The sequence below is a fragment of the Mycolicibacterium lacusdiani genome (genome assembly GCF_021916785.1).
GTDB classification, from domain to species: domain Bacteria; phylum Actinomycetota; class Actinomycetes; order Mycobacteriales; family Mycobacteriaceae; genus Mycobacterium; species Mycobacterium lacusdiani.
In genome coordinates this window covers 1-56659 of record NZ_JAKCFC010000002.1, presented here as the reverse complement: position 1 = coordinate 56659, position 56659 = coordinate 1, and the positions used below count along the sequence as shown (strand labels likewise).

The 56659-nt window shown below is 68.7% G+C and carries 56 protein-coding genes (1 of these 56 cut by a window edge); 30 read left to right on the top strand and 26 right to left on the bottom strand.

Annotated features, from left to right (window positions below; translation table 11 throughout):
• A protein-coding gene (locus LOK44_RS05265) for a TetR/AcrR family transcriptional regulator (RefSeq protein ID WP_237569036.1) crosses the window boundary here: on the top strand, positions 1–226 show its 3' end. It extends 341 nt beyond the left edge of the window; only the last 226 of its 567 coding nucleotides appear in the window; its start codon lies beyond the left edge, outside the window; its stop codon occupies positions 224–226.
• A 33-nt stretch (positions 227–259) separates the two neighbouring features.
• A complete protein-coding gene (lfrA, locus tag LOK44_RS05260) occupies positions 260–1948 on the top strand; it encodes an efflux MFS transporter LfrA (RefSeq protein ID WP_237569035.1) in 1689 nt (562 codons plus the stop codon).
• Positions 1949–1985: 37 nt separating this feature from the next.
• Here the strand turns inward: lfrA and LOK44_RS05255 are convergent, their stop codons facing one another.
• Positions 1986–3134, bottom strand: coding sequence for a cation:proton antiporter (locus LOK44_RS05255; protein WP_237569034.1), 1149 nt, complete (start codon positions 3132–3134; stop codon positions 1986–1988).
• A gap of 30 nt (positions 3135–3164) precedes the next feature.
• Positions 3165–4505, bottom strand: coding sequence for a carotenoid oxygenase family protein (locus tag LOK44_RS05250; RefSeq protein WP_237569033.1), 1341 nt, complete (start codon positions 4503–4505; stop codon positions 3165–3167).
• Between the two features lie 120 nt (positions 4506–4625).
• Between LOK44_RS05250 and LOK44_RS05245 the strand changes: the two genes are divergently transcribed.
• The 5 genes from LOK44_RS05245 (at position 4626) to LOK44_RS05225 (ending at position 9376) form a co-directional block, all read left to right on the top strand.
• Positions 4626–5333, top strand: coding sequence for a GntR family transcriptional regulator (locus LOK44_RS05245; RefSeq protein WP_237569032.1), 708 nt, complete (start codon positions 4626–4628; stop codon positions 5331–5333).
• 125 nt (positions 5334–5458) lie between these two features.
• On the top strand, positions 5459–7012 hold the full coding sequence (locus LOK44_RS05240) for an NCS1 family nucleobase:cation symporter-1 (protein ID WP_237569031.1): 1554 nt from the start codon (positions 5459–5461) through the stop codon (positions 7010–7012).
• 60 nt (positions 7013–7072) lie between these two features.
• Positions 7073–7609 carry a PadR family transcriptional regulator gene (locus LOK44_RS05235; protein WP_237569030.1) on the top strand — a complete coding sequence of 179 codons (537 nt, stop codon included), beginning with the start codon at positions 7073–7075 and terminating at the stop codon, positions 7607–7609.
• A gap of 94 nt (positions 7610–7703) precedes the next feature.
• Positions 7704–8414 carry a PadR family transcriptional regulator gene (locus LOK44_RS05230; RefSeq protein WP_237569029.1) on the top strand — a complete coding sequence of 237 codons (711 nt, stop codon included), beginning with the start codon at positions 7704–7706 and terminating at the stop codon, positions 8412–8414.
• Between the two features lie 98 nt (positions 8415–8512).
• Positions 8513–9376, top strand: coding sequence for an oxidoreductase (locus tag LOK44_RS05225; RefSeq protein ID WP_237569028.1), 864 nt, complete (start codon positions 8513–8515; stop codon positions 9374–9376).
• A 49-nt stretch (positions 9377–9425) separates the two neighbouring features.
• Here the strand turns inward: LOK44_RS05225 and glpK are convergent, their stop codons facing one another.
• Positions 9426–10943, bottom strand: a complete 1518-nt coding sequence (gene glpK / locus LOK44_RS05220) for a glycerol kinase GlpK (RefSeq protein WP_237569027.1) — start codon at positions 10941–10943, stop codon at positions 9426–9428.
• Positions 10944–10971: 28 nt separating this feature from the next.
• Here glpK and LOK44_RS05215 point away from each other — a divergent pair, with 28 nt between their 5' ends.
• Genes LOK44_RS05215 through LOK44_RS05205 form a run of 3 tightly spaced genes read left to right on the top strand, consistent with a single transcriptional unit; the run spans position 10972 to position 13961 of the window.
• Complete coding sequence (locus tag LOK44_RS05215) at positions 10972–11736, top strand: class I SAM-dependent methyltransferase (RefSeq protein WP_237569026.1); 765 nt, start codon at positions 10972–10974, stop codon at positions 11734–11736.
• A gap of 9 nt (positions 11737–11745) precedes the next feature.
• Positions 11746–13236: a glutamate-cysteine ligase family protein gene (locus LOK44_RS05210; RefSeq protein WP_237569025.1), complete on the top strand. Its 1491-nt coding sequence runs from the start codon at positions 11746–11748 to the stop codon at positions 13234–13236.
• A gap of 32 nt (positions 13237–13268) precedes the next feature.
• Positions 13269–13961, top strand: coding sequence for a class I SAM-dependent methyltransferase (locus tag LOK44_RS05205; RefSeq protein WP_237569024.1), 693 nt, complete (start codon positions 13269–13271; stop codon positions 13959–13961).
• Here the strand turns inward: LOK44_RS05205 and egtE are convergent.
• From egtE to LOK44_RS05155, 10 genes are all read right to left on the bottom strand, one after another.
• Positions 13958–15034 (bottom strand): ergothioneine biosynthesis PLP-dependent enzyme EgtE, encoded by a 1077-nt coding sequence (gene egtE, locus LOK44_RS05200; RefSeq protein ID WP_237569023.1) that lies wholly within the window; start codon positions 15032–15034, stop codon positions 13958–13960. The genes LOK44_RS05205 and egtE overlap by 4 nt on opposite strands.
• Positions 15031–15996, bottom strand: a complete 966-nt coding sequence (egtD, locus tag LOK44_RS05195; RefSeq protein ID WP_237569022.1) for an L-histidine N(alpha)-methyltransferase — start codon at positions 15994–15996, stop codon at positions 15031–15033. The genes egtE and egtD overlap by 4 nt, the downstream gene beginning before the upstream one ends.
• Positions 15997–16689: an ergothioneine biosynthesis protein EgtC gene (gene egtC / locus LOK44_RS05190; protein WP_237569021.1), complete on the bottom strand. Its 693-nt coding sequence runs from the start codon at positions 16687–16689 to the stop codon at positions 15997–15999. It lies immediately after the preceding gene.
• A complete protein-coding gene (gene egtB, locus LOK44_RS05185) occupies positions 16682–17956 on the bottom strand; it encodes an ergothioneine biosynthesis protein EgtB (protein WP_237569020.1) in 1275 nt (424 codons plus the stop codon). The genes egtC and egtB overlap by 8 nt, the downstream gene beginning before the upstream one ends.
• On the bottom strand, positions 17953–19236 hold the full coding sequence (egtA, locus tag LOK44_RS05180; RefSeq protein WP_237569019.1) for an ergothioneine biosynthesis glutamate--cysteine ligase EgtA: 1284 nt from the start codon (positions 19234–19236) through the stop codon (positions 17953–17955). The genes egtB and egtA overlap by 4 nt, the downstream gene beginning before the upstream one ends.
• A 134-nt stretch (positions 19237–19370) precedes the next feature.
• Positions 19371–20012, bottom strand: a complete 642-nt coding sequence (locus LOK44_RS05175; protein ID WP_237569018.1) for a sensor domain-containing protein — start codon at positions 20010–20012, stop codon at positions 19371–19373.
• Positions 20013–20014: 2 nt separating this feature from the next.
• Positions 20015–20455, bottom strand: a complete 441-nt coding sequence (locus LOK44_RS05170; RefSeq protein ID WP_237569017.1) for an organic hydroperoxide resistance protein — start codon at positions 20453–20455, stop codon at positions 20015–20017.
• 41 nt (positions 20456–20496) lie between these two features.
• Positions 20497–21024, bottom strand: coding sequence for a hypothetical protein (locus LOK44_RS05165; RefSeq protein WP_237569016.1), 528 nt, complete (start codon positions 21022–21024; stop codon positions 20497–20499).
• Positions 21025–21223: 199 nt separating this feature from the next.
• Positions 21224–22675 (bottom strand): catalase, encoded by a 1452-nt coding sequence (locus LOK44_RS05160; protein WP_237569015.1) that lies wholly within the window; start codon positions 22673–22675, stop codon positions 21224–21226.
• A 104-nt stretch (positions 22676–22779) separates the two neighbouring features.
• A complete protein-coding gene (locus LOK44_RS05155) occupies positions 22780–23268 on the bottom strand; it encodes a hypothetical protein (protein ID WP_237569014.1) in 489 nt (162 codons plus the stop codon).
• 153 nt (positions 23269–23421) lie between these two features.
• Here LOK44_RS05155 and LOK44_RS05150 point away from each other — a divergent pair, with 153 nt between their 5' ends.
• Complete coding sequence (locus tag LOK44_RS05150) at positions 23422–23595, top strand: CsbD family protein (RefSeq protein ID WP_237569013.1); 174 nt, start codon at positions 23422–23424, stop codon at positions 23593–23595.
• Between the two features lie 58 nt (positions 23596–23653).
• Here LOK44_RS05150 and LOK44_RS05145 read toward each other — a convergent pair whose 3' ends face one another.
• The 3 genes from LOK44_RS05145 to LOK44_RS05135 all read right to left on the bottom strand — a co-directional run bounded on the left by LOK44_RS05145 (position 23654) and on the right by LOK44_RS05135 (position 27160).
• Positions 23654–24745 carry a DUF4185 domain-containing protein gene (locus LOK44_RS05145; RefSeq protein WP_237569750.1) on the bottom strand — a complete coding sequence of 364 codons (1092 nt, stop codon included), beginning with the start codon at positions 24743–24745 and terminating at the stop codon, positions 23654–23656.
• A gap of 68 nt (positions 24746–24813) precedes the next feature.
• Positions 24814–25860, bottom strand: a complete 1047-nt coding sequence (locus tag LOK44_RS05140) for an aspartate-semialdehyde dehydrogenase (RefSeq protein WP_237569012.1) — start codon at positions 25858–25860, stop codon at positions 24814–24816.
• Positions 25861–25894: 34 nt separating this feature from the next.
• Positions 25895–27160, bottom strand: coding sequence for an aspartate kinase (locus LOK44_RS05135; RefSeq protein ID WP_237569011.1), 1266 nt, complete (start codon positions 27158–27160; stop codon positions 25895–25897).
• Positions 27161–27259: 99 nt separating this feature from the next.
• Here LOK44_RS05135 and LOK44_RS05130 point away from each other — a divergent pair, with 99 nt between their 5' ends.
• Entirely contained in the window at positions 27260–27859 is a 600-nt protein-coding gene (locus tag LOK44_RS05130) for a nitroreductase family protein (protein ID WP_237569010.1), read from the top strand.
• Between the two features lie 4 nt (positions 27860–27863).
• Here the strand turns inward: LOK44_RS05130 and LOK44_RS05125 are convergent, their stop codons facing one another.
• Positions 27864–28316 carry a hypothetical protein gene (locus LOK44_RS05125; protein ID WP_237569009.1) on the bottom strand — a complete coding sequence of 151 codons (453 nt, stop codon included), beginning with the start codon at positions 28314–28316 and terminating at the stop codon, positions 27864–27866.
• A 185-nt stretch (positions 28317–28501) separates the two neighbouring features.
• Here LOK44_RS05125 and LOK44_RS05120 point away from each other — a divergent pair, with 185 nt between their 5' ends.
• The 8 genes from LOK44_RS05120 to leuA all read left to right on the top strand — a co-directional run bounded on the left by LOK44_RS05120 (position 28502) and on the right by leuA (position 38004).
• The gene (locus LOK44_RS05120) at positions 28502–29755 is read left to right on the top strand and encodes an ammonium transporter (protein WP_237569749.1); all 1254 of its coding nucleotides are present in this window, start codon (positions 28502–28504) and stop codon (positions 29753–29755) included.
• A gap of 112 nt (positions 29756–29867) precedes the next feature.
• Positions 29868–31184, top strand: coding sequence for a type III glutamate--ammonia ligase (gene glnT, locus LOK44_RS05115; protein ID WP_237569008.1), 1317 nt, complete (start codon positions 29868–29870; stop codon positions 31182–31184).
• 75 nt (positions 31185–31259) lie between these two features.
• Positions 31260–32156: a class II glutamine amidotransferase domain-containing protein gene (locus tag LOK44_RS05110; RefSeq protein ID WP_237569007.1), complete on the top strand. Its 897-nt coding sequence runs from the start codon at positions 31260–31262 to the stop codon at positions 32154–32156.
• The gene (locus tag LOK44_RS05105; RefSeq protein ID WP_237569006.1) at positions 32144–32827 is read left to right on the top strand and encodes a GltB/FmdC/FwdC-like GXGXG domain-containing protein; all 684 of its coding nucleotides are present in this window, start codon (positions 32144–32146) and stop codon (positions 32825–32827) included. Before LOK44_RS05110 ends, LOK44_RS05105 begins: the two co-directional genes overlap by 13 nt.
• Positions 32824–34155, top strand: coding sequence for an FMN-binding glutamate synthase family protein (locus tag LOK44_RS05100; RefSeq protein ID WP_237569748.1), 1332 nt, complete (start codon positions 32824–32826; stop codon positions 34153–34155). Before LOK44_RS05105 ends, LOK44_RS05100 begins: the two co-directional genes overlap by 4 nt.
• Complete coding sequence (locus tag LOK44_RS05095; RefSeq protein ID WP_237569005.1) at positions 34152–35345, top strand: NAD(P)/FAD-dependent oxidoreductase; 1194 nt, start codon at positions 34152–34154, stop codon at positions 35343–35345. Before LOK44_RS05100 ends, LOK44_RS05095 begins: the two co-directional genes overlap by 4 nt.
• 23 nt (positions 35346–35368) lie before the next feature.
• Complete coding sequence (locus LOK44_RS05090; protein ID WP_163921175.1) at positions 35369–36028, top strand: helix-turn-helix domain-containing protein; 660 nt, start codon at positions 35369–35371, stop codon at positions 36026–36028.
• Between the two features lie 164 nt (positions 36029–36192).
• Complete coding sequence (gene leuA / locus LOK44_RS05085) at positions 36193–38004, top strand: 2-isopropylmalate synthase (RefSeq protein ID WP_237569004.1); 1812 nt, start codon at positions 36193–36195, stop codon at positions 38002–38004.
• Here the strand turns inward: leuA and LOK44_RS05080 are convergent.
• Genes LOK44_RS05080 through LOK44_RS05070 form a run of 3 tightly spaced genes read right to left on the bottom strand, consistent with a single transcriptional unit; the run spans position 37982 to position 41040 of the window.
• Complete coding sequence (locus tag LOK44_RS05080) at positions 37982–38980, bottom strand: aldose epimerase family protein (RefSeq protein WP_237569003.1); 999 nt, start codon at positions 38978–38980, stop codon at positions 37982–37984. The genes leuA and LOK44_RS05080 overlap by 23 nt on opposite strands.
• A gap of 9 nt (positions 38981–38989) precedes the next feature.
• A complete protein-coding gene (locus tag LOK44_RS05075) occupies positions 38990–39304 on the bottom strand; it encodes a hypothetical protein (protein ID WP_237569002.1) in 315 nt (104 codons plus the stop codon).
• 26 nt (positions 39305–39330) lie between these two features.
• Positions 39331–41040 (bottom strand): sodium:solute symporter family protein, encoded by a 1710-nt coding sequence (locus LOK44_RS05070; protein WP_237569001.1) that lies wholly within the window; start codon positions 41038–41040, stop codon positions 39331–39333.
• A gap of 147 nt (positions 41041–41187) precedes the next feature.
• On the opposite strand from LOK44_RS05070, the gene LOK44_RS05065 reads away from it, so the two are divergent.
• From LOK44_RS05065 to LOK44_RS05050, 4 genes are all read left to right on the top strand, one after another.
• Entirely contained in the window at positions 41188–41973 is a 786-nt protein-coding gene (locus LOK44_RS05065) for a DeoR/GlpR family DNA-binding transcription regulator (protein WP_237569000.1), read from the top strand.
• Entirely contained in the window at positions 41973–43070 is a 1098-nt protein-coding gene (gene galT, locus LOK44_RS05060) for a galactose-1-phosphate uridylyltransferase (RefSeq protein ID WP_237568999.1), read from the top strand. Before LOK44_RS05065 ends, galT begins: the two co-directional genes overlap by 1 nt.
• Positions 43067–44152, top strand: a complete 1086-nt coding sequence (locus LOK44_RS05055; RefSeq protein WP_237568998.1) for a galactokinase — start codon at positions 43067–43069, stop codon at positions 44150–44152. The genes galT and LOK44_RS05055 overlap by 4 nt, the downstream gene beginning before the upstream one ends.
• 117 nt (positions 44153–44269) lie before the next feature.
• Complete coding sequence (locus LOK44_RS05050) at positions 44270–44653, top strand: PLDc N-terminal domain-containing protein (RefSeq protein ID WP_237568997.1); 384 nt, start codon at positions 44270–44272, stop codon at positions 44651–44653.
• A gap of 28 nt (positions 44654–44681) precedes the next feature.
• Here the strand turns inward: LOK44_RS05050 and LOK44_RS05045 are convergent, their stop codons facing one another.
• The gene (locus tag LOK44_RS05045) at positions 44682–45668 is read right to left on the bottom strand and encodes a DEDDh family exonuclease (RefSeq protein ID WP_237568996.1); all 987 of its coding nucleotides are present in this window, start codon (positions 45666–45668) and stop codon (positions 44682–44684) included.
• An 88-nt stretch (positions 45669–45756) separates the two neighbouring features.
• Between LOK44_RS05045 and LOK44_RS05040 the strand changes: the two genes are divergently transcribed.
• The 3 genes from LOK44_RS05040 to LOK44_RS05030 all read left to right on the top strand — a co-directional run bounded on the left by LOK44_RS05040 (position 45757) and on the right by LOK44_RS05030 (position 48847).
• Positions 45757–47022, top strand: coding sequence for a Mur ligase family protein (locus LOK44_RS05040; RefSeq protein WP_237568995.1), 1266 nt, complete (start codon positions 45757–45759; stop codon positions 47020–47022).
• Positions 47023–47146: 124 nt separating this feature from the next.
• The gene (locus LOK44_RS05035) at positions 47147–47872 is read left to right on the top strand and encodes a type 1 glutamine amidotransferase (protein WP_237568994.1); all 726 of its coding nucleotides are present in this window, start codon (positions 47147–47149) and stop codon (positions 47870–47872) included.
• Positions 47873–47995: 123 nt separating this feature from the next.
• On the top strand, positions 47996–48847 hold the full coding sequence (locus LOK44_RS05030; protein WP_237568993.1) for a type IV toxin-antitoxin system AbiEi family antitoxin: 852 nt from the start codon (positions 47996–47998) through the stop codon (positions 48845–48847).
• Between the two features lie 88 nt (positions 48848–48935).
• On the opposite strand, the gene LOK44_RS05025 is transcribed toward LOK44_RS05030, so the two are convergent.
• Genes LOK44_RS05025 through LOK44_RS05015 form a run of 3 tightly spaced genes read right to left on the bottom strand, consistent with a single transcriptional unit; the run spans position 48936 to position 50303 of the window.
• Complete coding sequence (locus LOK44_RS05025) at positions 48936–49334, bottom strand: hypothetical protein (RefSeq protein WP_237568992.1); 399 nt, start codon at positions 49332–49334, stop codon at positions 48936–48938.
• 10 nt (positions 49335–49344) lie between these two features.
• Entirely contained in the window at positions 49345–49956 is a 612-nt protein-coding gene (gene recR / locus LOK44_RS05020; protein WP_163921138.1) for a recombination mediator RecR, read from the bottom strand.
• A 14-nt stretch (positions 49957–49970) separates the two neighbouring features.
• Positions 49971–50303 carry a YbaB/EbfC family nucleoid-associated protein gene (locus tag LOK44_RS05015; protein WP_237568991.1) on the bottom strand — a complete coding sequence of 111 codons (333 nt, stop codon included), beginning with the start codon at positions 50301–50303 and terminating at the stop codon, positions 49971–49973.
• Between the two features lie 140 nt (positions 50304–50443).
• On the opposite strand from LOK44_RS05015, the gene LOK44_RS05010 reads away from it, so the two are divergent.
• Entirely contained in the window at positions 50444–51232 is a 789-nt protein-coding gene (locus LOK44_RS05010; RefSeq protein ID WP_237568990.1) for an Rv3717 family N-acetylmuramoyl-L-alanine amidase, read from the top strand.
• Here LOK44_RS05010 and LOK44_RS05005 read toward each other — a convergent pair.
• Positions 51229–51669, bottom strand: coding sequence for an SRPBCC family protein (locus LOK44_RS05005; protein WP_237568989.1), 441 nt, complete (start codon positions 51667–51669; stop codon positions 51229–51231). The two genes, LOK44_RS05010 and LOK44_RS05005, sit on opposite strands and share 4 nt — an antisense overlap.
• 105 nt (positions 51670–51774) lie before the next feature.
• Here LOK44_RS05005 and LOK44_RS05000 point away from each other — a divergent pair, with 105 nt between their 5' ends.
• Both LOK44_RS05000 and LOK44_RS04995 read left to right on the top strand, forming a co-directional pair.
• The gene (locus tag LOK44_RS05000) at positions 51775–53139 is read left to right on the top strand and encodes an FAD-binding oxidoreductase (RefSeq protein ID WP_249783095.1); all 1365 of its coding nucleotides are present in this window, start codon (positions 51775–51777) and stop codon (positions 53137–53139) included.
• A gap of 28 nt (positions 53140–53167) precedes the next feature.
• Positions 53168–54481, top strand: a complete 1314-nt coding sequence (locus LOK44_RS04995; RefSeq protein WP_237568987.1) for a class I SAM-dependent methyltransferase — start codon at positions 53168–53170, stop codon at positions 54479–54481.
• On the opposite strand, the gene LOK44_RS04990 is transcribed toward LOK44_RS04995, so the two are convergent.
• The gene (locus tag LOK44_RS04990; protein ID WP_237568986.1) at positions 54478–56490 is read right to left on the bottom strand and encodes a DNA polymerase III subunits gamma/tau; all 2013 of its coding nucleotides are present in this window, start codon (positions 56488–56490) and stop codon (positions 54478–54480) included. The genes LOK44_RS04995 and LOK44_RS04990 overlap by 4 nt on opposite strands.
• Positions 56491–56659: the final 169 nt, after the last annotated feature.

The following is a 56659-nucleotide window of genomic DNA, read 5'->3' as shown; positions in this document are numbered from 1 at the left end:
CGACAAGGAACTGGCAGCGATCCTCGACACCGGCGACGAGGCGATCGTCGAAGTGCTCGACAGGGTGGCGACCGACGGCACCGCCGGGCCGCCCTGCTGGCCCCGCCTCGTCTTCTGGGCGCTGCTCAACGCCGGCTACGAGGCCGTCGCCAAGGGCACCCCGCGGGTGCAGGTGGTCGACGCCATCATGGCCAGCCTCGTGCACGGCACCATCAACTCCGACTAACCAAGCTCGACCCAACCTCAACCAGGAGCGATAATGTCTTCCCGGTCAGACGCCGTGACGGCGTCCGTCCCCACCCCGCGACGCGCGTGGGCAGCACTGACGGTGCTGCTACTCCCCGTGCTGCTCATCGCGGTGGACAACACGATCTTGGCGTTCGCGCTACCGAGCATCGCCCAAGAGTTTCGCCCGTCGGCAACCACGCAGTTGTGGATCGTCGACGTCTACTCGCTGGTGCTCGCGACCCTGCTGATCGCAATGGGCAGCCTGGGCGACCGAATTGGCCGCCGCCGGCTGCTGATGATCGGCGCCGCGGGCTTCGCGGTCGTGTCCGCGGTGGCGGCGTTCGCGCCGAGCGCAGGCGCACTGGTCGCGGCCCGCGCGGTGCTCGGTTTCTTCGGCGCCATGCTGATGCCGTCGACCCTGTCGTTGATCCGCAACATCTTCGCCGACGCCACCGCACGCCGGCTCGCCATCGCGATCTGGGCATCGTTCTTCACCGCGGGTTCCGCACTGGGACCCATCGTCGGCGGCGCACTGCTCGAGCACTTCCACTGGGGTGCAGTGTTCCTCGTCGCGGTGCCGATCCTGCTGCCGCTGTTGATCCTGGCACCGCGGCTGGTGCCGGAGTCGCGCGACCCCAATCCGGGACCGCTCGATCCGATCAGCGTCGTGCTGTCGCTGACGACCATGCTCCCGCTGGTGTGGGCGGTGAAGACCGGCGCGCACGACGGGCTCTCGTGGCCGATCGCGGCCGCGCTCAGCCTCACCGTGGTGTCGGCACTGGTGTTCGTCCGACGCCAGAACCGCAGCGCCACACCGATGCTCGACATCAAGCTGTTCGGCTACGCCCCGTTCGCATCATCGGTGCTCGCGAACTTCCTGTCGATCGTCGGCCTCATCGGGTTCATCTTCTTCATCTCCCAGCACCTGCAGTTGGTGCTCGGCCTGAGCCCGCTCGCGGCCGGTCTGGTGACGCTGCCGGGTGCGGTGCTGTCGATGATCGCCGGCATCTCGGTGGTGCGGTTCGTCCGGTGGTTCGCGCCGCACACGCTGACCATCGTCGGCCTCGTGCTGGTGTCGGTGGGCTTCTGGATGATCCTGCTGTTCCGCCACGACCTGACCGTCGCCGCAGTAGTGGTGTCGTTCATCGTGCTCGAACTCGGCGTCGGCATCTCGCAGACCATTACCAACGACACCATCGTGTCGTCGGTGCCTGCCGACAAGTCCGGTGCGGCGTCGGGTGTTTCGGAGACTGCATACGAGTTGGGCGCCGTCGTGGGTACCGCGACACTCGGCACGATCTTCACCGCGTTCTACCGCAACAACGTCGACGTGCCGGGTGGGTTGACCGCAGCTCAAAGTGCCGACGCGGGCGAGAGCATCGGCGGCGCCGTCTCGGTGGCCGCACAGTTGCCGCCCGCCCAGGGCGAGGGACTGTTGGCGTCCGCACGGCTCGCGTTCGACTCCGGCATCGCGCCGACCGCAACCATCGCGGGGACGCTGGTACTCATCGCTGCCGCGGCCGTCGCGTGGGCGTTCCGCAAGCGGGACGCCCAGGACCATGACGCGGACCGACCGGCAGCAGCACCGAGCCCACCAGTGGCGCCGCGGCCCAGGAGTGGATCCACCACGCTGAGTCAGCAGTCCAGCCGCGCAGCAAGGCGGCCGCGGACGCCTCGGCCGGATCGACCCCGTGCAGTCGGGAGTTCAACGGAACGGTGACGGCCATCGTGCCGGCGTGGCCCGTCAGCCCCGTCGCCTACTGGGCGGCAGCGGGCTGACGGCGTCTGGCCACGCCTCCGGCGGCCGACGTGACGGTGATCGTGATGAGGGCACCGAGGATGAACGCCGCCGGCTCCCCGGGACTGAGCAGGCCCTCCTCGGTGCCCAGTGTCGCGGCGGCGACGGGTACGCCGAGCTGCGCCGCGGCCAATGCCGCCAGCGGAAGCGGTTGGCCCAGCAGCCGTCCCGCGCCGTGCGCGATCACCGCACCGAAGCCCAGCGCCAACCCCAGTCCGATGAACTCGGGATGTTCGCCGAGTTCACGCACCTGCAGCGAGGCGCCCAGCCAGACGAAGAACAACGGGCCGAAGAAGCCCTCGGTGATGCCGAGCAGCTGCCGCGCCAGCCGTTTCGGTTCGCCGATGCCGTTCACGACGAGCCCGAGTGCGAAACCCGCCAGCATGACCGACACGTGGGTGCGCAGCGCCAGGGCCGACAGGGCGAAGAGCAGGATCAGGCTGAGCCGCAATTCCAGGGCCAGCTCGTGTCGCTTAGAGTACTCGCGGACCTTCTTGCGGGTGCCGTTGTGTTCGAAGTGCCGCAGTACGAAGAAGATCGCGACGGTGCACACTCCGATGGCCAGTGCCCCCAATGCCGCCTGCAGCGCCCGATCGGGCGCGATCACCAGCGGCAGCAACACGATGCATGCGGCGTCGGCGATGGCGATCTGCGCCTTGACCGACAACACGGGCGGCCCGTCGAGCTTCAACGCGTCGATGATGGGCAGTGCGACGGCAGCCGACGAGGATGCCATCAGCACCGCGTACAGCAGCGCGTGGCCGGTGCCGAAGACGTAGGCCATCGCCACTCCGAGCACCGCTGCGACCGCACCGACGGCGATGGCGCGCAGCGCGGCCTTGCCCACGCCCGCGCGCAGTGTCGAGTCACGCACCGGCACATTGGTTCCGACGACGAACATCACCAGCGCGAAGCCGATGTCGGCCAGCAGCTTGAACGTCGGATCGGTGGTGTCCACGACGTCGAAACCGGTGCGGCCGACGAGCATTCCGGCCACCAGCTCGCCGATGATGACGGGGATGGCCAGCCGGGGCACCGCGGTGAGCAGCGGGCCCACCATGCCGATGACCACCAGCAGGGCCAGCGTGTGGAACCCGAAGCCGGCCATCAGGTCACGATAGACCCGATGGCCGCTCCGTTAGCTGGAGATCCAGTTCCCGTGGAAGCCGTAGGGCACCCGGGTCGGCAGCTGGATCCTGGCGACCGGCGCACCCGCGAAGTCCGACGCGTCGAGGATCACGAGGTCGCTGCCGTTGCGCCCGGGGTCGTACACGTAGCCGAGGTAGTACCCGTGGGTCTCGTCGGTCGACCCCGCTGCGGGCACGAAGACCGCTTCGCCTGGACCGCCGTCGCCGAGTTCGTGTGCCACGGCGCTGCCGTCGCCGAGGTCGTGGCGTACCCAGCCGTTGTCGCCGACCGACACCGCGTACCGGGCGGCCAGCCCGGTCAGCCGATCGTCGATGCGGGGGAACTCGACGGAACGATCGTCGAGCTGACGCTCGCTGACCCGGCCGGACTTCAGGTCGACGGTCCACGACCACAGCACGGCGTCAGTGTCGAATCCGCCGTTGTCGCGCCACAACTCGGGGTAACGGACGGCCTGCAGCACGATCCCGCCGCCGTCCGGCGTGTCGTGGGCGTTGGCGACGTGGAACACGTAGCAGGGGTCGATCTCGAACCAGCGCACCTCGCCGAACGGATCGTCGCGGCGCATCACGCCGAGCCGGGCGCCGTACTCGTCGTCCCAGCGGAAGGGCATGTCGCCCTCCATGGCGCGCTCGGCGTTGAAGACGATGGGCAGGTCCATGAACACGACGTGGTTCGCGGTCAGCGCGAAGTCGTGCATCATCGTCAGCGCCTTGACCTCGAGCGGCCGGTTGATCGTCAGCTCGCCGCCGGCGTCGGCCCGGTGGTAGGTGACGTGCGGCTCGAAGAGGTTGCCGTAGCCGAAGAAGTGCAGCTCACCGGTCGTCGGGCAGATCTTGGGATGCGCGGTCATGGCGTCGACGAGTTTGCCGCCGAAGTCGTAGGCGCCCACGGTCTCGAGGTCGTTGGTGATCTCGTACGGCAGCGACGATTCGACCAACGCCAGCGTCTTGCCTGCGTGGTTCACCACGTGAGTGTTGGCAACGCTGGAGCGCAGGTTGCGGGTGCCGTCCTCGCGGTAGAGCGGGAAGTCCTCGATGAAGCTGTCGGTGCGCACCCAGCGGTTGCGGTACCACTTCGCCCGTCCACCCTCGACGCGGACGCCGTGGATCATGCCGTCACCGGTGAACCAGTGCCCGCCGGCCTGCCGCGGATTGGGTCCGTTGCGCAGGTACCAGCCGTCGAGGTCGGCCGGGATGGCGCCGGCGACGGGCAGGTCGTACTCGGTCAGCTCGTCGTCGACGGGGGCGTAGTTGCCGACCTGGAAGAACTCGCCGGGCGATGGCTGGTCGTCGGCGACCGTGGACTGGACGCCGTCGTGGGTGTCGGTCATGTGTGGGCTCCTGGGGCTGTACGGAGATCGTGCCACGAGGATGACACTCCACTACCGACATGTCAATGCTGGTATGTCGTCGGGCGTGCGGGCGGACGGTCGCCGTAGGAGGATCGCGCCATGCCCGACCGCCGTCACGCCGCGCTACCGGCGCGGCTGTCGGCCAGCCGGACCGACACCTCGCAGCGCGCGATCGTCGACGAGGTGCGCCGGGTGATCCTCGAAGGTGGCGCACCACCTGGATCACCCATTCCGGTCAACGACGTCGCGGCGGTGTTCGGCGTCAGTGCGATCCCGGTCCGGGAGGGCCTCAAGACACTGGTCGCCGAGGGCCTCGTCGCCCACCTGCCCCACGTCGGCTACAGCGTCGCGTTGCTGACGGCCAGCGAACTCGCCGAGATGTACATCGTGCGGGAAACACTCGAGTCGGCGGCGCTCGCCGCAGCCGTGACCCGTGCCTCCGACGACGACCGCGCCGCGGTTGTCGCAGCGCACCGGGCCCTGGAACACGCTGTGCGAGATGATGATTCACAGGCCTACCACCGGCAGAGCCGACAGTTCCACATCGGCATGAGCAGACCGTCCGGCATGCCGCGGCTCGTGCACATGCTCGAGTCCGCCTGGAACGTCACCGAACCCGTGCAGCTGATGGTGCACGTCGAGCAGTCCGACCGTGCTGCGCTGCACACCGATCACGGCCTCATGCTCGAGGCCTTCCTCGACCGCGACGCCGAGGCCCTCCTGACCGTCAGCGGTGCACACCACCGCAGGTTGAACACGGTCGTGGCCGCACTGCCGTCCGACACCGGACTGGTCGCGCGGGGCTGATCCCGGGCCGAATGAGTCGGTTTCGTTTCCTGGGCGGTCCAAATATATTTCCGGCGCAATCGCGGTGAAACACACCGCGGCTACGTTCCGTTCATCGCCCAGCCAGATGGACAGGAAACAGCGACATGACAGAGATCCAGGACCTCCCGCCGAGCGCCGTGGTCGGCGCGGGCGACATCGTCGAAGCCGCGGGCCATCCCGTTGGGGGCGGCCTCATCAAGGCGCACTACGACCCACGCCTGACCAACGAGGACCTCGCGCCACTGGCCGAGCAGAAGTGGTCGACGTACAACATCTTCGCGTTCTGGATGTCCGACGTGCACAGCGTCGGCGGGTACGTGACGGCGGGCAGCCTGTTCGCCCTCGGGCTCGCCAGCTGGCAGGTGCTCATCGCCCTGCTCGTCGGCATCGTCATCGTCTACTTCCTGTGCAACCTGGTCGCCAAGCCGAGCCAGTTGGCCGGCGTGCCGTATCCGGTGGTGTGCCGCAGTTCATTCGGCGTCCTCGGCGCGAACATCCCAGCCATCATCCGAGGCCTGATCGCCGTGGCCTGGTACGGGATTCAGACCTACCTCGCCTCGGCCGCGCTCGACATCGTCCTGCTCAAGCTGTTCCCCGGGTTGATGCCCTACGCCGACGTCGAGCAGTACGGCTTCACGGGCCTGTCACTGCTCGGCTGGTGCAGCTTCACGCTGCTGTGGATCCTGCAGGCGGCCGTGTTCTGGCGGGGCATGGAGTCGATCCGCAAGTTCATCGACTTCTGCGGCCCCGCCGTCTACGTCGTGATGTTCATCCTCTGTGGCTACCTGCTGTGGAAGTCGGGGTGGCAGGTCAGCCTCTCGCTCGGCGGCGAGAAGCAGGGCAACACACTGGTGGTCATGCTCGGCGCCATCGCGCTCGTCGTGTCCTACTTCTCCGGCCCGATGCTCAACTTCGGCGACTTCGCCCGCTACGGCAGGAGCTACGAGGCGGTGAAGAAGGGCAACTTCCTCGGGCTGCCGGTCAACTTCCTGGTGTTCTCGCTGCTGGTCGTCGTCACCGCAGCGGCCACCGTCCCGGTGTTCGGTGAGCTGATCACCGACCCGGTCGCGACGGTTGCCAGGATCGACAGCGTCACGGCAATCATCCTCGGCGCCTTGACATTCACGATCGCCACCATCGGCATCAACATCGTCGCCAACTTCATCAGCCCCGCATTCGACTTCTCCAACGTCAGCCCCCAGAAGATCAGCTGGCGCATGGGAGGCATGATCGCCGCCGTCGGCTCGGTGCTGCTGACCCCGTGGAATCTGTACGGCAATCCCGAGGTCATCCACTACACGCTGGAGACTCTCGGCGCGTTCATCGGTCCGCTCTTCGGCGTGCTGATCGCGGACTTCTACCTCATCCGCAAGCAGAAGATCGTCGTCGACGACCTGTTCACCATGAGCAAGACCGCCAACTACTGGTACTCGAAGGGCTACAACCCGGCGGCGGTCGTGGCGACCGTGGTGGGAGCCGTCCTGGCCATGCTCCCCGTGTTGCTCGGTGGCGTGGTCTTCGGCATGGCCGGTGCGGCGCAGTACAGCTGGTTCATCGGGTGCGGCGTCGCGTTCGCCCTCTACTCGCTGCTCGCGACGCGCGGGCCGTGGCGGCTCACGGCGCTGCGGGTCGCCGAGGGAGCCACGCTGGTCTCCTGACCCGACACGCGTACGGCCCGACATTCCAGGATTGGAATGTCGGGCCGTACGCTTTTCGGGGTGAGTCTCCGGTACGCCGCTCTCGGCCTCCTCGCCCAACACCCTGGCAGCGGGTACGACCTGCTCAAGCGTTTCGAACGGTCGGTGGCCAACGTGTGGCCGGCGACCCAGAGCCAGCTCTACGGGGAGTTGAACAAGCTCGCCGACGCCGGGCTCATCGAGGTCGCCGACATCGGCCCGCGAGGCCGCAAGGAGTACCGCGTCACCGCGGCAGGCCATACGGAACTGCGGCGGTGGATCGGCGATCCCTCCGACGACCCGCCGCTGCGCAGGCCCGACCTCCTTCGCGTCTTCCTGCTCGGGGAACTGTCGCCGGCAGCCGCCCGTCGATACGTCAGGACCTTCGCCGAGCACGCCGCGGCCGAACTCGAGCGTCTCGAGCAGCTGCGCGACTCCGTGCCCTGGAGTGACGACGACGCGAACTTCTACGGACGCGCAGCGCTGGAGTTCGGCCTGCGCGACGCTGCGATGGAGGAGCAGTGGGCGCGCTGGTTGATCACGGCGCTGGACGCTCGGACTCCGGCCGGTGACCGCTAGGCGAAAACTCAACGTTGCATCGCGATAGTTTCCGATATATCGTCAACGTATCGGAAGCGCGATCGGCGCTTCCCGCCTCAGAAAAGGACACCCCATGAACACCCCATTCACTCCACAAGACGGCCCCTTCGGCCGACCCTTCGGCTTCGGTCCGACCGACAGGCGCGCCCTGCACGAACACCGCCGCCAAGCCCGCCGCGACTTCCGCGACCACGTCCGCGAACACCGCGGCGAGGGCTTCACCCCCGGCGGCCCGGGCTTCCCATTCGCCGGTGGCTTCGGCCCCGGCGGCCCCGGGTTCGGCTTCGGCCCCGGCGGACGCGGCGGGCGGCGTGGCGGTCCGCGCGGCGGCGGTCGCGGTAGGCGCGGCGACGTCCGCGCCGCGATCCTGACGCTGCTGGTCGAGCGGCCGATGCACGGCTACGAGATGATCCAGGAGATCAACGAGCGCAGCCAGCAGCTGTGGAAGCCCAGCCCCGGCTCGGTCTACCCCACGCTGCAACTGCTGGTCGACGAGGGCCTGATCGTCTCGACCGAATCCGACGGCAGCAAGAAGCTCTTCGAACTCACCGACGACGGCAAGGCCGCCGCGGAGAAGATCGAAATCGCGCCGTGGGACGCAATAGCCCAGGACTGGAAGGAAGAGGCCCCCGGCGCCGTCAACCTCCGCAGTGCGGTCGGCCAGCTGATGGGCGCCGTCGCCCAGTCCGCCCACGCAGCATCGCCCGACCAGCAGCAACGCGTCGTCGACATCGTCAACAACGCCCGCCGCGAGATCTACCAAATCCTCGGCGAAACCGACTGACCACGTGTGATTCGTGGAGCATTACCTGCGCTCACCGCGGGTGAGACTCCACGAATCGCCACCAAACAGGAATAGGTCCAGCGGCAACGGCGTAGGAAATGACTGTGCAGACCACCTTCCCGCTGGGCTCGTTCACCGTTCACCGCGTCGGCTTCGGCGCCATGCAGCTGCCGGGGCCCGGCGTCTTCGGCCCGCCCCGCGACCACGACCAGGCGATCGCCGTACTCAAGCGCGCCGTGGAGCTGGGCGTCGACCACATCGACACCGCACAGTTCTACGGCCCCGACGTCGCCAACCAGCTCATCCGCGAAGCGCTCTACCCGTATCCCGAGAACCTCGCGCTGGTCTCCAAGGTGGGCGCCCGACGCGACGACGAGGGCAACTGGACCTCGGCTCAAGAGCCCGATGATCTGCGCGCCCACATCGAGCACAACCTCCGCGAACTCGGCGTCGACCAGCTCGCCGCGGTGAACCTCCGCATCCACTCCGGTGACCCGAACGCCGTCGGGCCCGTCGACCGCGACCTGTTCGACCGTCAGCTCACCGCGATGATCGCCGCCCGCGACGAAGGGCTCATCGGGGGCATCGGCCTGAGCAGCGTCTCGGTCGACCACCTGCGAATCGCGTTGGACCGCACCGAGATCGTGACCGTGCAGAACGCCTACAACCTCGTCGACCGCAGCTCTCAGCCGGTGCTCGACCTCACCACCGAGCACGGCATCTCGTTCGTGCCGTTCTTCCCGCTCGGGTCCGGCTTCAACGCCGACAACCCGGTGCTCGGCAACCCTGCCGTCAAGAAGGCCGCCGCCGACCTCGGCCGCACCCCCGCTCAGGTTGCCCTGGCGTGGACACTGTCGGTCGCCCCCAACGTGCTGCTCATCCCTGGCACGTCGTCGGTGGCGCACCTCGAGGAGAACCTCGCGGTCGCCGACATCGAGCTGCCCGAGGACTTCGCGCCCTAGGCGATTCGTGCACGCTCAGGCGCGGCTGGCGCAACGGAGCGTGCACGAATCACTCGACGTCGACCCAGTCCAGCGTGCGCGTGACGGCCTTCTGCCATCCCGCATAACCGGCGGCACGCTGGTCGTCGCTCCACGACGGCGTCCAGCGCTTGTCCTCCTGCCAGTTGGCGCGCAGATCGTCTGGGCCAGACCAGAACCCGACGGCCAGACCGGCGGCGTACGCCGCACCGAGTGCTGTGGTCTCGGCCACGACGGGCTTGACCACGTCGACGCCGAGCACGTCGGCCTGGATCTGCATGCACAGGTCGTTGGCGGTGATGCCGCCGTCAACCTTGAGCACCTCGAGGTGCACGCCGGAGTCGGCTTCCATCGCGTCGACGACGTCGCGGCTCTGATAGCAGATCGCCTCGAGCGTCGCGCGCGCCACGTGCGCGTTGGTGTTGAACCGCGACAGGCCGACGATGGCGCCGCGCGCATCCGACCGCCAGTACGGTGCGAACAGGCCCGAGAACGCGGGCACGAAGTACACCCCGCCGTTGTCGTCGACCTGGCGCGCCAGCGACTCGCTCTGCGCCGCACCGCTGATGATGCCGAGTTGATCGCGCAGCCACTGCACGGCCGAACCCGTCACCGCGATCGAACCCTCAAGGGCATAAACGGGTTTCGCGTCGCCGAACTGGTAGCACACCGTGGTGAGCAGACCGTTGCGCGACCGCACGATCTTCTCGCCGGTGTTGAGCAGCAGGAAGTTTCCGGTGCCGTAGGTGTTCTTCGCCTCGCCCGCACTCAGGCACACCTGTCCCACCATCGCCGCCTGCTGGTCGCCGAGGATGCCGGTGAGCGCCACCTCGCCGCCGAGCGGACCGTCGGCGAGCGTGGTGCCGTAGGCCTCTGGGCACGACGACGCCTTGATCTCCGGCAGCATCTGGCGCGGGATGCCGAAGAACGACAACAGTTCGTCGTCCCAGTCCAACGTCTCGAGGTCCATCAGCATCGTGCGGCTGGCGTTGGTCACGTCGGTGACGTGGACGCCGCCGCGCGGTCCGCCGGTGAGATTCCACAGCACCCAGCTGTCGGCGGTGCCGAACAGCGCGTCACCTTTCTCGGCGTCGGCGCGCACGCCGTCGACGTTGTCGAGGATCCACTGCACCTTGCCCGCCGAGAAGTACGTCGCGGGAGGCAGCCCGGCCTTGTCGCGGATGACGTCGCCGCGCCCGTCGCGGTTCAGCGCCGACGCGATGCGGTCGGTGCGCGTGTCCTGCCACACGATCGCGTTGTAGTACGGCCGGCCGGTGCGCCGGTTCCAGACCAGCGCCGTCTCGCGCTGGTTGGTGATGCCCAGCGCCCCGAGGTCATCCGACGTCAACTTGGTCCTGTTCAACGCCGTCATGATGACCGACGCGGTGCGTTCCCAGATTTCGACGGGATTGTGTTCCACCCAGCCGGCCTGCGGCAGGAGCTGTTCGTGCTCGAGCTGATGACGGCCCACCTCGGCGCCGTCGTGGTCGAAGATCATGCACCGGGTACTGGTGGTGCCCTGGTCGATCGCCGCAATGAAATCCGGCACGCGCGCTCCTTCTGGCTAGGGGTCCATCATGGACTACATGACCTCGCGCACAGTCGGCATCAAGGACATCGCCCGCATGCCGCGCGGCGGCCCGAAGGCGTCGTGCCTGGACCGGGTGCTGCAGACCGGCAGGCAGGAGTACCTGGACCGCGATGACGTCGATCCCGCCATCAAGCGCAGCGTGGTGCGGGCTCTGGAACTCACCGGGGAGTGGTTCGGCAACCACGAGCGGTTCGCGGCCATCGCGCTCGAGGAAGTGGCCGACGTACCCGACCCCCGCATCGTCGAACTGGGCGCGGGCCACGGCGGGCTCTCGGCGAAGCTGCTCGAGATGCACCCCACCGCCCAACTCACCGTCACCGACGTGGAACCCGACTCGGTCACCGCGATCGCCGCCGGCCCGCTGGCCGGCGACCCGCGCGTGATCGTGCGCGAGATGGACGCCACGGCGATCGACGCGCCCGACCGTCACTACGACCTAGCGGTGTTCGCGCTGTCGTTCCACCACCTTCCGCCGACGGCGGCGGCTGCGGCGATCGGCGAGGGCACCAGGGTCGCGGACAAGCTGCTGATCATCGACCTCCCGCGGCCGCCCGCCCCGCTGCACCTGCTGCGACTGGTAACGATGCTGCCGTTGGCGCCGTTCGTGCCGTTCGTGCACGACGGGGTGATCAGCTCACTGCGCACCTACAGTCCCTCGGCGCTGCGGGCGCTGGCCGACCATGCAGGCGCCGACGTGGAACTGCGGGGCGGGCTGATCAGTCCTCAGGTGGTCGTCGCGACGCGCCGCTAGGCTCACCTGATGGGCGAAGACGTCACGCGAACAGAGTTCAGCAGGGCGCACCGCCGGGACTACCGGCGCAAGGTCCAGCTGTGCCTCGACGTGTTCGAGACCATGCTCCAACAGTCGAGCTTCGAGTTCGAGCGGCCGCTGACCGGCATGGAGATCGAGTGCAACCTGGTCGACGGGGAGTATCAGCCCGCCATGACCAACTCCGACGTCCTCGCGGCGATCGCCGATCCGGCGTACCAAACCGAATTGGGCGCCTACAACATCGAATTCAACGTTCCTCCCCGGCCGCTGCCGGGGCGCTCGGGCCTCGAGTTGGAGAACGAGGTGCGCGCCAGCCTGAACGCCGCGGAGACGAAGGCCGTCGACAATGGCGCGCACATCGTCATGGTGGGCATCCTGCCCACGTTGATGCCCGAGCACCTCTCCGGTGACTGGATGAGCGAGTCGACGCGGTATCAGGCGCTCAACGACTCGATCTTCACCGCCAGGGGTGAGGACATCATCATCGACATCACGGGCCCGGAGCGGCTCAGCCTGGAGACCGCGACCATCGCGCCCGAATCCGCCTGCACCAGCATGCAATTGCACCTGCAGGTGTCGCCGGCCGACTTCGCGCAGAACTGGAACGCCGCGCAGGTCGTCGCAGGCCCGCAGCTGGCGATGGGCGCCAACTCGCCGTTCTTCTTCGGCCATCACCTGTGGGCCGAGACGCGGATCGAGCTATTCGCCCAGGCCACCGACACCCGGTCCGACGAGCTGCGCACCCAGGGCGTGCGGCCGCGGGTCTGGTTCGGCGAACGATGGATCACCTCGATCTTCGACCTGTTCGAGGAGAACGTCCGCTACTTCCCGTCGCTGCTACCCGAGATCTCCGACGAGGACCCGGTCGCCGAACTCGCCGCGGGCCGCACGCCGAAGCTCGCCGAACTGCGCCTGCACAACGGCACCATCTACCGGTGGAACCGGCCGGTGTACGACGTCGTCGGCGAGGGTGACGCCGCCAAGCCGCACTTGCGGGTGGAGAACCGGGTGCTGCCTGCCGGGCCGACCGTCATCGACATGATGGCCAACGCCGCGTTCTACTACGGCGTGCTGCGGGCGATGTCGGAGGAGGAGCGCCCGATCTGGACGAAGCTGAGTTTCGCTGCGGCCGAACACAACTTCCTGGCCGCCGCGCAGCATGGCATGGATGCAAGGCTGTACTGGCCCGGCGCGGGCGAGGTCACGCCCGACGAACTGGTGCTGCGGAAGTTGCTGCCGATGGCGCACGAGGGGCTGCGGCGCTGGGGGGTGGCCACCGAGGTGCGCGACCGCTTCCTCGGCGTCATCGAGGGCCGCGCCAAGGCGGGTCGCAACGGCGCGGTGTGGCAGGTCGAGACCGTGCATGCGCTGCAGGAGCGCGGGATGGCGCGGCCGCAGGCACTTGCTGAGATGCTGCGCCTGTACTGCGAGCGGATGCACTCCAACGAGCCCGTACACACCTGGGACGGGCCTACGTAGGACAGGGCCCCGCCGGGCGTACTTTGGAGTCCATGAGCGACTCCATGAATCCTGAGGTGTTGGACTGGGACAGCGCATACCGCGGCGAGGGCGAGATGCCCGGGCCGCCGCCGTGGAACATCGGCGAACCGCAGCCCGAACTAGCCGCCCTCATCAGCGAGGGCAGGGTACGCGGCGACGTTCTCGACGCCGGATGCGGTCACGCCGAACTGAGCCTGGCGCTGGCCGCCGCCGGCCACACCGTCGTCGGCATCGACCTGTCCCCGACCGCAATCGAGGCGGCGAAGCAGGCTGCGGCAGAACGCAATCTGACCAACGCCACGTTCGTCGCCGACGACATCACGAAGTTCACGGGCTTCGACGGCCGGTTCACCACCATCATCGACTCGACGCTGTTCCACTCCCTGCCCGTCGAGGGACGCGACGGCTACCAGCAGTCGATCCTGCGCGCGGCCGCGCCGGGCGCCACGTACTACGTGCTGGTCTTCGCAAGGGGCGCCTTCCCGGGCGAGTGGGAGACCAAGCCCAACGAGGTCGACGAGGCAGAACTGCGCGGCTCGATCGGCAAGTACTGGGCGATCGCCGACGTGCGGCCCGCATTCATCCACGCCAACGTGATGACCGCGCCGCCGGGCGTGGACCTTCCGCTGCCGGAGCATCCCCGAGATGACAAGGGCCGCATGAAGTTTCCGGCATTCCTGCTCACTGCGCACAAGCCCGGCTAGGACAGCTCGGTCAGCGCCCGCGCGAGTAGTTCGAGGTCGTCGGGTGTGACGTCGACGTGCGGTGACACCCGCAGCGCAGGCGCCGTCATCTCCCGCGGTGCGCGCTCGACACCGGCGTAGGTCGTGACGATCCGGTATTCGGCGATGAGGCGGGTACGGACCATCTGCGCGTCGACGCCGTCGGGCGGGGTCAGCGTGGTGATGGCGCTGGGCTCGTCGACCGGTTCGACCACCCGCCACCCAGCGACGCCGTCGAGTGCCGTCCTGGCCATCGCCCCCACCTCGGCGAGGCGGGTGCGGATCTGCTCCGGACCGGCCGCCACGTGCTCACCCAGGGCCAGCGAAAGTCCAACGTGGGCTGCGACGTTCGCCTCGGCGTGCGCGATCCTGGCCAGCAGCTCCTCCGACAGCAGCCCCGGCCGGGTGGCCAGCAGCCCCACGCCACGTGGCCCGGCCGTCCACTTGCGCGACGCCGTGTACACCGCGTCGGCGCCCATGTCGTGGCAGTCCAGGTGTGCGAACGCCTGGGCCGCGTCGACGAGCAGCGGGATCCCGTCCGCGCGGCAGGCCGCCGCCAGCTCCGCCACCGGCTGCACGATGCCTCGGTGACTGCCCAGCGGGGTCAGGTGCACCAGGCCGGGCGGGTCGGCAGCCAGTACCTCCACCGCCGCGGCCGGATCCAGCCGGCCCGCCGAGTCGACGGGCAACGGGCGCACCTCGAAACCGTGACGCGCCATCGTCACCAAATTCGGACCGAACTCCCCCGGTAGGCAGGCCAGCGTCCGATCACCGCGCCAGTCGCCGAGGAGCAGGTCCAGGGCGTGCCCGGCACCGGTGGTGAACACGACGTCGGCGGGCTCGTACCCGGTGAGCGCGCCGACCGCCGTACGACCGGCCTCCAGCACCGGTGCAGCCGCCTCGGCCGCGACGTACCCGCCGACCTCGGCCTCGTGCCGCGCGTGCTGCGCGGTCGCCTCGATGACCGCCAGCGTCTGCCGGGAACAGGCTGCGCTGTCGAGGTGGACTCCCGCCACGGCCGGACGGGCGGCGCGCCACTGCTCGCCGAGGGTCACCTGCTCGACAGGGACAGGCCGAAGTCGCCTGCGGGGTCGGTCCACCAGTGTGTGCGCCGTAGGCCCGCCGCGGCCAGTTCGGCCGTCACCTTCTCGGGCCGGAACTTCGACGACACCTCGGTGAGCATCTCCTCGCCCGCGGTGAAGTCCACGTCGAGGTCGAGCGCGCCGATGCGGACGTGCTGTTCCGTGCGGGCCCGCAACCACATCTCGATGCGCTCCTCGTCGGGGTTCCACCGCGCCACGTGCTCGAAGGCGGCCAGGTCGAAGTTCGCGTCGAGTTCGCGGTTGACGACCGACAGCACGTTGAGGTTGAACTTGGCCGTGACGCCCGCGGCGTCGTCGTAGGCCCGCTCCAGGCGCCCGACGTCCTTCACCAGGTCGGTGCCCAGCAGCAGCGTGTCGCCGGGAGCCAGGGTGTCGGCGAGCGCGGCGAGAAAGTCGGCGCGCGGGCCGGGGGTCAGGTTGCCGATGGTGGAGCCGAGGAACACCACCAGCCGCCGACCGCCCGGCGGGATCTTGCCGAGATGCTCCTCGAAGTCGCCGCACACCGCGTCGACGTCGACGCCGGGGTACTCGGCGGACACGGCCTCACCCGCGGACGTCAGCACGCTGGCGTCGACGTCGAACGGGATGAAGCGCCGCAGTGAGCCGCCATCGCGCATCGCGTCCAACAGGATTCGGGTCTTCTCCGAGGTTCCGCTGCCCAGCTCGACGAGGGTGTCGGCCCCGGACGCCGCGGTGATCTCGGCGGCGCGGACGCGCAGGATCTCGGCTTCGGCGCGGGTCGGGTAGTACTCCGGCAGCCGGGTGATCTGGTCGAACAGATCGCTGCCGACGGCGTCGTAGAACCACTTCGGCGGCAACGACTTCGGCGATCCGGTCAGCCCGTCGCGCACGTCGCGGCGCAGGGCCGTCGCGGCGGCGTCCGCAGCCAGGTAGTTGGACAGCGTGATCGACATTCAAGATCCTCTCAGAGCGGTCAGGGTCAAGCCGGTGTCGCGATCGACCTCGACGAGGTGCCGGTCGGGCACCTCCTCCCACGCGGGGTCGTCGTCGTACGGTTCGCTTGCCACGACGACACCGTCATCGCGCCGCAGTACCGACAGCGTGTCGCCCCACGTCGTTGCGAGCAGCCGAGATGCGCTGCCCGCGATGACGTTCAGTCGCGCGTTGGGGTCGTCCGCGCCGACCTCGGCGATCGTGTGGCCGAGGGCGTCGAGGCCGCGGTCGAAGATCAGCGCCGCGAGCAGTGCGCTGTCCACCGTCGACTCGGCCTTCGCCGACAGTGGCAGCACCGCGCGATCGACGACGCCGTTGTGCGAGAGCAGCCAGGTGCCGTCGGTGAACGGCGCCGACGCCGACGGTTCGATGGGCATGCCGATGGTGGCCGAGCGGACGGCGGCCACGATCGACCCGCTGTGCAGCGCGGGCGCCACCGACGCGAACGACGCATCACCCCACATCGGACCCGCACTGCGCCAGCGCCTTTCCTCCGGCCCGTCGAAGAACCCCACGCCCCACCCGTCGGCGTTCATCAGGCCGTGCTTCTGCCTGCGCGGCGCGTACGACTGCACGAGTAGCCCATGCGGTCGGTCCAGCACCAGCGAGGCCAAGGTGACCGGCTCGCCGAGCCAGCCGAGGTGCCTACACATCCCACGCCAGCCGCACGCCGGAGAAGATCTGCCGCCGAATCGGGTGGTCCCAGTTGCGGAAGCTGGGCCGCAGGATGCCGGGCGCGACGGCCCACGAACCACCCCGCAGCACGCGATAGTCGCCGCCGAAGAACGGCTGGGTGTACTGCTCGTAGAGCATCGGCGCGAACCCGGGCCATGGACGGATCGACGACGTCGTCCACTCCCACACGTCGCCGAGCATCTGCTGCGACCCGTACGCCGATGCACCGGCCGGGTAGGCGCCGACCGGCGCCGGGCGCAGCGCGTCACCGCCGAGGTTTGCCAGTGCGGCGGTGGGTTCGGATGCGCCCCAAGGGAATCGGCGCCGAGTGCCGGCGACGGGATCCCATGCGCACGCCTTCTCCCATTCCTCCTCGGTGGGCAGACGCGCCCCCGCCCATGCGGCGTAGGCCTCGGCTTCGAAGAACGTGACGTGCTGAACGGGCTCGTCGGCCGGGATCTGTTCGACGCGGCCGAATCTGGTCCGCGTTCCGTCGGTGCCCCAGAACTGGGGGGCCACCAGGCCGGCGGCCTCGCGGTGCTGCCAGCCGCGCTCGGACCACCATCGGCGTTCGCGATAACCGCCGTCGGCGATGAAGCCCGCCCACTCCGCGTTCGTGACGGGCACGGTGCCGATCCGGAACGACGCGATGTCCACGACGTGCGCTGGCCGCTCGTTGTCGAGTGAGTGCGGCTCGGTCACGGCGTCGACGCCGAGCACGAACGGACCGCCCGGCACCAGCACCGAGGTGCCTGCCAGATCGGGTTTGCCCGTGGGCAGCGGCGCGCCCGAATCGAGCAGCGCAGGTCCGGTTCGCAGATTGAGCGCCTGCAGCATGGTCTCGTTGTGCTGGTTCTCGTGGCTCACGACGAGCCCGAAGTCGAACTCGTCGGCGTCGGCGGGTAGCGCGTCGAGGCGGTCGAGTGCCTTGTCGCGCACCGTCGAGCAGTAGGACCGCGCCTCGGCGGGCTTGAGCAACGGGAGGTCGACGCGGCTGGCCCTCGGGTTGGCGAAGGCGTCGTAGCAGCGCTCGACCCCGGGCTCGAGCATTCCGGGCCTGCGGGGATCGTTGCCGCGGAGCAGCCACAGCTCCTCCTGCCAGCCGATGTGCGCGAGGTCCCACACCAGCGGGCTCATCAACGGGTCGTACTGGCGGTGCAGCTCGTCGTCGTCGAACTCGACGAGTCGCAGCGTGCGCTCGCGCGCGCGGGTGAGGTCGCGAGCGAGCGTTTCGCGCGTGCTCACGGGTCGACTCCATTCGCCATGGCGGTGACGGCGCCGCCGATGCCGCGGGCGACGACGGTGTCGGCGAAGTCGTCGGCGGGACTGCGGCCCTGCTCGACCTGCTCGAGCAGGCGTGTCATCGCCGGCCGCAGCTCGTCGGGGGCACGGTCGGCGGCGGTCCGGACGCACCGCACGGCTGCCTCGTGCAGCCGTCGGTCACCGAGGCCCACCTGGGCAGCGCGATCCCATGCGGTGGCGACGGTCGCGGTGGCGTCGGCGGCTATCGCAGCTGCGGCCGGATCGTCGAGGAGCGTGACGAGTGTGAACACCACTGCAGGCCACACGCTGTCGGGCACGCTGTCGAGATATCGGATCTCGAGGAATCCACGAGGCCGTACCGGTGGGAACAGCGTGGTGAGGTGGTAGTCGACGTCGGCCTCGGTCGGGCGCCTGCCGCCGAGCAGGGTGGTGCCGTCTGCCCATTCGGCGAACGGCACCCACTCGGTGACCGCGACGGGTTCGGGGGTGTGCACCAGCATGACGGGTGCCTTGAGCGCGTAGCTGGTCCAGTCGTTGACGGGATCCTCGTCGTTGGCGCCGAGAATGGGCCCGCAGCGGGCCGAGTCCAGTCGGCTCCAGACGTGCTGACGGGCACTGCGCCAGCCGGTGAACTCGCTCCCGAGTAGCGGCGAGTTCGCGGTGATCGCGATCATCGTGGGTCCCAGCGCATGCGCCAGCCGGACGCGTTCCACCCAGCCGTCGCGGGGTCCGGCGTCGACGTTGACCTGGACCGACGCCGTGGAGGTCATCATGGCCGCGCCGGCGTCGGCGGTGCCGCTGGCCGAGAAGAATTCCTCCATCGCCCGGTAGCGGCCGCCGGGGTTGACGCGTTGCGCGGGCCGCAGGGGGTCGGCGCCCAGCAGGACGAGGCCGAGGCCGCGGCGGCGGAACGCGTCGACCAGGACTCGCCGGTCGGCGCTCATCGCGTGGATGGCGGCCATGCCGTCGGGAAGGGGCGGGCCGGACAGCTCGACCGCGCCGCCCGGCTCGACGGTGATGGCGCTGCCGCCGGGCAGGGCCGGCACGGTGGCGATGACGTCGCTCAGTTCCTGCCAGCCGGGGCGCCGCATCGGATCGGCGATGTCGAAGCAGTGCGCCTCGATCTCCAGTCCGACGGTGCCAACCGGGCCGTCGCGAAGGGAGTCGCCCCCGATGTAGAGGGCGGCCCCGTAGGCGTCGGTGAACTCGGCGCCGGTCGGCGATGTTCGTGGTCCGGGCACGTCGGCCTCGGCGGTGGTCATGAAACCATCCCCTCTGCGAAGCGCGGACTGCTCGGCTTCGCCGTCGCCATGCCCACCATCTTGGACAACGACACCGACAGAGTCGCGTGAATTCCCGTGTGCATTGGGCGTGAATTCACGTATCTCGGTGGCCGCTATTGGCCGAGCGCGTTCTGCATCGCGCCAGCCAGGACGTTCACCGCGGGTCCGCCGTTACCCGGTTGGCACACTTTCGCTTGTAGCAGAACGTTCTCCCGCAGCCGTGTCTGTACGAAGCACCGCCGGTCGGTACCCGCCTCCTGCTTCACCCACGCGGCATCGTTGCCGGTGGGCGGGCCGCCGGAGTACGACCAGACCTGCGTCCGGAAGTCCGCCAGGTGCATGGCGGTCGTCTGACCGTCGCACCCGCGGGTGCGGTCCGTGACACGCGCGAATGCTCGCGCGGCCGCGTCGTTGGTGGCGTAGACCCCGACCGACTGCTTGACCAGGTTCGTGTCGTCGTCGGCTGCCCGCTGTGCGACCGCGCCGTTGAAGGAGGCGAGGTCCGGGTCGGCGTAGACGTCCGGCAGCCCGATGTCGGCCCAGTCGTTGCACTGCGGCGCGTCGACGTAGAAGGCCTGCACGGGTGCGGCGAACGTGGACTCCCACGTCATCCTCGCGCCGACGATGTTGCCCACCGACCCCTTGCCCAGCACGGCGTAGTTGACGACGCCCGGATCCGACGGACGGGCAGCGGCAGGCGCCGCGGTGACGATCAGGCCGAGTACACCGGCGAGGACGGCGATTGCGCCGCGCACGGTCAGACCTTCGCCGACAGCGAGACGTCGATGTTGCCGCGGGTGGCCTTGGAGTAGGGGCACACTTCGTGGGCCTTGGCCATCAGATCGTCGGCGGCGTCCTGCTCGAGGCCAGGCAGGTAGCCGATGAGGTTGGCCGTGAGGCCGAACCCGCCCGCCGAGTCCTTGCCGAAGCCGATCTGCGCGGTGATGCCGCTGGCGTCGTCGATGGAGATCTTCTCGTTGCGGGCGACGAGCCGCAGTGCGCCGAGGAAGCAGGCCGACCAGCCGGCCGAGAAGAGCAGTTCGGGATTGATGCCCTCGCCGCTGCCGCCCATCTCCTTCGGTGGCCGCGTGTCGAGGTCGATCTTCTGATCCGTGGACTTCACGTGGCCGTCGCGGCCTCCGCCGGTTGCCGTGGACTCTGCCGTGTAGACGACTTCGATGCTCACGACATCGATCATGCCGAGTTCGGCCGGATTGCGAAAGCGAGGTCTGCGGAAGGTCAGAAGACCGTCAGCGTGCAGTACGTCCGCGCGGGCGAGGGGTACGGCCAGGCGAACTGCCCCGCCTCGGCCGGGCACGCCTGCTGGTCGCGCACGTCGAGCCGCTGAGTGATCTGCACCAGCAGACCGTCGTGGCCCCGTTCGGTGCAGTCGGCGCGCTGCACGACGCCGATCGGCATGTCGAGGACGTAGCAGTGGTTGGCGACGAGGTTGGGTACCAGACACAGCCGCGACGTGGTCGGGTCTGCCTCCGAAAGGTGTTGGTACTCCTTGCTCGGGCAGAGGCCTGCGTCATTGGCGGTGGCGCCCACCGTGTAGCTCGCGTCCACGCTGCATGGCACCTTCTCTGCACGCAGGGACCCTGACGTGTCGGGCGCGCTCGCCGGGATCTCGACGCAATCGCCCACCTCGAAGACGTCCATGCTCGCGCGGGGCAGCGGTTCCGGGCGGAGGCTGCAGCCGGCCGCCATGGCGACGACGGCAACCGCGAGGGCGATCGAGAGGAGGGCGTGACGGGAGCGCGTCATGGTTAGCGACACTCTCACGAGGAGACGCCGTAGGCCACAGGAACATCAAAGTTCTCAATGGTCCCACAGACCACATGGAAATTACAGCATTGCGATTCGCGGGCGTGTCACCGGAACCACTCCATCCGCCGAAACTGCTGGGAGATCGCGCTTTCGGCGAGAAACGCGATCTCCCCGCAGTCTCGACAGTGGTGACGCCTCAGCCCTGGCCGGACCGCACGCCTTCCTCGACCTTCTTGCCGAGATCGGCATCGACGTTGCGCCAGTACTCGAACACCCGCGACAGCACGGGCTCCTTAACGCCGTCGGAGACGTGGCCGATGATGTTGCTCGCCAAGCGATCTCGTGCCTGGTCGTCGAGCACCTCGCGTACCAGGGTGCCCGCCTGACTCCAGTCGTCGTCCTCGGCACGCGGTGTGTAGGCCGCGCGCACCATGTCGCCGTCGGAGGCCCAGTGCGCCTCGGCGACGCGCCGCGGATCGTCGGCGACGGGGCCGCCCATCGAGTTCGGCGTGTACACCGGGTCGGTCGCGAGCTTCATGCGCATCGCCCCGTCCTTCGAGTAGGCGTTGACCTCGACCTTGGGCTCGTTGACCGGAATCTGCTTGTAGTTCACGCCGAGCCGCGCGCGGTGCGCGTCGGAGTAGGAGAAGCCACGCGCCAGCAGCATCTTGTCCGGCGACAGACCCGTACCGGGCACCACGTTGTTCGGCTCGAACGCCGCCTGCTCGATCTGGGAGTGGTAGTCGACGACGTTGCGGTCGAGCGTCATCTTGCCGACGTCGATCAGCGGGTAGTCGGCGTGCGGCCACACCTTGGTCAGGTCGAACGGGTTGATGCGGTAGGTCTTGGCGTCCTCGAACGGCATGATCTGCATCTTCAGGGTCCAGGTCGGGTGGTCGCCCGCCTCGATCGTGTCGTAGAGGTCGCGCTGGTGGTAGTCGGCGTCCTCCCCGGCGAGACGGTCGGCGTCCTCCTGCGTGAGGAAGTCGACGCCCTGGTCGGTCTTGAAGTGGTACTTCACCCAGAACATCTCACCGGCGGCGTTGATCCAGCTGTACGTGTGGCTGGAGTAGCCGTTCATGTGTCGCCACGTCTTGGGGATTCCGCGGTCGCCCATCAACCAGGTCACCTGGTGCGCCGACTCGGGAACGAGCGTCCAGAAGTCCCACTGCATGTTGTGGTCGCGGAGGTTATTGGCGGCCATGCGCTTCTGCGACCGGATGAAGTTCTGGAACTTCATCGGGTCCTTCATGAAGAAGACGGGCGTGTTGTTCCCGACGAGGTCGAAGTTGCCCTCGGTCGTGTAGAACTTCAGCGAGAATCCGCGCGGGTCACGCCAGGTATCTGGGCTGCCCCGCTCGCCCGCCACGGTGGAGAACCGCGCCAGCATCTCCGTCTTCACGCCGGGTTGGAACACCGCAGCCTTGGTGTATTGGCTGACGTCGTTGGTGACCTCGAAGTGGCCGAACGCTCCACCACCCTTGGCGTGCGGCTGACGCTCGACGATGCGCTCCCGGTTGAAGTTCGCCATCTGCTCGATCAGGTAGTGATCCTGCAGAAGGAGCGGACCGTCCGGTCCGACCGATAGTGAGTGCTCCAGGCTGGGTACCGGCGCACCCGAGTCGGTAGTGGCGATCTTTTCGGTCATGTCACGTTCTCCTCTTGGCGGGCGGCTTCCGGGCTGGGCCGCTGAGGACACCTGGGGTATCCGCAGCGCGAATACCCCAGGACCGGGTCACGGGAAACCGCCGGTCAGCGCGGCGGCGTCGGAGCGGTCGACGACGGCGACTGGCCAGGGGCTCCCGGGTTCTCCCCGCCCGGGGTGCCGGTTCCACCGGGGCCCATCGGGCCCATCGGGCCGAAGCTGCCTCCGGGCCCACCTGGGAAGACGAACCCGGGACCGGGCCGCATCATTGGACCCATCGGGAACGACTGCGGCGGTCCGCCGCGATGCATCATCACGTCACCGCGGCCGTGGCCGCCGCCATGACCACCGGAGTGGGCCCCGAGCACGAAGCCGGTGCCGAAGATGACCGCGACGATGAATACGACGCCTGCGACGATGCCGACCCAGGCGGCGATCAGCGGCACCTTGGCCGACCGGCGCGGTCGATGGTTGTTGTAGACGGGTCGGCCGTCGGGGTGCGGCGGTGGTCCCACGGGCGGGATCGGGCCCGTCACGGGGTCGGTGGCCGGGTCGGGGACCGAGGTAGATGGGGTGGACGGCGTCGATTCACTCATGTCACCGATAGTGGTCGCCGCCGCAATGCGCCGCTTCTGATTTACCTTTGAATACCCTGTGAGCACTGTCCCAGCCGGTTTCGTCGCAGCGGCTTCGAGGTACACCGTCATCGTGCCCGGTGAACATCGGGCTATGAGACGAAGGAGTCGGACATGAGCGGATTGGACAAGGCCAAGAACAAGGTCGACGACCTCGGCGGCCAGGCCAAGGAAGCGGCCGGCCACGCCACTGGCGACGAGAGCACCAAGAACGAGGGCAAGGCCGACCAGGTCAAGGCCAACCTCAAGGACGCCGGCGAGAAGGTCAAGGACGCCTTCAAGAAGTAGGCATCCTCGACAGTTCGATTTCGGCCCGCCACCCACCCGGTGGCGGGCCGAATCGCGTCTAGGGCTTCAGCGGATTCACCGCGAACTGGATCACCCGATATGGCGCGTTGTCGGCCTCGGGCTGGGTGTTCCACTGGCTGACGAACACCCTGACCTCGTCCGGCATGGACCCTGGTGAGATGTATCCGCCGTACGGCTGGGCGAGGCGGTTGTCCGACGGTGAAGGCAGATCCTCCGGCCGGTCCGGCCACGACGCTGCCCGTACAACGGTGGTGACCGGCGCGGTGCCCAGACCCGTCGGATCGTCGGCGACCCGCATCTCCATGTTCCCCGTCGAGGCGTTGAAGTAGGACAGCACGGTGCGCCCGTCGATCTGACGCACGCTCATCTCACCGACCGCGTCGGGCCACAGCGGGGTGGGGCGCTTCCCCCAGCCGCCGTCGGCACCGGGCAGGCCCGACCACGCCTCCCACGCGCTGCGGTCGGTGAAGTCCTGCGGTCTCGACCGGTACAGCTCGACGGGCTGGCTGCGATCGAAGTCGTTGGCGACGACGTACACCCACCCGCGCTCGGAGTCTGGCTTCGGGATGGGGTCGTAGTAGCCGCTGATCTGTGACTGCCGGCCTTCGGCCCACCCGACGTCGCGCTGCGATCCGGGTACCGTCGGCCAGCGGGCCTGCGACGGCAGCGCCTTCACCAGCCGTGAAGTGGCGGGCACCAGGTCCTTGGTGGTGGTGACCAGCATGTAATTCTCACGGTTGATCGACACGATGCCCGCGGGCAGCTGCGACGTGCCGGGTGCCGAACGATCGGCCAGTAGCGGTTCGCCGACTCCGGTTACGCCGTCGTAGCGCACACCGGTCGGGTCGTCGATCGAGTCGGTCTCGACGTGCAGCGCAATGGGCGACCACCAGCCGCCGAAGCCCACACCCTGCCCCGCGAAGCTGTCGCCGCACACCTGCAGGATCCCGCTGGGGAACTCCATGAACTCGCACAGATCGGTCGCGCCGATCCCGTAGTCCTTCGTGAGCGTCCCGGTTCCCGCGGCGGGTCCGATGCGAATCACCTGACCGGGTGCCAACGGCGGCAGCGCAGGTCCGGGGATCGGCGCAGCCGGATCAGCGTGCGCGGGTGCAGCGAACAGCAGCAGGACGGCGAACGTCGACTTCAGCCACGCCACAGCGTTCCACGGCGGGACGCGAACCGACACGCGGCGCCTCAGAGTTGGGCGGCGAGCAGCTCGGCGATCTGAATGGTGTTGAGCGCGGCGCCCTTGCGCAGATTGTCGCCCGAGACGAACAGCGCAAGGCCACGGCCGTCGGGCACGCCGGGGTCCTGCCGGATCCGGCCGACCAGCGAGTCGTCCGCACCGGCCGCCGCCAGTGGCGTCGGGACGTCGCTGAGCGTGACTCCCGGTGCGCTGGAAAGCAATTCGCGTGCACGGTCGGGACTGATGGGCCGCTCGAACTCGACGTTGATCGACAGCGAGTGCCCGGTGTAGACGGGCACGCGCACGCAGGTGCCGCTGACCGCGAGGTCTGGGATGCCGAGGATCTTGCGACTCTCGTTGCGCAGCTTTTGATCCTCGTCGGTCTCTCCCGAGCCGTCGTCGACCAGTGAGCCGGCCAGCGGAACGACGTTGAAGGCGATCGGCGCCACGTACTTCTCCGGCGCCGGGTAGGTCAGGGCGGAACCGTCGTGCACCAGTTCGCGACTGCCCTCGACGACCGCGGTCGCCTGACCGAACAGTTCCTCGACGCCCGCGAGCCCGCTGCCGGACACCGCCTGATAGGTCGACGCGATCATCCGCGTGAGGCCGGCTTCGTCGTGCAGCACCTTGAGCACGGGCATCGCGGCCATCGTGGTGCAGTTCGGGTTGGCGATGATGCCCTTCGGAAGAGACCGAGCCCGGTTGCCGACGTCCCTGTCGAAGTTCACCTCGCTGACGATCAGCGGAACGTCCGGGTCCTTGCGCCAAGCCGACGAGTTGTCGACGACGACCGCGCCTGCCGCGGCGAACCGCGGTGCCTGCACCCGGGACATGGTCGCGCCCGCCGAGAACAGCGCGATGTCCAGACCGCTCGGGTCGGCGGTCTCGGAGTTCTCGACCTCGATCTCCTGACCGCGGTACGTCAGCTTCTTGCCCTCGGAGCGCGCCGAGGCGAAGAACCGCACACTGGTGGCCGGGAAGTCACGCTCCTCGAGCAGGCGACGCATCACCTGACCCACCTGGCCGGTGGCACCCACTACGCCGATCGAAACCATTGCTAGATCCCCCGTCGCTTCGCTCGCCCCGGCATCAGATCCCACTCCCCGCGTACACGACCGCTACTTCCTCGCCACCCAGGCCGAAGGCCTCGTGCAGCGCGGCGACGGCCTTGTCCAGCTCGGTGTCCTTGACCAACACCGAGATTCGGATCTCGGAGGTCGAAATCAGGTCGATGTTCACGCCCACTGCGGCGAGCGCCTCGCAGAACGTGGCGGTCACGCCGGGATGGCTGCGCATGCCGGCGCCGACGAGTGACACCTTGCCGATGTGATCGTCGTAGAGCACTGCGCTGAAACCGATGTCGTCCTTGAGCGCCGTCAGCTTCTCCACCGCGCCGGGTCCACTCTCCCGCGAGCAGGTGAACGTGATGTCGGTCTTGCCGTCCTCGATCTTGCTGATGTTCTGCAGCACCATGTCGATGTTGACGTCGGCATCGGCGACGGCGCGGAACACCCGGGCCGCGTAGCCAGGAACGTCGGGCAGGCCGACGACGGTCACCTTCGCCTCGCTGCGGTCATGGGCTACCCCGGTGAGAATGGCGTCTTCCATGGGGATGTCCTCCATCGATCCTTTGACGAGCGTGCCCGGCTTGTCCGAGTACGACGACCGCACGTGGATCGGAACGTCGTAACGGCGGGCGTATTCCACGCAGCGCAGCATGAGCACCTTCGCGCCCGCTGCGGCCATCTCGAGCATCTCCTCGAAGCTGACGGTCTCGAGGTGCCGCGCGTTGGGCACGATCCGCGGGTCGGCGGTGAAGATGCCGTCCACGTCGGTGTAGATCTCGCAGACGTCGGCGTTCAAGGCCGCGGCCAGCGCGACGGCGGTGGTGTCGGATCCACCGCGGCCGAGCGTGGTGACGTCCTTGCTGTCCTGACTCACGCCCTGGAATCCGGCGACCAGCACGATCAGGCCCTCGTCGAGCGCCTCCCGAAGCCGTCCAGGCGTGACGTCGATGATCTTGGCGTTGCCGTGGGTGCTGGTGGTGATCACGCCCGCTTGGGAGCCCGTGAACGACCGCGCCTCGGCGCCCAGCGAGGAGATCGCCATCGCGACCAGCGCGTTGGAGATGCGCTCGCCGGAGGTGAGCAGCATGTCCATCTCACGGGCCGGGGGTGCGGGGCTGACCTGGCGCGCGAGATCGAGCAGATCGTCGGTGGTGTCGCCCATCGCGGACACGACCACGACGACGTCGTTGCCGGCCTTCTTCGTCTCGACGATGCGCTCGGCGACGCGACGGATCCGGTCGGCGTCGGCCACCGACGATCCGCCGTACTTCTGGACGACGAGCGCCACTATCGAGCCTTCCCTGGGTCCCTACCGAGTTTCCCGTCAAGGATAAGGGGTCAGGGCATCTGATTTTTCCCTCGCAGGCCGCGGGTAGCGTGGATCACCGTGACCGCGCGCCCGGACCGGACTGCGCGGACGCGGGTGCCGATTCACCGGGAACTCGCGGACCGCTGGAGCCCGCGGGCCTTCGACGCGGACGCGACCGTGTCCGCAGTCGAGGTGACTGCGCTGCTCGAGGCCGCCCGCTGGTCGGCGACGTGGGGCCAGCGCCAGCCGGTCCGCTTCGTGGTGGGTCTGCGCGGCGACGCCACGTTCGGCGCTCTGGCCGTGACGCTCAAGCGCGGGAACTCCTATGCCCACGCCGCGGGCCTGCTGATCCTGGTCTGCGCCGACGAGGGCGACGACGAGAAGACCGCGCTGTACGCCGCGGTCGACGCCGGGGCGGCGATCGCCAACCTCACCGTCGAGGCGGTGTCCCGGGGCCTGGTTGCGCACCCGATGGCCGGCTTCGACGGCGACGCGGCTCGCGAGGCCTTCGCAGTGCCCGCAGGGGTGCGACCGGTCGCGATCGTCGCCGTGGGCTTGCTGGGTGACTACGCGACGGCGGAGCCCAAGGTGGTCGAGCGGGATTCGCAACCACGCGAGCGGCTACCGCTCGAGCAGATCGCGTTCGCAGGCACGTGGGGCAGCCCGATCGTCCTCTGACCGGTCAGGAGCATGCGGCCGACAGCTCCGCGAGCTTGTCGGAGACTCGGGCGTTGGTCGCCTCCATCTGATACATCTCCGGCGGCGCGGGCGCTCCGGGTGCCTGCGACTCGGCCTTCGCCCGCAACTCGGGCAGGCCGCGGACGAATTCGTCGGCGAGGATCGCGAGGTCGGTGCTGGTCTTCGCCAGCTCGGGCGAGGTGACCCGCTGCGCCCGCTCGGCCAGCCCGTCCGCCCACGCCTGGTAGGCGATGTCGTCGGTCGCGGTCGGCAGGCCCTCGTTGTCCGACAGCCGCGACGTGATGCGCTCGGTCTGCTCCGCGTTGAACGCCAGCAGGTCGGCAACCGGTCGGCACTCCTCGGACGGTCCCGAGAAGAACGTCCGGGACACCACCAGGGCGATCACGGCCACTACCACGACGCCGATTGCGATCCACCATCGCCGATCCAGGTTCACCGTCGGCACTCTAGGCGTCCCAAGTCACCTGTCAATTCCCTGCCGCCGCACTGCCGTTACGTGCTCGCAACACCAGAAGACTTTCCGCGTAACAGAAACAACGGTTACTGCCAGTGAACGGCCTACTGAGCGGCCGCCTCACTGAGGGGAATCATCACGATGGACGGAGTTTCTCGATGGACGTAGTGGACACGGGCACCACGGCTTTCATGCTGTGTTGCATCATCGGGCTCACGCTCATGATTCCAGGCCTTGCGCTGTTCTACGGCGGCATGGTCTCGGTCAAGAGTTCGACCAACATGATGATGATGACGTTCGGAGCGGTCGCCGTCGTCGGCGTGCTCTGGGTGCTCTTCGGCTTCTCGATGGTGTTCGGCACCTCGTACGGCGGCTTCGTCGGTAGCTTCACCGAATTCGCAGGCATGAAGGATCTGCTCGAGACCCAGACGACCATCTCCGGGCTGCCGGTCAGCTTGTTCGCGCTCTTCCAGGCCCTGTTCGCCGCCATCACCGTCGCCCTGATCTCCGGCGCGGTCGCCGACCGGATGAAGTTCGGCGCCTGGATGCTCTTCGCCACCGTGTGGGCGGTGCTGGTCTACTTCCCCGTCGCGCACTGGGTGTTCGCCTTCGACGGCGTCGTCACCGAGGACTCGGTCGGCGGCTGGATCGCCAACAGCCTCAAGGCCATCGACTTCGCTGGCGGCACGGCCGTTCACATCAACGCGGGCGCCGCTGCGCTCGCCGTCGCGATCGTGCTGGGCAAGTCCGCCATGTTCGGCCAGCTGCGCAAGCCGCACAACGTGCCGCTCACGCTGCTCGGTGCGGGCCTGCTGTGGGCCGGCTGGTACGCGTTCAACGGCGGTTCGGCCCTGGCCGCGGGCAACTCGGCCGCGATCGTCATGGTCACCACCTTCGTCGCCACCTGCGCTGCCACCCTCGCGTGGTTGGCCGTGGAGAAGATCAAGGACGGCCACGTCACGGGCGTCGGCGCGGCATCCGGCGCCATCACCGGCCTGGTCGCGATCACCCCCGCCTGTGGTGCAGTCACCCCCGTTGGCGCCATCTTCGTCGGCGCCATCGCCGGTGCGATCTGCGTCTACGCCGTTGGCCTGAAGTCGAAGTTCGGCTACGACGACTCGCTCGACGTGGTCGGCGTCCACCTCGTCGGCGGCGTGGTCGGCACCCTGCTGATCGGCTTCTTCGCCAGCGAGGGCATGCCCAACGCCACCAACGGCCTGTTCTACGGCGGCGGGGTCGAGCAACTGTGGAAGCAGGCCGTGGCCGCGTTCGCCGTGATGGCGTACTCGTTCCTCGTCGCGTTCGCGATCGCGTTCGCCATCAAGAAGACGATGGGCATCCGCGTCGCACCCGAGGACGAGGAAGCCGGGATCGACGCCAAGTTCCACCGGGACTCGTCCTACGACATGGCTGCCAGCTAGACGATGCCCCGGCGGCGCGCACGCATTCGGTGCGCGCCGACCGGGGTTTCTTCGCGCTGCACAACGTTTCCTCTCCTGATACTTTGATTCTTGACATGAGACAAGGGCTGACATGACCAACGGGACCCTCGCTGAGCGCGCCGCCGAGGCGGGCACCAAGTTCATCCTCGCGCTGTTCGTCGACCTGCGCGGAAAGCCTTGCGCCAAGCTGGTTCCGGTCGAGGCCATCGACATGCTGGCCACCGACGGCGTCGGCTTCGCCGGGTATGCGGTCGGCGCGATGGGCCAGGAGCCCAAGGACCCCGACCTGGTCGCGATCCCGGACCCGGAGTCGTTCACCCCCATCCCGTTCATCAAGGACGGCCTCGCGATCGTGCACTGCGACCCGCACGTCGAGGGCAAGCCGTGGCCGTACGCGCCACGCAACATCCTCAAGTCACTGATCGCCCGCGCAGGCGACGCCGGCTTCGAGCCGTGGGTGGGCGCCGAGGTCGAGTACTTCCTGCTGCGACGCGACGCCCGCGGCGATCTGGCAACGGCCGACGCCGACGACACCGCCGATCAACCGTGCTACGACGCCCGCGGGGTGACCCGCATGTACGACCACCTCACGACGATCTCCACCGCCATGAACACCCTCGGCTGGTCGAACTACGCCAACGACCACGAGGACGGCAACGGACAGTTCGAGCAGAACTTCCAGTTCGCCGACGCGCTCACCACCGCCGACCGCGTCGTCACCCTGCGCTATCTACTGTCGATGATCGCCGCCGAGCGCGGCATGATCGCCACGTTCATGCCGAAGCCGTTCGCCGATCGCACGGGAAGTGGGCTGCACCTGCACCTCTCGCTGACCAGCGCGGGCGCACCGGTGTTCCCCGCCGGTCCCGACGTGCCCGACGCGCGCGGTCTTGGACTGTCGGACACCGCCTACGCGTTCATCGGCGGCATCCTCGACCACGCCTGCGCGCTGCAGGCCGTGATCGCCCCGACGGTCAACTCCTACAAGCGAACCGGCGCGGTCACCACCGCCTCGGGCGCGTCGTGGGCGCCAAGGACGCCGACCTACGGCGGCAACGACCGCACGCACTACGTCCGCGTCCCGGACGACCAGAGGGTGGAGCTGCGCGGCGGTGACGGTTCGGCCAACCCGTATCTGGCCATCGCGGCAGCACTCGGTGCGGGCATCGACGGCATCAAGCGCAGCCTCGACCCCGGCGCACTCGGCGCTGGGTCGGTCCGGACCCTTCCGCCCACGCTGCTGCACGCCGTCGAGGACCTGCAGGCCGACCCCGTCGTCGCAGGCGTACTCGACGCCACGGGTGGCGGGGTCTGCGAGTACTTCGCGGGCCTCAAGCGCGAGGAGTTCTTCACCTACCACAGCACCGTCAGCCCGTGGGAGGTCGAGCAGTACCTCACCGCCTTCTAGCGATTTCGGCGCGCTCACCCGCGCTCGTCGCGGATCACCGCGCCGAAATCACCCATTACGAGAGGACAACACACCATGTGCGGCATCGTCGGGTTGCATCTGCGCAACCCGGATCTCCACCCTCGCCTCGGCGAACTGCTCACCGGAATGCTCTGCGAGATGGCCGACCGCGGCAGCGACTCGGCTGGCGTGGCCGTCTACGGCGACCCGACCTGGACCCCGCCCGGAAAGGCGTGCGTCTCGGTACTCGAACTGACCGATGCACCAGAGGTCGTCGGGACCGCAGTGGGCGCAGCGCTGGGCACGCCCGCGACGGTGTCGGCGCTCGACGCCACGTACCTCGTCACCGCGGACACCACCCCGCAGGCGCTGCAGGCTGCCATTGCCGCCACATACCCGGACGCGCTGATCGCGGGCTTCGGCAACGACCTCGCCGTGCTCAAGGGCGTCGGCGATCCCAGGACGCTCGCCGACGCCTGGGGCCTGTCGACGGCGCAGGGCTGGCAAGGCGTCGGACACACCAGGATGGCCACGGAGTCGGCGGTGACGCCGTCGGGTGCCCACCCCTATGCCGTGGGACCGGATCAGTGCCTGGTGCACAACGGCTCGTTCGCCAACCACGCCACCATCCGACGTGAATTGCGCGCTGCGGGTGTGCACTTCGACAGCGAGAACGACACCGAGGTCGGCGCGCGTTTCGTTGCCCAGCAGCTCGCAGCGGGCCGCGACGTGCAGACCGCGCTGAAGAAACTGTGCGCGACGTTCGACGGCTTCTACACGCTGCTGGTGTCCAACCGCGACTCGTTCGCCGTGGTCCGCGACGCCATCGCCTGCAAGCCCGCCGTCATCGCCGAGACCGACGACTGGGTCGCGATGGCCAGCGAGTACCGCGCCCTGTCGGGCCTGCCCGGAGTGCAGCGCGCCAAGATCTGGGAGCCAGAGCCAGAGGTGGTGTACGCATGGACGCGCTAGTCATGGACCTCGCCGAAACCCCACTGCGCGAGATCAACTCGGCACTGCACGCCGACGACCTGCGCGGTGAGTTCGTCATCGAGAACCCCGCGGGCGCACACAACGTCGCGGTGGGGCTGAACGCACCGGTGAAAATCACCGTCGCCGGCCACGTCGGCTACTACGCGGGCGGGATGAACCAGCAGGCGGAGATCGTCGTCGATGGCAACGCCGGCACCGGTGTCGCCGAGAACATGATGAGCGGTGTCGTGTGGGTCAAGGGCAACGCCTCGCAGTCGGCGGGCGCCACGGCACACGGCGGCCTGCTCGTCATCGAGGGCAACGCCGCTGCGCGGTGCGGGATCTCGATGAAGGGCGTGGACATCGTCGTCGGCGGCGACATAGGCCACATGAGCGCATTCATGGCTCAGGCGGGCACGCTGGTGGTGCGGGGCAATGCCGGTGAGGCGCTTGGCGACTCGATCTACGAGGCCAGGCTCTACGTCCGCGGGGACATCGCGTCACTGGGTGCCGACTGCGTGGCCAAGCCGATGCGCGAGGAGCACCACGAAGAACTCGGCCGACTGCTCAAGGCGGCCGGCTTCGGCGACGACGACACCACGGCCTACACCCGCTACGGATCGGCGCGCGAGCTGTATCACTTCCACGCCGACAACTCGGAGAGCTACTGATGACGACGTCCGACGACCGAGCGCGTGCCGGTCTGCGCGAGTCGGCCACGTTCGACCGCGCCACGATCGCCGCGATCCAGCGGGCCGCCGACACCGGCATCTACGACATCCGCGGCTGGGGCGCCAAGCGTCCGCTGCCGCACTTCGACGACCTGTTGTTCCTCGGCGCGTCGATGTCCCGCTACCCGCTCGAGGGGTACCGGGAACGGTGTGACACCGACGTGGTGCTCGGCGGCGGGCACGCCAAACATCCACTGCATCTGGAGATTCCGGTGACCATCGCCGGCATGTCGTTCGGCGCGTTGTCCGGCCCGGCCAAGGAGGCCCTGGGCCGTGGGGCCAGCGCGGTCGGCACGTCGACCACCACGGGCGACGGCGGCATGACACCGGAGGAACGCGGTCAGAGCAAGGCGCTGGTGTACCAGTACCTGCCGTCGCGATACGGGATGAACCCCGACGACCTGCGCAAGGCCGACGCGATCGAGGTCGTCCTCGGCCAGGGCGCCAAGCCGGGTGGCGGCGGAATGCTGCTGGGGCAGAAGATCTCCGACCGCGTCGCGGGCATGCGCACCCTGCCCGCAGGCATCGACCAGCGCTCGGCGTGCAGGCACCCGGACTGGACGGGCCCGGACGACCTCACCATCAAGATCAACGAGCTGCGCGAGATCACCGACTGGGAGAAGCCGATCTACGTCAAGGTCGGTGCCACCCGCACCTACTACGACGTGAAGCTCGCGGTGCACGCGGGCGCCGACGTCGTCGTGGTGGACGGCATGCAGGGCGGCACGGCGGCCACCCAGGAGGTGTTCATCGAGCACGTCGGCGTGCCCACGCTGGCAGCCATTCCGCAGGCCGTGCAGGCGCTTCAAGAGCTCGGCGTGCACCGCACCGGCGTGCAACTCATCGTCTCGGGCGGCATCCGCAACGGCGCCGACGTCGCCAAGGCGCTGGCGCTGGGAGCCGACGCGGTGGCCATCGGCACCGCGGCGCTCATCGCGCTCGGCGACAACCATCCGCGCTATGCCGCCGAGTACGAGAAGCTCGGTAGCGCAGCGGGATTCTACGACGACTTCCAGGACGGCCGGGACCCCGCGGGCATCAGCACCCAGGACCCCGAGCTGGCCTCCCGGTTCGACCCGGTCGAAGGTGGCCGCAGGCTCGCGAACTACCTGCGCGTCATGACGATGGAGGCGCAGACGATCGCGCGGGCGTGCGGCAAGGCCCACGTCCGGCACCTCGAACCCGAGGACCTCGTCGCCATCACCATCGAGGCGGCGGCAATGGCGCGAATCCCACTGGCGGGCACCAACTGGATCCCGGGCACGTGACCACCGCCGACGTCGTCATCGTCGGCGGCGGACTCGAGGGGGCCGCGGCCGCGTGGGCACTCACCCAACGCGGCGTCACCGATGTCGTGGTGTGCGAGCGCAACACCGTCGGCTCCGGGATGACGGGCAAGTCGTCGGGCATCGTCCGGTGTCACTACGGCGTCAGCTCGCTCGCGGCGATGGCCGTCGTCGGCCTCGAGGTCTTCGAGAACCCGCAGAAGTTCCTGGGAGATCAGGCGACTGACATCGGCTTCCGCCAAACCGGTTACGTCGTCGGCGTCGGCGAGCAGAACGTCGGCGCCCTGCGCAAGAGCCTCGCCGCCCAGCGCGAGGTCGGCGTCGAGACCGAGGAGATCGGCGCCGACGAGGTCGCCGCCATGTGGCCGCATGCCGACCTGACGCCGTTCGGCGCGTTCGGGTGGGAGGCGCGCGGCGGCTACGGCGACGCTTATCAGACCGCGCAGGCGTTCGCGGTGTCCGCACGGGCCGCGGGCGCCCGGGTGCGTCAGGGCGCCGAGGTGGCCGAGGTGCTCGTCGACGGCGAGCGCGCCACCGGGGTGCGCCTGCGCGACGGCAGCGAGATCTCGGCGAGCACGGTCGTCGTGGCCACCGGCGCGTGGACCCGCCCGTTCCTCGAAGCCGTCGGCGTCGACGTCCCGGTCCGGGTGGTTCGCGAGCAGATCGTGATGATCGCCCCCGGCACGAACGTCTCCGGCGTGCCGGTGTTCTCCGACCTGGTGTCGCTGCAGTACATCCGGCCCGAGCCCAACGGCGATCTGCTGTTCGGCAACAGCGACCTGTCGCACTGCGAGACCGCCGACCCGGACGCCTACCCGAACCGGGCGTCGGAGGCGTTCGTCGACCTGGTCGTCGATCGGGTCGGGACGCGCTTCCCCGGCCTCGTCGACGCGGCGATCAGCAGCAGTTACGCCGGCTGCTACGACGTCACCCCGGACTGGAACCCCGTCATCTCGGCGACCGGGGTCGACGGCCTGATCGTCGCCGCCGGGTTCAGCGGGCACGGCTTCAAGATCGCACCCGCGGTCGGGCGCCTGGTCGCCGACCTGGTGATCGATGGTCGCAGCGCCGACCCGCGCATCCCCGAGGGCGACTTCCGGCTGTCCCGGTTCGACGAGGGCGACCTGCTGAGGTCGCCGTTCCCGTACGTCGGTGCGGGCGAGATGCGCTGACCGTTGCGCGGGAGAATGGGGCGGTGAGCCCTTCCGACGTCGACGGGCCGTTGCTCCGCAACGTGTCCGGCATCGCGCGCGAACGCGACCCCGCCCAGCCCGTCGACGAGGTCGAACTCGAGACGGCGATCGGTCACAACGTTCGGCAGCTGCGGCAGCAGCACGGCCTGACCGTCGCCGATACCGCTGCGCGCGTTGGCATCTCGAAGGCCATGCTGTCGAAGATCGAGAATGCCCAGACTTCGTGCAGCCTGTCGACGCTGGCGCTGCTGGCCAAGGGCTTCGATGTCCCGGTGACGAGCCTGTTCCGCGGCGCCGACGTCGAGCGGCCCGCGGCGTTCGTCGAGTCCGGCACCGGCGCCCACATCGTGCGCGAAGGCACCCGGGAGGGCCACGAGTACCGGCTGCTCGGGTCGCTGCGCGGTGAGCACAAGCGGCTGGAGTGCCTGCACGTCACGCTGTCGGAGAAGAGCCAGACCTATCCCCTGTTCCAGCACCCGGGCACCGAGTTCATCTACATGCTGGAGGGCGTCATGGACTATGGCCACAGCCGCTCGGTCTACCGGCTGCACCCAGGCGACTCGCTGCAGATGGACGGCGAGGGCGCCCACGGCCCCGTCGACCTGGTCGAGGTCCCCATCCGCTTCCTGTCGGTGATCGCGTTCCCGGACTCCCAGGTCTGACCCCTGGCGTTTTGCCGCGCGGCCAGGCCGGAGTAAGGTCGACGCCGTGCAGCGTGTGCTCCTCCTCGGGCGCCGCGACGGAGTCTGAACCAGACTGGCTCTCCGTCGCGGGTGTTCGCGATGCGCCGGTCTGAAGTCAACACAGACGAACCCGGAGCCACCTCATGACCACGAATTCCCCCGATTCCCCGGACGCCTTCAATAGCGCCCGCAGCATCTCCACGCCGGCAGGCCCGCCCCACGCCGGCCAGCCCGCGTGGAACACCCAACGCGCTTCTCAGATGCCGGTCAGCCGGTACCGCACCTTCGCCGAGGAGGTCGAGCCGATCACACTGGCCGACCGCACCTGGCCGGACAAGGTCGTCGAGACCGCCCCGATGTGGTGTGCGGTCGACCTGCGCGACGGCAACCAGGCCCTGATCGATCCGATGAGCCCGGCGCGCAAGCGGCGCATGTTCGACCTGCTGGTCCGCATGGGCTACAAGGAGATCGAGGTCGGGTTCCCGTCGGCGAGCCAGACGGACTTCGACTTCGTCCGCGAGATCATCACCCAGGGCGCGGTACCCGACGACGTCACGATCCAGGTGCTGACGCAGTGCAGGCCCGAGCTGATCGCGCGGACGTTCGAGGCGTGCGCCGGTGCCCCGCGGGCCATCGTGCACTTCTACAACTCGACGTCGATCCTGCAGCGCCGCGTGGTGTTCCGCGCCGACCGCGAGGCCGTCAAGAAGATCGCCACCGACGGCGCCAGGATGTGCGTCGAGGAGGCCAAGAAGTACCCCGAGACGAACTGGCGCTTCGAGTACAGCCCGGAGTCCTACACCGGCACCGAGCTGGAGTACGCGAAGGACGTCTGCGATGCGGTGAGCGAGATCGTCGGCGCGACGCCCGACGCCCCGCTGATCCTGAACCTGCCCGCCACCGTCGAGATGGCGACGCCCAACGTCTACGCCGACTCGATCGAGTGGATGAGCCGCAACCTGGCCCGCCGCGACTCGATCATCCTGAGCCTGCACCCGCACAACGACCGCGGAACCGCCGTCGCCGCAGCCGAATTGGGCTACCAGGCCGGGGCCGACCGTATCGAGGGCTGCCTGTTCGGCAACGGCGAGCGCACCGGCAACGTCTGCCTGGTGACGCTCGGCCTGAACCTGTTCAGCCGCGGCGTCGACCCGCAGATCGACTTCTCGAACATCGACGAGATCCGGCGCACGGTGGAGTACTGCAATCAGCTGCCCGTGCACGAGCGGCACCCCTACGGCGGCGACCTGGTGTACACGGCGTTCTCCGGCAGCCACCAGGACGCGATCAACAAGGGTCTGGACGCGATGAAGGTCGCAGCCGACGAGGCGGACTCCGACATCGACGAGATGCTCTGGCAGGTCCCGTATCTGCCGATCGACCCCAAGGACGTCGGCCGCACCTACGAGGCCGTCATCCGGGTGAATTCGCAGTCCGGCAAGGGCGGCGTCGCCTACATCATGAAGGCCGACCACGGTCTGGCGCTGCCGCGGCGCCTGCAGATCGAGTTCAGCCAGGCCATCCAGAAGATCACCGACGGCGAGGGCGGCGAGGTGTCGCCCAAGGAGATGTGGGACGTCTTCGCCGAGGAATACCTGTCGCCGATCCGTCCGTTGGAGCGCATCAAGCAGCGCGTCGACGCGTCGGAGGTCGACGGCGGCACCGACTCGATCGTCGCGACGGTGCTCGTCGACGGCCAGGAGCGCGAGATCGAGGGCGCGGGCAACGGGCCGCTCGCCGCGTTCGTCGACGCCCTGGGCGCCATCGGATACGACGTCTCGGTGCTGGACTACTCCGAGCACGCGCTGTCCGCGGGCGAGGAGGCACAGGCCGCGGCCTACGTGGAGGCGTCGATCGGTGGCAAAACCGTGTGGGGTGTTGGCATCGCGACGTCGATCACGACGGCCTCGCTGCGGGCCGTGGTCTCCGCCGTCAACCGGGCAGCGCGCAGCTAGCGAACGCGAACGCCACGTCGTTGACGTAGGTCTGGCCCGGAAGCAATGCGGTGGACGGAAAGTGCTCGTGGTGCACGGCATCCGGGAAACCCTGCGCTTCCAGGGCCAGCCCCGCGAACGCCGGGTAGCCGGCGACCGCGCCCTTGCCGGTGAGGCCCGCCAGGTGCTCACCGGTGTAGAGCTGGAGGCCGGGCTGGTTGGTGGACACCGTCATTCGGCGGCCGATGCGGGGTTCGTGGACCACGGCGACGTCGCGCATGACGTCGGGCGTCCAGTCGTCGAGCACCCAGTTGTGGTCGAAGACTCGTCCACCGATCGGCGCCGGCTCCCGGAAGTCGAACGGGGTCCCTGCCACGGCGCGCACCTCGCCGGTGGGGATCAGGTCTTGGTCGACGGGTAGGTAGTGCGACGCGTGCACCGTCACGACGTGATCGTCGATGGTGCCCGCGTCGTGTCCGGCGAGGTTGAAGTACGAGTGGTGCACGACGTTGACGACGGTGGGGGCGTCGGTGCTCGCCCGGACGCCGACGCTCAGCGTCGAGCCGCTCAGCCGGTACGTCACGCGCGTCGTCAGCGTTCCCGGGTAGCCCTCCTCGCCGGCCGGGGAGACGCGGTGGAAGCTCACCTCGTCGTCGCTCGCGTCGGCCGACCACAGCCTGCGGTCGAAGCCGCGGACGCCGCCGTGCAGATGGTGCCTGCCCTCGTTGATGCTCAATTGAACTGCCGCGCCGTCGATCTCGGCCCGGCCCAGCATGGTTCGGTTGGCGCACCGTCCGACGGTGGCGCCCATGTAGGCGGGGTCTTCGGCGACGTCGGCGAAGGTCGGTCGCTGCAGCACGACGTCGGCCCACGCTCCGGTCCGGTCGGGCACGTGCAGTTCGAGCAGCCGCGCCCCGAGATCGGTGAGTACGGCCCTGCAGGTGTCGCTGGTCAGCGTGAACCGGCGAGCGTCGAGCCCGCTGCCGTCAGCGGCCACGTCGATGGCTCAGTGCTCGCGCGGAGGTTCCACCGCGGCGTCCGTTCCGTCCGGTTCGATGGGGACGACGGGCCTCAGCACCGCCCATGCGAAGAACATTCCGGCCACGGCGAGCAGGATCAGACCGACCCACCAGTTCGCGTCGGTGCCGATGTAGAGCTCGGTCCGGTTGCTCGCGGCGGCCGGATCGGAGTACTCGCCGAGGATCTGGGGGAAGAACCCGGCCAGGGTCAGCGCCACGCCGTAGATCGCCATCAACGCACCGATGATGTTGCGGATGTCGAAGAAGCGGAACCGGGTCTGAGGTGCGTGCGGATCGGACATCGATACTCCCTGTGTTCGCGTCGGGCTCAGTGGAAGATCACGTTGAGGGCGATGACCAGGACGAGTGCCACCGTAGCCAGGGGTACGGGCTTCTGATACCAGGGTGTGCCTGCGGCGTCGGTGTCACCGAACAGGTTGTGTTCGGTTCGGGAGTACACCAGGCCCGCGAGTTCGGCCACGGGCTTGGGCTGGGTCACCATCGTGACGGCGACGCTGACGACGATGTCGACGACGAAGGCGGCCGAGGCGGCCACGAACGGAACGCCCTGGCCTGGCAGGTTGATCACGCCGGTCTCGCCGAGCAGGAAGACGCCGACCGCGGAGAGGGTTCCGGCGACCAGACCCACCCAGCCTGCCGTCGCGGTCATCCGCTTCCAGAACATGCCGAGGATGAACGTCGCGAACAGCGGCGCGTTGAAGAACCCGAACAGCGTCTGCAGGTAGTCCATCAGGTTCGAGTAGCCGGCCGCGATGAGCGCGGTGAAGATCGCCAGGATGGTGGCGGCGACCGTCGCGACCCTGCCCACCTGGATGTAGTACCGGTCGGGCCGGTTCTTGACGATGTAGGCCTGCCAGATGTCGTAGCTGAACACAGTATTGAACGCCGAGACGTTGGCCGCCATGCCCGCCATGAACGACGCCATCAGGCCCGCGATCGCGACGCCGAGCAGCCCGTTGGGCAGGATGTCGCGGATCATCAGCAGCATCGCGTCGTTGTAGGTGATGTCACCCGATCCCGACGACTTGAAGTCGACCATGTCGCCGATCGCCGCGGCGGCGATCATGCCGGGGATTACGACGACGAAGGGGATGAACATCTTCGGGAACGCCGCGATGATCGGCGCACGGCGGGCCGCCGACATCGAGTCCGATGCCATGGCCCGCTGCACCTCGACGAAGTTCGTGGTCCAGTAGCCGAACGACAGCACGAACCCGAGCCCGAAGACGATGCCGATCACCGACCACACGGGACTGTCGAACCCACTGAGCGCTTGGCCGGGCCATGTATTCAACTGTTCGCCCACCGACGCGGTCACCGCGCCGTCGGAGACGGTGTCGACCAGCTTCGCCTTTAGGCCATCCCAGCCGCCGACCTTGATCAGGCCGAAGACCGTGAGTGGGATCAGCGCGGCGCAGATGACGAAGAACTGCAGCACCTCGTTGTAGATCGCGGCCGATAGCCCGCCGAGCGCGGTGTAGGTCAGCACGATCAGCGCCGCCACGATCAGCGACAGCCAGCGGTTCCAGCCGAGCAGCACGTTGATCACCGTGGCCAGCAGGAACAGGTTGACGCCTGCGATCAGCACCTGGGCGACCGCGAAGCTGATCGCGTTGACCAGGTGGGCGCCGGGACCGAAGCGCCTGCGCATGAACTCGGGCACGCTGCGGACCTTGGAGCCGTAGTAGAACGGCATCATCACCACGCCAAGGAACAGCATCGCCGGGATGGCGCCGATCCAGTAGTAGTGCATGGTCGACAGGCCGATCTGGGCGCCGTTGGCCGACATGCCCATGATCTCGATGGCGCCAAGGTTCGCCGAGACGAACGCCAGGCCGGTGACCCAGGCCGGCAGCCGGCGTCCCGACAGGAAGAAGTCCAGGCTGGTCGAGATCTGACTGCGCGCGATGAGCCCGATGCCGAGCACGAAGACGAAGTAGACGGCAATCAACGCGTAGTCGAGGAACCCGACGTTGAGCCGCAGTACCGAGTCGGCGGCCAAGATGCTGGACGTCACGCATCTACCCCTTCGTTGGAGCGATCGATTTTCACAAGTTCTAACAGGAACTCGCAGAAAGTAACAGGGGGGTTGGCCGAAAGGGCCGAAATCGGGCGATGTTGTTTGTTAATGTGCGGTTCCCACCAGCAGAGGACACCTCAGCCCATGCTCGCCGCCGATCGCCGCGCCGCAATACTGCGTACGTTGCAGGCCGGTGGGTCCGCGCGCGTCGCCGACCTTGCGGCCCAGCTCGACGTGTCGGAGATGACCGTGCGCCGCGACCTCGACGCGCTGCACGCCCAAGACCTGCTGCGCAAGGTGCACGGCGGCGCGGTGGTCCGCCACAACCGCGGCGAGGAGCCGTGGTCGGTGGTGAAGGCCTCTCAGCAGCGCGCCGAGAAGGAGGCGATCGCCGCGGTCGCCGCGAGCACCGTCGAGGACGGCATGACGATCGCGATCAGCGCGGGCACCACCACCACCGAACTCGCCCGCAGGCTTGCGCGGCGACCGAGCATCACGGTGATCACCAACTCGCTGAGGGTGTTCACGACGTTGACCGATCCGTCGGGTGACGGCGAGGACGGGCCCCAGGCGTATCTCAGCGGCGGCGTCCGCACGCCGTCGGACGCCCTGGTCGGCCCGATCGCCGACAACGCGATCGGCTCCTTCCGGGTGGACGCCAGCTACCTCGGCGTGCACGGCTTCGATCCGCGCGTCGGGCTGACCTCGCCCAATGTCGCAGAGGCGCAGACGAATCGGATGTTGATCGACATCGGCGCGCGACTGTTCGTACTGGCCGACCACACCAAGTACCAGGAGATCGGCACCAACGTCTTCGCCCGGCTCGACCGGGTCGACACGTTGATCGTCGACGACGGGCTCACCGACCCCGAGCGGCAACTCGTCGCCGCCGAGGTCGGCGAACTGCGGATCGCCGAGGTGGGCGCCTGATGGGCGAACCACTGCACTGGACGCTGGCCGACGGCCGCGACGAGTACTTCTTCGCGCTGCCGGGTCACGCACCACGGCCGGTCGCCGACCGGCGTCCGCTGCCCGCCCGCACGGCCGGGTCCTCGGAGGTCCGCTTCGACCGTCAGACCGGGGAGTGGGTGATCATCGCCGCGCTGCGCCAGGACCGCACCTACAAGCCGCCTGCCGACCAGTGTCCACTGTGCCCGGGGCCGTCCGGGGATCGCAGCGAGATCCCGGCGCCCGACTACGACGTGGTGGTGTTCGAGAACCGCTTCCCGAGCCTGTCCGGCGCAAGCCCCGACACCGCGTTCGCACTCCCCGACGGCGGCGTCGACGGATTCGTCACCGCACCGGGTCACGGTCGCTGCGAGGTGATCTGCTTCTCCAGCGATCACACCGGGTCGTTCGCCGGACTGTCCCAGCCACACGCCCGTCTCGTCGTCGACGCGTGGGCACACCGAACCGCGGACATGTTCGGCCGCAAGGGAATCGAGCAGGTGTTCTGCTTCGAGAACCGCGGCGAGGAGATCGGCGTGACGCTCACCCACCCGCACGGCCAGATCTACGGCTACCCGTCACTCACCCCGCGCACCACCCACATGCTGGGCCGCGCGGACGCACACCACAGCCGCACCGGCACCAATCTGTTCGCGGACCTGCTGGCCGCCGAGGTCACCGACGGCAGCCGCGTCATCGCGCGCTCCGAGCTGTTCACCGCCTTCGTGCCGTTCGCTGCCCGCTGGCCGGTCGAGGTGCACGTCTACCCGAACCGGTTAGTGCCCAATCTGATCGAACTCACCGATGCCGAACGCGACGACCTCGCCGCGATCTACCTCGACGTGCTCGGTCGCTTCGACCGGCTCTACCCCACGCCGCTGCCCTACATCTCGGCGCTGCACCAGCACACCGGCGTCGGCGCCCAGCGCCACGGCTACTTCCACGTGGAGTTCATGTCGATCCGCCGCAGCGCGACCAAGCTGAAGTTCCTCGCGGGATCGGAGTCGGCGATGGACGCCTTCATCAGTGACGTGACGCCCGAGAGCGTGGCGCAGCGACTGCGCGAGGTCGCGCCGTGATCGCGTGGGAGGCACCGGGCCGGATCAACCTGATCGGCGAGCACACCGACTACAACCTGGGCTTCGCGTTGCCGATCGCGTTGCCGCAGCGGACGATTGCGCGTTTCGACCCGTCCGACGGCGACGTGCTGACCGTCCGCAGCAATCAGTTCGACGGCGCGGTGGACATCGCGCCGGGCACCCGCCCCGGCGACGTCGACGGGTGGGCGGCGTACGTGGCAGGGGTGGTGTGGGCGCTGCGCGAGGCCGGTCACCCGGTCCGGGGTGGGCGTCTCGACGTCACCAGCGACGTGGAGATCGGCGCCGGGCTGTCGTCGTCGGCCGCGCTGGAGTGCGCGGCCCTAGGGGCGTTCGTCGCGGCCGGCGAGCTGTCGTTGGACCGCATCGAGCAGGCGCGCCTGGCCCAGCGGGCGGAGAACGAGTACGTCGGCGCGCCAACGGGTTTGCTCGATCAACTGTCTGCCCTGTTCGGCGCATCGAAGCGTGCGCTGCTGATCGACTTCCGCGAGGTGGCCGTCCAGCAGGTGCCGTTCGATCCCGAGTCGGTCGGAGCGACACTGCTGGTGATGAATTCCCATGCCGCACACGAACACGCGGGTGGTGAGTACGCCGCCCGTCGCGACTCCTGTGAACGCGCGGCCAGGGATCTCGGCGTCGAGTCCCTGCGCGAGGTGGCCGACGTCGGCGGTCTCGACGCCGTCGGCGACCCGGTGGACGCCCGCCGCGCCCGCCACATCGTCACCGAGAACGCCCGGGTGCTCGACTTCGTCGCGGCGATGCGCGAATCGGACCTCGCCGCGGCGGGGGCATTGATGACCGCGTCGCACGCCTCGATGCGCGACGACTTCGAGATCACCACCACCCAGCTCGACGCGATCGCCGAAACGGCGGCGGCGACAGGCGCCTTCGGCGCCCGGATGACCGGCGGCGGATTCGGCGGCTGCGTGATCGCGCTGGTCCCAACCGACCGGGTGGGCGCGGTGAGCGCGGCGGTCGAGGCGGCGATGCGCGACGGCGGCTACCGGGCGCCCACCATCGCCGCGACGCACGCGGCGGCAGGCGCCGGGGCCGTCGCGGGCTAGCCCCGAATGACCTTGGCTGCTCCGAGCGGGGTCTTTGGACCCTGATGATGCACGACACCCCGTGTTTGACTGCCGACAGCGCAGGGTGCGCGGAGTTTCGTTGGAGGAGCACGAGATATGTGGGATTCGTTCTGGAACTTCCTGTGGTCGACCATCGTCATCTTCGCATTCATCGCCTACTTGATGATCTTGTTCAACATCCTCACGGACCTATTCTGGCGCGATCACCAGACGTCTGGATTCGTCAAGGCAGTGTGGGTGATCTTCCTGATCCTCGTCCCCTACCTGACGGCGCTGGTGTACCTGGTCGCCCGGGGCCAGGGGATGGCAAAGCGCGGGCGAGATTCCGCTGCGGCCGCCCAGCAGGAGACGGCCGACTACATTCGGCAGGCCGTCGGACGTTCCCCGACTGAGGAGATACGGCACGCGAAGGAGCTGCTCGATTCCGGAACCATCAGTCAACCCGAGTTCGACTCCCTGAAGGTCAAGGCGCTCACGTAGACCGCACCAGCACAGTCGATGTCACGGGCTAGAAGAGCGCGTACTGATCGCCCGTGACGGGGACGTCGACGAACTGTTCGACGTCGCGGCCGCCGACGACGTGCTCGAGCAGCGTCATGAACTCGGCGGCGTGGACGAGCGGGATGCCCATCTCCCCGGCTTGGAAGCCCTTGCCCTGCTCGGGCCGTGGCTGGTCGCACAGCACCAGCGACGTCTGCTGGTCGACGGCGTCGGTGTAGGCGAGGCCGGCGTGCAGGATGCGCTCGATCAGCTCCTCGTAGGTGTGCGACACCTCGGCCAGCGCGATGCGCATGCCCTGGACCAGCGGCCGACCAGACACGTACGGCCCGGGGTTCTGGTACGCGCAGGGCATGCGCGCCGCCAACGTCTTGAGCGGACGGAACTCCTCGTGCGTGACCCGCCCGTTGGGCCACCTGCGCCGGCTGACCGGACGCACGGGAAGCCAGGCGCGGCGATCGTGGGCGCCCGCAAGGCTCGGCTTGAGGATCTGCGCCAGCACCAGGGCGTCGTCCAGTGCGTCGTGGGGTCGCATCTGGGTGACGCCCCAGTGCGCGGCGAGCGTCTCCAGGCGCAGGTTCTCGACGCCGAGGCGAAGCCGGCGGGACAGTTCCACGGTGCACATCACGGTGTCGATGGGCAGCTCGACGTCGACGAGTTCGGCCTCGGCGGTCAGGAACGCGTAGTCGAAGCCGACGTTGTGCGCGACGAGGGTGCGGCCGCGCAGCACGCCGGTCAGGTCGTCGACCACGTCGGCGAACGTCGGAGCGCCAGCAAGCATCTCCGTGGTCAAGCCGTGCACGTGCGTGGGTCCGGGGTCGACGCCCGGGTTGAGCAGGCTCGAGAAGCTGCCCTCGACGTTGCCGTCGTCACCGACGGCGAGCGCGGCGACGCTGACGATGCGAGCCTGCCCCGGGCGGAACCCGGTCGTCTCGACGTCGACGACCGCCCAGCCGGATCCCGGCTCGGTGGCCGGTCGGCCCCAACTCGTTCTCACGAATTCGAGGATGGCACGGCTGACTGACAACCCCGGGCCGTCAGCGCCGCGTGTCGCCGACGCACTCGTGCCCTCATAGACTGCCGGGGTGATCGGAGGGCAGCGCAGCGAACGGCCGACGACCCTGACCGCCCGTGGCCGCGCCGCGTTGGGCGCCGGCGCAGCGGCACGCTGGGCGTCGCGGGTCAGCGGCCGGGGTGCGGGGGCGATGATCGGCGGCCTCGTCGCGATGACGCTCGACAAGTCGATCCTCGGCCAGCTCGGCTCGGGCCGCCGCTCGGTAGTCGTGACCGGCACCAACGGGAAGTCGACCACCACCCGGATGACGGCGGCGGCGCTCGCCACGATCGGACCCGTCGCCACCAACGCCGAAGGCGCCAACATGGACGCCGGGCTCATCGCCGCGCTGGCAGGCGCTCGGAACGCCGACCTGGCCGCACTCGAGGTCGACGAGATGCACGTGCCGCACGTCTTGGATGCGGTGGAAGCCGCCGTCGTCGTCTTACTGAACCTGTCGCGCGATCAGCTAGACCGGGTCGGTGAGATCAACCACATCGAGCGGACGCTGCGCGGCGGCCTGGCCCGCCACCGGGACACCGTCGTCGTGGCCAACTGCGACGACGTGCTGATGACGTCGGCCGCCTACGACAGCCCCCACGTGGTGTGGGTTGCGGCCGGCGGCAGCTGGGCCAACGACTCGGTCAGCTGTCCCCGAAGCGGCGAGGTGATCGTCCGCGACGGCTCGCACTGGCACTCGACCGGAGCCGACTTCGAGCGGCCACAGCCGCAGTGGTGGTACGACGACGCGTGTCTGTACGGGCCCGACGGGCTGGCGCTGCCGATGACGCTGTCGCTGCCGGGTGCTGTGAACCGCGGCAACGCGGCGCAGGCCGTCGCGGCTGCGGTGACACTCGGCGCCGACCCTGCTGCAGCGGTCGCGGCGGTCGAGACCGTGGACGAGGTCGCCGGACGCTACTCGACGATCGACCTGGGCAGGCACACGGTGCGGATGCTGCTGGCCAAGAACCCGGCCGGATGGCAGGAGGCGCTGTCGATGGTCGACACCGACGCCGGCTCGGTGGTCATCTCGGTCAACGGCCAGGTGCCCGACGGGGAGGACCTGTCATGGCTGTGGGACGTCGACTTCGAGCACTTCGTGAACCACCCGGTGGTCGCGGCCGGTGAGCGCGGAACCGATCTCGCGGTGCGGCTGGGGTATGCGGGCGTCGAGCACACGCTGGTGCACAACGCCGTCGAGGCGATCACGTCGTGTCCCCCCGGGCATGTCGAGGTAGTCGCCAACTACACCGCGTTCCTCCAACTGAGCCGCCTACTGAAGCGGGTGGCGCGATGAGCGCTTGCGCGAAGAGCCGGGGGCACCGATGAGCGCTTGCGCGAAGAGCCGGGGGCACCGATGAGCGCTTGCGCGAAGAGCCGGGGGCACCGATGAGCGCTTGCGCGAAGAGCCGAGGACACCGATGAGTTCGTCCACCGAGTCCACGGTCCGGATCGGGCTGGTGCTGCCCGACGTCATGGGAACCTACGGCGACGGCGGCAACTCAGTCGTGTTGCGAAAGCGCCTGCAGCTGCGGGGTATCGACGCCGAGGTCGTTGAAATTACCTTGAACGATCCGGTTCCCGCCGAGCTGGATCTGTACACGCTCGGCGGTGCGGAGGACTTCGCGCAGCGCCTGGCCACCAAGCATCTGATCCGCCATCCGGGGCTGCAGCAGGCCGCGGCGCGGGGCGCTCCGGTACTGGCGATCTGCGCGGCGATCCAGGTGCTTGGTCACTGGTACGAGACGTCGTCGGGTGAGCGCGTGGACGGCGTCGGCCTGCTGGACGTGACGACGTCGCCGCAACCCAAGCGCACGATCGGCGAAGTGGTGTCACAGCCTTTGCTCCCTGGGATGACTCAGCGGCTCACCGGGTTCGAGAACCACCGTGGCGGAACGGTTCTCGGCCCGGAGGCATCGCCGCTGGCCCGGGTGGTCACCGGTGCTGGGAACCGCGACGGCGACGGCTACGACGGTGCGGTGCAGGGCAGCGTCATCGCCACGTACCTGCACGGGCCGTGCCTGGCCCGCAACCCGGAGCTGGCCGATCACCTGCTGTCCCGGGTGGTCGGAGACCTGCCGCCGCTGAAACTCGACGAGGTCGAGCAGCTGCGACGCGAACGGCTGGCGGCTCCACGCCGGGCGTAGGTCACCTGCGGCCGCGTAGGTCACCTCCTGCCGCGAGATTGCACCCACCGACACGTCCACTCGTACTTTCCCGCGCTGCGTGCAATCTCGTGACGTGTCGGAGTCTGGTGGCACATTCCCGACATGGGTCGCCCACGGATCTTCCTCGGCAGCGACGCGCTTGCGCGTGGCGACGTGTCCGAGTACGAGCTTCGTCGGTGGCACCAGACGATCCTGCGAGACGTCTACGTTGCGAAACCGTGGACTCCGAATCTGCGCGACAGGATCGCCGCCGCCTACGTCTGGTCGAAGCGACGCGGCGTGATCGCGGGCGTCGCCGCGTCGGCGCTGCACGGCGCTCAGTGGGTTGACGTCACGCACCCCGTCGAGCTGATCTGGAGGAACGGACGCCCACCTCGCGGACTCGTCGTTCGCAGCGAGGAACTGGCACCCGAGGAGATCACGACGGTCGATGGCATCCCGGTCACCACGCCTGCGCGCACCGCCTTCGACCTCGGGCGCCACCTTCCGCTCGAGCAGGCGGTGGCCCGGCTCGACGCACTGCTGTGGGCCGTCCCGTCGGCGCTGCAAGGCCTTCCGGCAGTCATGGCGCGGCATCCCGGCGCGCGTGGGATGAAGACGCTCCGCGCCGCGCTTCCCCTGGTCGACGGCGGCGCGGCCTCGCCACGCGAGACGAGGCTGCGGCTCCTGTTCGTCAACGCGGGTCTACCCAGGCCGTCGACGCAAGTTCCGGTCTTCGACGGGCGGCAGCTGGTCCGCACACTCGACATGGCGTGGGAGGACTACCTCGTCGGCGCCGAGTACGACGGCGACCAGCACAGGACCGACCGGTTCCAATACGCCAAGGACGTCAGGGTGAAGCGGAAGCTCGACTCCCTCGGCTGGCACGTGGTCTTCGTCATCAAGGAGGACTCGCCCCTGGAGATCGTCAGTTCCGCACGCGCAGCGTTGATAGCCCGAGGATGGCGACCGTAGCGCCGCGAGATTGCACGCAGCGCGAAGAAGTGCGAGTGGACGTGTCGGTGGCATCAATCTCGCGGGCGGGCGCCCACGCAACCCCCGCCTACAACCCCAGGTCGCGCAGGAACTCCGGCTTGTATGCCTCGAGGATCACGTAGCTCGGGTCGGGGGTGGGGCTCGCGGGCGCATCGTCGTCGACGACCTCGCCGTCGGAGGGGTCGACCCACTCCTGCGCGGCGGCGTCCCAGCGCGAGATCGAGTACTCCGCGGTGACGTCGTCGGCCACGACGAGTTCGCGCACGGTCTGCTCCGCCTGACGCGCATCCTGCAGGCTGCTCGCGTAGAGCTGGATCCAGTTGCCGTCGCGGGTCACGGTCACACGGCCACCGAGACGCGAGCGGGCGTCGTCGTCGAGCTTCAGCGTCCGCAGCTTCTCCCAGAACGACAGCCCGTGCTCGTCGCTACCCAGCTCGACCTCGACCTTGAACTCTTCGTCAGCCACAGGCACGAACCTATGCCATCGCCCTGCGGCCGGCCAACGCCCTCCCGAGCGTCAGCTCGTCGGCGAACTCCAGGTCCCCACCCATCGGCAGGCCCGACGCGATCCGGGTCACGGAAAGCCCCGGGATGTCGCGCAGCATGCGCACCAGATAGGTGGCCGTGGCCTCGCCCTCGGTGTTCGGGTCGGTCGCGATGATGACCTCGGCGACGTCGACGCCGTCGACCCGCTCGCCGATGCGGTTGAGCAACTCCCGGATGCGCAGCTGGTCGGGTCCGATGCCCGACAACGGATCCAGCGCACCGCCCAGCACGTGATAGCGGCCCCGGAACTCACGGGTGCGCTCCACGGCCTGCACGTCCTTGGGCTCCTCGACCACGCACACGATCGACGCGTCACGTCGCGGGTCACTGCAGATACGGCACCGCTCGTTGTCGGACACGTTGCCGCACACCGAACAGAACGTCACGCCCTCGCGGACCCTGGTGAGCACTGCGGTCAACCGGTCGATGTCGGGCGGCTCCACCGAGAGCAGATGGAATGCGATGCGCTGCGCGCTCTTCGGGCCGATGCCCGGCAGCTTGCCCAGTTCGTCGATCAGATCCTGGACGGGTCCCTCAAACATGGCGTGTCAACGCGTCAGGCCCCCGGGATGCCGAGTCCGCCAAGCCCACCGGCCAGCGGGCCGAGCTTGGACTGCGCGAGCAGCGTCACCTGCTGTCCGGCGTCCTTGATGGCGCCGACGACGAGGTCCTGCAGCGTCTCGACGTCGTTGGGGTCGACGACCTTGGGGTCGATCTCGACGCCGATCACCTCACCGCTGCCCTTCATCACGACCTGCACCAGGCCGCCGCCGCCCTGACCGCGCACCTCGGCGTTGGCGAGCGCCTCCTGCGCCTCCATCAGCTGCTGCTGCACCTGCTGGGCCTGTGCCAGGAGCGCTGACATGTCGGGCTGTTGACCGGGTTGCATGACTTCGTCCCCTCGAACGGTTGAATTCGGGCCTGTCTTGGATTCGGGTCTGTCGCATCTTGGTCTCGACTTGGTTGCGCATGTCCGCACGAGCCCGTTTGGGGTTCAAGACTAGTCGCCCCGCGGGCTAGCGTGGCGCCGTGCCAGTCCCAGCCTGTCTGCGTGTCGGCGTCGCCAAGCGCGGCCTAGTGGCCGCGGCCGTCGGCGTACTCGTCGCGGCATCGTCAGTCGCCGGCCCGGTCGCCGTCCCCACCGCCGAGGCGGCGAGCCTCGCCGGGATGATCGTGTTCCTCGATCCGGGCCACAACGGCAGCAACGACGCCTCCATCAGCCGCCAGGTGCCCACCGGGCGCGGCGGCACCAAGGACTGCCAGGCCAGCGGCACGTCGTCGAACAGTGGCTACCCCGAGCACAGCTTCACCTGGGAGACGACGCTGCGCATCCGCCAGCAGCTCAGCGCCCTCGGGGTGCGCACCGCGATGTCGCGTGGTGACGACACCGGCCTCGGGCCCTGCGTCGACGAACGCGCCACCATGGCGAACGCGCTCAAGCCCGACGCCATCGTGTCGATCCACGCCGACGGCGGCCCGGCCACCGGACGCGGGTTCCACGTCCTGTACTCGGCGCCGCCGCTCAACGACGCCCAGGCCGGACCGTCCCTGCAGTTCGCCAAGGTGATGCGCGACCAGCTGCAGGGCTCCGGCATCCCGCCTGCGAACTACATCGGCCAGAGCGGCCTCATGCCGCGCTCGGACATCGCCGGGCTGAACCTCGCGCAGTACCCGTCGGTGCTCGTCGAGCTGGGCAACATGAAGAACCCGGCCGACTCGGCACTCATCGAGAGCGCCGAGGGCAGGCAGAAGTACGCCGAGGCCGTGGTCCGCGGGATCGCCGGCTTCCTGGCGACGCGGCCGCAGCGGACCGCCTAGCTCGCCTCGAGTTCGGACTTCAGGTTCTCCAGCACCTCGGCCTGGATCTTGCGCAGGCCGAGGGGGGCGAACGTCTTCTCGAAGAAGCCGCCGATACCGCCCGCACCCTGCCACGACGTCTTGACCGTGACGGTCGATCCGGTTCCGGCGGGGGCCACGGTGTAGTTGGTGACCATGGTGGAGTTGGCGTCCTTCTCGATGACGGCGTGGCCTGCGACGTCGACGTTCGCCTTGACCTCGCGGACGCGCTTCTTGGTCGCCTGCAGCTTCCACGTGGCCACGGTGCCCGCACCCTGGCCACCTTCGAGCACCTGGTAGCCGCTGTAGTGCGAGGAAAGGATCTTCGGCCGCACGGTCTGGTAGTCGGCGACCGCAGCGAGGACGGCATCCGGCGCTGCGTTGATCAAGACGGTGCTCGACGCACTGACCTGTCCCATCGGTGAAGACTCCTCGTCGATTCGGTGTCGAAGCGGGTGTCCCCGCCCCGTGTGGTCGCACCGGGTGCCACCGGGGACTAGCGTATATGTGTGACTGTTGCATCCATGGAAGCGCAGTCGGCCCACGCAGCTGGCGTGGAGAGACTGCTCAAGAGCTATCGCGCGATCCCGCCCGACGCGACCGTCCGACTGGCCAAGGCGACGTCGAACCTCTTCCGGGCCCGAGCGAAGGCGACCGCCAAGGGTCTCGACACCTCCGGTCTGACCGGTGTGATCTCCGTCGATCCGGATGCCCGCACCGCCGACGTGGCCGGGATGTGCACGTATGAGGATCTGGTCGCCGCGACCCTGCCGTACGGGCTGTCGCCGTTGGTGGTTCCGCAGCTGAAGACGATCACCCTCGGCGGGGCGGTCACCGGCCTTGGCATCGAGTCGGCGTCCTTCCGCAACGGCCTCCCGCACGAGTCGGTGCTGGAGATGGACATCCTGACCGGCACCGGCGAAATGCTCACGGCATCGCGCGACCAGCACGCAGACTTGTTCCGCGCCTTCCCCAACTCCTATGGCACGCTTGGGTACTCGGTGCGACTGAAGATCGAACTCGAGGAGGTCAAGCCGTTCGTCGCGCTCCGACACCTGCGCTTCACGTCATTGACCGACCTCGTCGACACGATGGAGCGCATCGTCGAGACCGGCGGAATCGACGGTGCCCCAGTCGACTACCTCGACGGCGTCGTGTTCAGCGCCGACGAGTGCTATCTGACCCTCGGGGTCAGGACGGGAACGGCGGGACCGGTCAGCGACTACACCGGCCAGGACGTGTACTACCGCTCCATCGAGCACGACGAGGGCGTCAAGAGCGACCGCCTCACCATTCACGACTACCTGTGGCGCTGGGACACCGACTGGTTCTGGTGCTCGCGGGCGTTCGGTGCGCAGAACCCCAGGCTGCGCCGACTGTGGCCGCGACGGTTCCGGCGCAGCAGCTTCTACTGGAAGCTGATCGGCTACGACCAGCGGTTCGACATCGCCGACCGCCTCGAGAAGCGCAACGGCAGGCCGCCCCGCGAACGGGTGGTGCAGGACGTCGAGGTACCGATCGGACGGACGGCCGAGTTCCTCGACTGGTTTCTGACCAATGTTCCGATCGAACCGATCTGGTTGTGCCCGTTGCGGTTGCGCGACGAGTCGGGTTGGCCGCTGTACCCGATCCGGCCTCAGCACACTTACGTCAACATCGGCTTCTGGTCGTCGGTGCCGGTCGGCTCCGAGGAGGGCCACACCAACAAGCTGATCGAACGCAAGGTCAGCGAACTCGAAGGCCACAAGTCGCTCTACTCCGACGCCTACTACTCCCCCGAGGAGTTCGGCGCGCTCTACGGCGGGGAGAAGTACCAGACCGTCAAGAAGACCTACGACCCCGATTCACGATTGCTCGACCTCTACGCGAAAGCGGTGCAGAGACGGTGAGCGCTTGCGCGAAGAGCGAAGGAACGCGATGACCACCTACAAGGAACGCCTGGACGGGCGGACGAGCAAGCTCACCCTGGCCGAGATCCTCGAGCTCATGGCGGCCGGCTACGACCTCCCGCTGAAGTTCACCGCATACGACGGCAGCTCGGCGGGCCCGGCCGAGGCCGAACTGGGCCTGGACCTGCTGACCCCGCGGGGCACCAGGTACCTCGCCACCGCGCCAGGTGAACTGGGCCTGGCCCGCGCGTACGTCTCCGGCGACGTCGAGCCTCACGGCGTCCATCCCGGCGATCCGTACGAACTGCTGCAGGCGCTGGCCAGGAAGCTGAACTTCAAGCGGCCCTCGGCGCTCACGCTGGCCAACGTCGTGCGGTCGATCGGCGTCGAGCACCTGATGCCGATCGCGCCACCACCGCAGGAGACCCTGCCGAAGTGGCGGCGCGTCGCAGAAGGCCTGCGCCACAGCAAGACCCGCGACGCCGAGGCGATCCACCACCACTACGACGTGTCGAACGAGTTCTACGAGTACGTCCTCGGACCGTCGATGACCTACACCTGCGCCTGCTACTCCGATGCCGACTCGACGCTCGAGGAGGCGCAGGACAACAAGTACCGCCTGGTGTTCGAGAAGCTGCGACTCCGGCCCGGCGATCGCTTGCTCGACGTCGGTTGCGGCTGGGGCAGCATGGTCCGGTACGCCGCACGGCAGGGCGTCCACGTCATCGGCGTGACGCTGTCCAAGGAGCAGGCGCTGTGGGCGCAGAAGGCCATCGCCGAGGAGGGACTGAGCGACCTCGCCGAGGTCCGCCACGGCGACTACCGCGACATCCGTGAGATGAGGTTCGACGCGGTGTCGTCCATCGGCCTCACCGAACACATTGGCGTGCAGAACTATCCGTCGTACTTCGGCTTCCTCGAGTCGAAGCTGCGCAATGGCGGACTGCTGCTCAACCACTGCATCACCCGCTCCGACAACCGGTCCGGTGCGCACGCCCACGGCTTCATCGACCGCTACGTGTTCCCCGACGGCGAGCTGACCGGGTCGGGCCGCGTCATCGCCGAGGCACAAGACGTCGGTCTCGAGGTGCTGCACGAGGAGAACCTGCGGCACCACTATGCGATGACGTTGCGCGACTGGTGCCGAAACCTGGTGGAGAACTGGGACGCCGCCGTCGCCGAGGTCGGATTGCCCACCGCGAAGGTGTGGGGCCTGTACATGGCCGGGTCGCGACTGGGCTTCGAGGTCAACATGATTCAGCTGCACCAGATCCTGGCGGTGAAGCTCGACGAGCACGGCGGCGACGGCGGACTGCCGCTGCGCCCGTGGTGGACGCCCTAGCCGGCATCCCCGATCCGCCGGGCGCCCAGCTCGGTCTGCAATAGCTCCAGCGCCACCTCCTCCGGGTCGCGTCGCGGCGCGGGGTTCTCGCTCTGCGCCTCGGCGAGCATGCTCTCGACGTCGTCGGGCGGCGGCTCGAAGGCGGCCGACGGTTCGGACTGCACCCGCTGCTGGTGCGGATTCGCCGCCGAGGGAGCGCCTGCCTCGCACCGGACGTTCCAGTTCACGCCGAGGGCGTCCTTGAGCGCCTCGCGGATGATCTCGACGTTGCGGGCTTCGTTGATGCGCTTGGCCAGCGGCGCCGACACGTGGTTGAGCACCAGGGTGTCGCGTTCGACCGCGACCACGATCGCGCCGTCGAGCATCACGTCGGTGGTGCGACGACGCTCCCGGACCTTCTCGCGCACCGTCGACCACAGGTTGCGCACGGCGGCGGCGTCGGGCTGCCCGGCCGCGGGTGCCTCCGCCTGCGGAGGCGGTGTGGCGGCCACGGGTTCCGGTCGAGCCACGGGTTCCGGCCGCGCGACGGGCTGCGGCGGCGCGACCGGTTCGGGCGCAGTGCGTTCGGGCGCAGTGCGTTCGGGCGCAGCGCGTTCGGGCGCAACGGGTTCGGGTGCGGCGACCTGCCGTGCTGCCGCGGACTGCCGCACCGGAGGCGGTGGCAGCGGGGCCGCCGCGGCGGGGGCGGCGCGCGGTGGTGCGGCGGGTTCGCGGCTCGGGGCAGGCGGCGGCTCCGACGCGGGAGCAGCCGGGGCAGCGGGTGCCTGATTACTGCGTCGGGCGTACTGCCTGGCGGGCGCACCGAGCGTCGATCCACCCGTACCGGACTGTGCTGCCTCGTCGGCGGGGATGGAGACGTCCAAGCGGGTCTCGATGCGCTCGATGCGCTGCAGCAGCGCCGATTCCGTGTCGCTGGCCGATGGCAGCAGCAGCCGCGCGCAGACCACTTCGAGCAGCAGTCGCGGCGCGGTGGCGCCGCGCATCTCGCCGAGACCGGCGTGCACCACCTCGGCGTAGCGGGTCAGCGTCGCGGTGCCGAGCCGCTCGGCCTGACCGCGCATGCGCTCGAGGACGTCGGCGGGCGCGTCGACCACGCCGCGGGCGGCGGCGTCGGGCACGGCCTGCAGGATGATCAGGTCGCGGAACCGCTCGAGCAGGTCGGTGCCGAAGCGCCGCGGGTCGTGCCCAGCGTCGATCACGGCCTCGACGGCGCCGAACAGCGCAGCCGCGTCGCCGGCCGCCAGCGCGTCGACTGCGTCGTCGATCAGCGCCATGTCGGTGGCGCCCAGCAGCGACAGCGCGCTCGGGTAGTCGACCCGGTTGCCGTCGGCGCCTGCCAGCAGCTGGTCCAGTACCGAGAGGGTGTCGCGGGGTGAGCCGCCGCCCGCCCGGATCACCAGAGGGAACACCGCGTCGTCGACGACGACGCCTTCGCGTTCGCAGATCTGCTCGACCAGGCCGCGCATCGTCTTGGGCGCGAGCAGCCGAAACGGGTAGTGGTGGGTGCGCGACCGGATCGTCGTGAGCACCTTCTCGGGCTCGGTGGTCGCGAACACGAAGATGAGGTGTTCCGGCGGCTCCTCGACGATCTTCAGTAGCGCGTTGAACGCCTGAGGCGTGACCATGTGCGCCTCGTCGATGATGAAGATGCGGTAGCGCGACTGTGCAGGAGCGTAGAACGCCCGGTCGCGGAGTTCACGCGCGTCGTCGACGCCGTTGTGGCTGGCCGCGTCGAGTTCGGTCACGTCCAGATTGCCCGGCCCGTTGGGGGCCAGCGCCACGCACGAGTCGCACACGCCGCATGGCGTGGGCGTCGGCCCCTGCTCGCAGTTCAGCGAGCGGGCCATGATGCGTGCCGACGACGTCTTGCCGCAGCCTCGCGGACCGGAGAACAGGTAGGCGTGATTGATGCGCCCCGAGTTCAGCGCATTGGACAGTGGCTCGGTGACGTGTTCCTGCCCCACCACTTCTGCGAAGGAGGAGGGTCGGTACTTCCGGTAGAGAGCCACGGAAGCAGGCTACCGAGAATGGCCGACGAGCCGGTACCTAGTTGTACTGACCACGGACGTTAGGTACGGCGTGGCGTGGTGACATAACGAAGACCTCCGAGTGAAGTGCGAGCTGTCTAGGAACGCACCAACTCACTCCGGAGGTCTTCGTGTCCCACCGTAATGCCCC

Excerpts from the sequence above, each read along its gene's own strand:
- LOK44_RS05005 (WP_237568989.1), bottom strand. The coding sequence starts at position 51,669 with ATGGGACAGGTCAGTGCGTCGAGCACCGTCTTGATCAACGCAGCGCCG.
- lfrA (WP_237569035.1), top strand. The coding sequence starts at position 260 with ATGTCTTCCCGGTCAGACGCCGTGACGGCGTCCGTCCCCACCCCGCGA.
- LOK44_RS05255 (WP_237569034.1), bottom strand. The coding sequence starts at position 3,134 with ATGGCCGGCTTCGGGTTCCACACGCTGGCCCTGCTGGTGGTCATCGGC.
- egtC (WP_237569021.1), bottom strand. The coding sequence starts at position 16,689 with ATGTGTAGGCACCTCGGCTGGCTCGGCGAGCCGGTCACCTTGGCCTCG.
- LOK44_RS05210 (WP_237569025.1), top strand. The coding sequence starts at position 11,746 with ATGGGCGAAGACGTCACGCGAACAGAGTTCAGCAGGGCGCACCGCCGG.
- LOK44_RS05050 (WP_237568997.1), top strand. The coding sequence starts at position 44,270 with ATGTGGGATTCGTTCTGGAACTTCCTGTGGTCGACCATCGTCATCTTC.
- LOK44_RS04995 (WP_237568987.1), top strand. The coding sequence starts at position 53,168 with ATGACCACCTACAAGGAACGCCTGGACGGGCGGACGAGCAAGCTCACC.
- LOK44_RS05015 (WP_237568991.1), bottom strand. The coding sequence starts at position 50,303 with ATGCAACCCGGTCAACAGCCCGACATGTCAGCGCTCCTGGCACAGGCC.
- LOK44_RS05165 (WP_237569016.1), bottom strand. The coding sequence starts at position 21,024 with ATGACGCGCTCCCGTCACGCCCTCCTCTCGATCGCCCTCGCGGTTGCC.
- egtD (WP_237569022.1), bottom strand. The coding sequence starts at position 15,996 with ATGTCGATCACGCTGTCCAACTACCTGGCTGCGGACGCCGCCGCGACG.
- LOK44_RS05110 (WP_237569007.1), top strand. The coding sequence starts at position 31,260 with ATGTGCGGCATCGTCGGGTTGCATCTGCGCAACCCGGATCTCCACCCT.
- LOK44_RS05105 (WP_237569006.1), top strand. The coding sequence starts at position 32,144 with ATGGACGCGCTAGTCATGGACCTCGCCGAAACCCCACTGCGCGAGATC.
- recR (WP_163921138.1), bottom strand. The coding sequence starts at position 49,956 with ATGTTTGAGGGACCCGTCCAGGATCTGATCGACGAACTGGGCAAGCTG.
- LOK44_RS05215 (WP_237569026.1), top strand. The coding sequence starts at position 10,972 with ATGGACTACATGACCTCGCGCACAGTCGGCATCAAGGACATCGCCCGC.
- LOK44_RS05205 (WP_237569024.1), top strand. The coding sequence starts at position 13,269 with ATGAGCGACTCCATGAATCCTGAGGTGTTGGACTGGGACAGCGCATAC.
- LOK44_RS05030 (WP_237568993.1), top strand. The coding sequence starts at position 47,996 with ATGGGTCGCCCACGGATCTTCCTCGGCAGCGACGCGCTTGCGCGTGGC.
- LOK44_RS05035 (WP_237568994.1), top strand. The coding sequence starts at position 47,147 with ATGAGTTCGTCCACCGAGTCCACGGTCCGGATCGGGCTGGTGCTGCCC.
- LOK44_RS05000 (WP_249783095.1), top strand. The coding sequence starts at position 51,775 with ATGGAAGCGCAGTCGGCCCACGCAGCTGGCGTGGAGAGACTGCTCAAG.
- LOK44_RS05170 (WP_237569017.1), bottom strand. The coding sequence starts at position 20,455 with ATGATCGATGTCGTGAGCATCGAAGTCGTCTACACGGCAGAGTCCACG.
- LOK44_RS05250 (WP_237569033.1), bottom strand. The coding sequence starts at position 4,505 with ATGACCGACACCCACGACGGCGTCCAGTCCACGGTCGCCGACGACCAG.
- LOK44_RS05160 (WP_237569015.1), bottom strand. The coding sequence starts at position 22,675 with ATGACCGAAAAGATCGCCACTACCGACTCGGGTGCGCCGGTACCCAGC.
- LOK44_RS05245 (WP_237569032.1), top strand. The coding sequence starts at position 4,626 with ATGCCCGACCGCCGTCACGCCGCGCTACCGGCGCGGCTGTCGGCCAGC.
- egtA (WP_237569019.1), bottom strand. The coding sequence starts at position 19,236 with ATGACCACCGCCGAGGCCGACGTGCCCGGACCACGAACATCGCCGACC.
- leuA (WP_237569004.1), top strand. The coding sequence starts at position 36,193 with ATGACCACGAATTCCCCCGATTCCCCGGACGCCTTCAATAGCGCCCGC.
- LOK44_RS05140 (WP_237569012.1), bottom strand. The coding sequence starts at position 25,860 with ATGGTTTCGATCGGCGTAGTGGGTGCCACCGGCCAGGTGGGTCAGGTG.
- galT (WP_237568999.1), top strand. The coding sequence starts at position 41,973 with ATGGGCGAACCACTGCACTGGACGCTGGCCGACGGCCGCGACGAGTAC.
- LOK44_RS05225 (WP_237569028.1), top strand. The coding sequence starts at position 8,513 with ATGACTGTGCAGACCACCTTCCCGCTGGGCTCGTTCACCGTTCACCGC.
- LOK44_RS05240 (WP_237569031.1), top strand. The coding sequence starts at position 5,459 with ATGACAGAGATCCAGGACCTCCCGCCGAGCGCCGTGGTCGGCGCGGGC.
- LOK44_RS05065 (WP_237569000.1), top strand. The coding sequence starts at position 41,188 with ATGCTCGCCGCCGATCGCCGCGCCGCAATACTGCGTACGTTGCAGGCC.
- LOK44_RS05230 (WP_237569029.1), top strand. The coding sequence starts at position 7,704 with ATGAACACCCCATTCACTCCACAAGACGGCCCCTTCGGCCGACCCTTC.
- LOK44_RS05075 (WP_237569002.1), bottom strand. The coding sequence starts at position 39,304 with ATGTCCGATCCGCACGCACCTCAGACCCGGTTCCGCTTCTTCGACATC.
- LOK44_RS05155 (WP_237569014.1), bottom strand. The coding sequence starts at position 23,268 with ATGAGTGAATCGACGCCGTCCACCCCATCTACCTCGGTCCCCGACCCG.
- LOK44_RS05150 (WP_237569013.1), top strand. The coding sequence starts at position 23,422 with ATGAGCGGATTGGACAAGGCCAAGAACAAGGTCGACGACCTCGGCGGC.
- glnT (WP_237569008.1), top strand. The coding sequence starts at position 29,868 with ATGACCAACGGGACCCTCGCTGAGCGCGCCGCCGAGGCGGGCACCAAG.